Origin of the sequence: Paenibacillus sp. MB22_1, assembly GCF_047200555.1 — a bacterium.
GTDB classification, from domain to species: domain Bacteria; phylum Bacillota; class Bacilli; order Paenibacillales; family Paenibacillaceae; genus Fontibacillus; species Fontibacillus phoenicis.
This window is the reverse complement of the sequence record NZ_JBLADV010000002.1, coordinates 445,172-502,842: the sequence shown is the minus strand read 5'-3', so window position 1 is coordinate 502,842 and position 57,671 is coordinate 445,172. Positions and strand designations below refer to the sequence as shown.

Genomic DNA, 57,671 nt, shown 5'->3' with positions numbered 1-57,671 from the left:
ATACGTATTTCACTTTATTTCCGGCAAGCGAAAGAGGTGGGGCAGCGATGGGGATTTGGATCGTATTAGCCATCGGATGGATTGCGGGATGGATCCTGTTTCGGGCAGTTGTTGTTCCTGAACGGGAAGGATCTTATCGCGGGGGAGAGAAGGTGTCGGTCATCATTCCGGCGCGGAACGAAGCCGGGAATTTGCCGCATCTGCTGGGTTCGCTTAAGAAGCAAACCTATGCTCCCGATGAGATTATCGTAGTGGATGATTTTTCGGAGGATGGCACCTATGAGGTTGCCGCTAAATATGGAGTGAACGTGATTCGGAACGACGCATTGCCTCCCGGATGGACGGGGAAAACCTGGGCGGTCTGGAACGGCTACCGGCAATCCACCGGCGACGTGATTGTCTTTCTGGATGCGGACATTCGCTTGGCCCCCCGGGCGCTGGAGTCGCTGTTGCAGGCGCGGGCCGAAGCGGGCGGCGTGATTTCCGTGGTTCCATTTCATGTCACGGAGAAGTTTTATGAACGCCTGGCGCTCATTACGAACGTCTTGGGCGTATTTGCATTCACCTCGCCGTTTGAAATGCGCAGCCGGCACAAGGGGCTGTACGGCTCCTGCATCGTGACAACGCGCCGGGATTATGAGGCGATTCAAGGTCATGACAGCATCCGTTCGGAGCTGCTCGACGATTTGAACCTTGGCGCCAAGTTCCGTGAGGCAGGTATTCGCGTGACCAATTTTCTCGGCGGCGGCCTCGTCTCCTTCCGGATGTACCCGAACGGGATTCGCAGCGAGCTGGAGGGGTTCGGTAAAGGTGCGGTGCTGAGCACTGCCAAGCTACGGCCGGCCACGACGCTGCTGGTTGCGGTGTGGCTCCTGGGGCTTATCGCTTCCGAAGGCGCATTGTTCCTTTGGAACACGGCCTGGGCTTACCCGCTGCTGATCGGGTATGTACTGTATGCGGTGCAGCTCTATTTGTTGGTACGTTATGTTGGGAAGTTTGGCATATGGATGCCTCTGCTTCACGTGTTGTCTACCCTCTTTTTTCTCGTGATCCTGATCTATTCGGCCTATCAAGTGGTGTTTCGCGGATCGGTCACCTGGAAAGGTCGGGACGTGCAGGTAGGAAGCAGGGGAGACCGATGATTCTCTTACTGGCTGTGGCTGAGTTCCTGTGCGGGGCCTTGATGTTTTCCTATTGGCTGGGCAAGGCGGCCCGGAAAGATTTACGACAGGTCGGGGACGGCAATCCCGGAGCGTTTAACCTGTGGCAGTCTGCCGGTTACCGTTGGGGGTTGGCGGGCATTCTGCTCGATTTTTTGAAGGGATATATGCCGCTGGTCTTTCTGGTCGAATCGGGAATGTTGGGACGCGATTTCGGGATGACGCTGGTCGCGATCGCCCCGATCCTTGGGCATGCCTTTTCGCCATTCCTTAAATTTAAGGGAGGCAAGGCGATTGCCGTAACCTTCGGCGTGTGGAGCGCCTTAACCCGATTTGAGGCGGCTTTGGCCTATGCGGTGATTCTCGCCGTGCTGCTTGCGGTATTTTCCTTCTATAAGAAGGGAAAATATGCGTCTAGGGAAGCCGACGGCTTCCAAGTTGTCGTTGGCATGGCGATGCTGTCCATTTTTCTGCTGGTTTCCGGCTATTCACTGCCTTTCTGGGGCGTCTGGCTGGTGAATCTGATCGTGCTGACGTATGCCAATCGACAGGCGATTCGGAGCTTTCTGACCGGAAAGGGCGGCAAGCTGCCTCGTTCCGGGGATGGTGTCACACTGTAGCTGCATCGGGCCAGCGTGTTGCTTAAATCTAGCAGCCAAGGTATATTTTGCATGTGAAATAGAAATGCTATAAGCAACCTGAGATGGAAGGAGCAAAGCTGTATGGATGCCACTCTTGAAGCGGATGAAGTTGTCCGCCGAATCAAACGATTGCAGAGTGAAGGCGTTTCGCTGAGCAAGAAGCAAGTGAAGCAGAACGATCCAGAGTTGATGCGCAACGCTTTGTTTTATTTTCCTAGCTGGGAGCATGCGGTAAAGAACGCAGAAAACTTATAATAAACACCCTATCAAACCGATTCGGGTTGGCGAAGTGAAGCCATCGACCCGGGTCGTTTTTTTTGTTATTTATTTTCTGGACAAGGGCCGATATGATGAATATGAGGCTGAATGTAAGCGATTAAATCGATGAGAAAGCTTGGCGATCCCATGAAAAAATATATTCCCTTCACCTACAAAATGCTGATTCCCTACCTGCTGCTCGTGCTGTTAACGGACGTGATCATCGGCTACGTGTCGTACGCGATGCTGACCGAATCCCGGACGGAGATGGCCGAGACGAACATCCGCACCGGAATGGAGCAGGCCCGGAACAACATTCGCTATCAGATGGACGAGATCCAGCGGATGTCGGATACCTTGTTTGGCAATCTCGCCTTTCAACGGGCGCTGCAGACCAAAGGGGAGCCGTACGACATTTATCTGGTCATGCTGGATGAGATCGTTCCGCAAATTACGGCGCCGCTCAAGCTGTTTGGCAACCATATTCGGCTGATGCTGTATACGCTGAACAGCGATCTGTATATCGTCTCGGGCGATAACTTGGAGGAGCCGATTCACCGCAGTGACTATTACATCCTGCCGTTTGAGGACATTCAGGACAGTGCCTGGTATCAAGAGTTTAAAGATTCCGAACGGGACAATATCTGGCTGCAGATTGACACCGATCAGCGGCTGGGGAACATCTCCCATATCCGCCGCCTGGTGTCCTATAGCGGGAACATGACCGTGATCGGATACGTCCGCATCACCGCTTCCTTAGACGATTTGTTTGGCGATTTCTCCACATTCCCTGTCGAGCAGGGGATTACGGTACGCCTGATTGACGCAGCGTCGGATGGTGCCTTGCTCTACCAGCGGGGCAACGCGGAAATGGGGGCTCAGCCGAGTAAATATCTGAGCCTGCATGAATCGATCCCGGGCTCCGATTTTGTAATTGAGGCGCTGGTTCCGAAAGATTACTTAACCAAGGATGCGGGCAGGCTGCAGCGCGTGATTTTTACGGTGTGCGGCATCAGCTTTATCGGTATGGCCTTCATTGGGTATATCGTGGCCCGGCTGTCCGGACGGAAAATGAAACGAATCGTGTGGCTCGTCCGTTCCTTTCAGGAAGGGAACTTTCAGAAGCGGATTCGCTTCTCGGGCAACGATGAGTTTGTACATATCGCCGATGCGTTTAACGTTATGGCTGCCAATATTCAGGGGCTGATCAACAGCGTGTATGTGCAAGGTATCCAGAAGAAGCAAGCGGAGCTGGAGGCGCTGCAGGCGCAGATTAACCCGCATTTTCTGTACAATACCCTGTCGACGATCAGCAGTTTAGCCAATCTCGGCGAGACAGCCAAGGTCACCGAAATGGTTCAGGGCTTGTCGCGGTTTTACCGGTTGACGCTGAATCAAGGGAACGTATTTACGCCGCTGGAAAATGAATTGATGCAGGTGGAGACGTATCTGGATATTCAACGGGTTAAATACGCCGGGGCTTTCTCTGTCCACTTCGACGTGGATCCCGAACTGCTGCAGGTACAGGTGATGAAGCTGATCCTGCAGCCGTTTGTGGAGAATACGTTTAAGCATGCCTGGTTTGGCGAATCGATTGCGATCGTCATTAAAGGGAAGCGGCAGGGCGATAACTTGGAGCTGAAAGTGATCGATAACGGCATTGGGATGAGGCCGGAGACGGTGCAGCGCTTGCTGATCGGTCCAAGCCAATCCGGCGGTTACGGGGTGAAGAACGTCGACGAGCGGATCAAGCTCCGCTACGGAGACAAATACGGTATTCGTATCGCCAGCATCTACGGCGGCGGAACGACGGTTCAAATCGTGCTTCCGGTGAGCCCTGGGGAGCTTCCGGCTATGGAATAATTTTTGATGATTTATCAGAGGAAAGTCTGCAAAATCGGTGAATTTGTATAGGTTTTCATTGTAAACCGATATGTTCAGTGGAACGAGCGGTAAGTATGCTCGAAATAAGAAGCAAAACTACGAGAAGGAATGACGGCCATGGAGATTAACGTATTACTTGTCGACGACGAGGCGGTAGACCTCGAGTGGCTGCGCCGCAGAGTGCAGGGCAGCGGACTGAACCTGCAGGTGGCGGCAACAGCCAATAACGGCTTTAATGCGCTTAAGGCGATGGAGCAGGTGCGAATCGATCTGATTCTGTCCGATATCCGCATGCCCATCATGTCGGGCATTGAATTCGCCCGTAAGGCCAAGGCGATCCAGCCAAGTGTCAAAATCGTATTTATCAGCGGGCACGAGGACTTTGAGTACGCCAAGGAAGCGATCAAGATCAGCGCGTCGGCTTATTTGCTGAAGCCCGTAGAAGATCAGGAGCTTTATAAAATGCTGGGTGAGCTGTGCGCGGCGATCGAGCGAGAACGGGATCAGGACCGCACGTTTACGGAGGCGCTGACGCTTGTCAACGAGGAGTTGCTGCTGCGTTGGCTGAACGAGATCTCCCCGGAGCAGGTGGAGGGGCATATTCGCGGATATTTGCACACCCTGTTTAAAACGGGAACGGCGGCAGCCCTCGTCGAAATCGACGACCTGGAATGGAAGACCGGCGATATGCCGGAGGAGGAGCGACGCAAGCAAATTCAGAAGGTGATGGCGTTTATCCGGCATTTTACCACGGAGATGAAGCTGGGAACGTTTATCGTCAGCCAACCGACACGGTTTCTATTGCTGGCGTCCGTACCTGAAACGACGTTCCTCGAGCTGCTGGAGGAGCTGATCCGGGCGGTCCGGGGGATTTCCCCGTTCTCCGTGACGGTTGGGGTTGGCAGCTTCGCGCGGGATGAAGAGGCGCTGCGGTCGTCCTATCGCCAAGCTCAGGCGGCGCTTAGCGCCAAGTGGCTGGTCGGCAAGGACCGGCTGATCCATGAAAGCCGGGTGTATCCAGGTGAAAGCCGGTTTGCCGGCGCTCGGACGGACGAGATCCTCCAGCGGATGTTGAAGGCTATTCTCAACTATGATCTCGTAACGATTGACGACTGCTTGCTGGAGCTGTTTTATCAAGGTTCCCCGCTGGCTCAGAAAAACGATGTGTACGATCTCATCATCCGCATCACCACCCAGCTGCATGCCGATCTGCGCGAAATTAACGAAAATCTGTATGAGCTGTTGAAGTGGGATACGCACCAGCCGGTGCTGCTGTTCCAGTTCGAAACGATCCACGATATCACGTCTTGGCTGCGAAAACGGTTCTTTGAGTTGTCCGAGCTGTTGTACGTCAAGAAGCAGAAGCAGAAACGCAAGCTGATTCAAGATATTATGGCATATGTCGAGAGCAATCTTGAGCAAAAAATGACGCTGAAAGACGTCGCCGCCCGCTTCGATTTTACGCCAAACTACCTCGGCTTTTTGTTTAAGGAAGAAACGGGCCGGCATTTCAGCGACTACCTGAACGAGCTTAAGACGAAGCGTATCTGCGAGCTGCTGACCGATCCCACATTGAAGATTTATGAAATCGCCGAGCGGATGGGCTATAAAAATATCATTTATTTCAACCGGCAATTCAAACAGGCTACCGGGATGACGCCCGGGGAATATCGCAAAACTCATAAGATCTGAGCGTTGATGCTATTACATTCTCGGCGGCTAACGGACAGGAGGGGCGTTATGGACCTGAGTTTGGTCGTACTTCCTTTTTAACGGACAGAGGAGACCTTATTTCGGACTTTTTTGATTAAATTGATGCCTTAGAGGCCGCATAGAGGCGCTGGGGTCCGTTAGAATGGGAAATCGACGGGAAATGAGCAAATAAGGTCATTACGGTCCGTTACAGTTTGGGTAATACCGGTGAGCCTTCTCCCTTGTGCTCGACCTCGTCACTCCGTATTTACGGAAGGCGGGGTTCTTTTTTTCTGAATTTTTGGGTCATCGTGGAATTTGTATTAGTTTTTGTTGTTTCACTGAATCCCGCAAGCAGGCGCTCATCCCTATACTGAGAGATATAGAGACAACCAAGAGGGGAGTTCGAGACATGAAGCGAAGCGGATTCTGGAACGACGTGAAGAAGTATAAGGTTCTGCTGCTCATGCTGACGCCGGCCGTCCTGTTCTTCCTGCTGTTCGCCTACGTGCCGATGGCGGGGATCGTCCTGGCTTTCAAACAATACAACTACACAGGCGGGGTGTTCGGAAGCCCCTGGAACGGGCTGGACAACTTCCGGTTTTTCTTCGACTCCGGGGACGCTTGGCGGGTTACCCGCAATACGGCTTTGTATAACATCGCATTTATTGTGGTGAACAACGCGATCCAAATTTTTGCCGCGATCCTGCTGTTCGAGGTGGCCGGGAAATGGTTCCGCAAAATCACGCAAACGGTGATGTTCCTGCCGTATTTTATCTCCTGGGTCGTCGTTGGTGCAATTGCATATAACCTGTTCAACTACGATTATGGTACGATCAACGTGCTTCTGAATGCGATCGGGCTCGAACCGATTGATATTTACAACACGTCCGCCTATTGGCCGGTGATTCTCGTCGTCGTATCGGCGTGGAAGACGCTTGGTTACGGAACGATCATGTACCTGGCTGCGATCACGAGCATTGATACGGAGATGTATGAAGCCGCCGAGATCGATGGGGCGAACGTCTTTCAACGGATACGCAAAATCACGATTCCAAACCTCTATCCGACGCTCATCATTTTGGTGCTGCTGGCGATCGGGAATATTTTCCGCGGGGACTTCGGCATGTTCTATAACATGGTTGGCAACAACGGCTTACTGTTCTCTTCAACGGATGTCATCGACACCTTCGTGTTCCGGATGCTCACGACCTCGAACGAGATTGGGATGTCCGCCGCGGCGGGATTCTATCAATCGATTTTGGGCTTCGCGACGATTATGCTGGCGAACTATGCCGTGCGGAAATACGATAAGGACCGTGCTTTGTTCTAAACGGTGCGTAAAAAACAACCGCGATGGGGCAACACGAATGAAACGAGTGGAGGTTAACGCTGATGAGTACGATGGCACCCAATCTGCAGCCGGCCATGAAGCCGGCAGCTCCCAAACGCAAACCGATCGACCGTCTGCTGCTGCAGATGATCGGATATGTTGCTTTGACTTTGCTGGCGGTGTTTTGTCTTTTTCCTTTCATTTTGGTTCTATCTTCTTCGCTGACGGACGAGAGTAAGATCATCGAGGACGGGTTCCAGCTGATCCCGGCGTCCTTTTCGCTGGAAGCCTACGGTATTCTGTTCAAGTATCCGCAGGAAATGCTGAAGGCGTACGGCGTGACGATTTCCGTCACTTTGCTGGGCACACTGTTTGGATTGTTTTTGACCTCGATGACGGCCTATGTGTTGGCACGCAAAGATTTTAAATGGCGCAGCCACTTCTCTTTCTTCTTCTTCTTTACGACGCTGTTCAGCGGCGGGCTTGTCCCGTGGTACTTGCTGATCGTGAACTACCTGGATCTGAAGGATACGCTGCTTGTGCTGATTCTGCCGATGCTGATGAACGTCTTCTACATCATCGTGATGAAATCGTTTATGAGCAGCATCCCGGAGGCGATTATCGAATCGGCAAAAATCGACGGGGCGGGCGATTTCCAAATTTATTTGCAATTTGTGATCCCGCTGTCGAAGCCGGCGCTGGCCACCATCGGGCTGTTTATCGCCTTGGGTTACTGGAATGACTGGTATAACGCGCTCTTGTTTATCTCCAATTCCGACCTGATGCCGCTGCAGTATTACTTGTACCGCTTGCTCGGCAACATGGACGGCATGCGCAAGGCGATGATGGCGGCAGGAGCCGTCGTCTCCTCGGACATCCCGACGGAGAGCTTAAAGATGGCGATGACCATCGTAGCCACCGGACCGATTATGATCGCCTATCCGTTCATCCAACGTTACTTCGTGCAAGGCTTAACGATTGGCGCTGTCAAAGGGTGACCTCGGGGCAACCCGGTTATCACATATAGGAGGCACAAAAGTATCATCTTTTTATCACGAAGTAGGTCGTGAAGAGGAATCGGCATCGAATCTTGAATTCAGCCGGGCCTAAGCAGATGCTTCCGAAGCATGTTTCCTGCGGAAAGATTTTAGCTGCTCACGTAGCCTCCAGCTACGCTGCGCTGCTCAGTCCCTAGCTTCATCCAACCTTCTCGGTGCTAAAAACCTGATCCTTTTGACCTTTCATTTCACTATTTCTATCAAAATTGTAGGGGGAATAATCGTCATGAAACTGAAGAAGAAAACAACGTTTCTTGTGGCTATGGTGCTGGCGTTAATGACTTTGCTATCCGCTTGCGGCGGCGGGAACAATAACGCAGGCAGCGCCAACACCCCGGACGACGCAGCTTCAAATAACGCAGCAGCTTCGAACAATGCGTCGGCCAATACGGCAACCCCTGGGGCAGTGGATACGTCTCAAGAAGTTACGCTGAAGCTGTTGATGATCGGCAGCAAACCGGCGGATTATGACGAGGTATACGGCGAGCTGAACAAGCTGCTGAAAGAGAAAATTAACGCAACCGTTGAGACCGAATTTTTGGATTGGGCCGACTGGACCCAGAAATACCCATTGAAATTTGCAGCTAACGAGGATTTTGACATCGCTTACACCGCGAACTGGGCTTTCTACAATGACCAGGTGTTAAAGGGTGGATTCCTTGAGCTGACCGAGGAAATGCTCCGGACTTACGCACCGAAGACCTGGGAAGCGATGCCGCAAGCCTCCTGGGATCAAGCAAAAGTGAACGGCAAGCTGTACATGGTGCCAAACAACAACCAGGAAGTGACCGACAAGGTTGTCCTGATTCGCGAAGACCTGCGCAAGAAGTACAATCTCGAACCGGTGAACAGCCCGGAAACCTATGCCGCTTATTTGAAAACGATTGGGGCGGGCGAGAAAGGCATCAGCCCGTTTGGTGCGAAACCGGCAGACGGCTGGAAATGGCATGAGCTGGATCAAATTTTGCTGGAGCAACAAAATGAATGGAACCTGGTGGATTACAACTTCCCGCTGGCTTACAAATTGGACGATGCGACGGGGAAAGTGTTCAACGTGTACGATACGCCGGAGTTTACCGAACTGATCAAATATTATAAGGACTTGGCTGATAACAACGGCTGGTCGAAGAACATCGTGAGCAACAAAAACGACGTGTTCCAGGACATCAAAGCGGGCAAAACGTCCTCGTATGCACAAAACCTGGGGACGATCTCCAGCAACGTTGGCGAAATCCGCCGCGACAAGCCGGAGATGGAAGTCACCGTTGCCGATTTGACGCCGGATAAGAAAAAAATCGGCGCGATTTCCACGCAAAACGGATTGGCGATTCATGCCACGTCTAAAAACGTCGAACGTTCGCTGATGCTGATTGACCTGCTGCAGAACGATAAGGAAATCCATGATCTGACGATGTACGGCATCGCCGGCAAGCACTACGAGCCGGTTGGCGATGACAAATACAATCCGGGACCAAGCTTCAACAACTATAACCTGTCGGGCTACTCCGTATGGGGCTGGAACTCACTGCTGAACCGCACCGACGCTTCCTATCCGGAAGAAGGCAATCAAATGTTGGCGGATTGGCAGTCTAAAGTTTATCACTTCCCGCTGGAAACCTTCGTCTTTGACGACACCAAGGTGAAGAACGAAGTAGCGAACGTAGGTAACGTCATGCTGCGTTATGCAATCCCGCTGGAATACGGCCTGATCAAGGACTTGGAGAAAGGCCAAGCCGACCTGAACAAACAGTTGAAGGCGGCCGGTCTGGATAAGATTCAACAAGAGCTGCAGAGCCAAATCGACGCATTCCTTGCCGCCCAAGGCCAATAAGCAGGCGGGGGTGAAAGGAGGGGACGCCCGTCCCCTCTTTTTCATTCATCGTGACGTTTGAAGGGGCAGGAGAGCGTTTGAGAGTGTGTCGAACTGTAAAAGTACATTTGATTTTGCGAAAAACCCTCTTCATTCGGCGTGTGAAATGCAAAAGTACATTTGATTGGAGACGATGGAGGCTAAAATGGGCGGTTTGCCCTGAAATCAACTGCACTTTTGCAGTTGAAAGGCTTCGAAAAGGGCGATTTGGCGAAAATGGACTGCACTTTTACATTTCGTAGCACGTGAGAAACCAATCTACTTCATTACAGATCAGAAACGGAGAGGAGTTATTCCTATGAGTAGAAGCTCAAAACCGATGAAGTTTCCGCCAATCAGCGACAAACTGCCGGTCTTTATGCACGGTGCCGACTATAACCCTGACCAATGGCTCCATGATCCGCAGGTGCTGGCGGAGGATATCCGGCTGATGAAGCTGGCCCATTGCAATGTGATGTCGGTGGGGATCTTTTCCTGGGCTTCGCTAGAGCCGGAGGAAGGCGTCTACCGGTTTGAATGGCTGGACCGCGTGCTGGACACGTTTGCTGAGAACGGTATCTACGCCTGGTTGGCGACGCCAAGCGGCGCTCGGCCGGCCTGGATGTCAGAGAAGTACCCGGAAGTGCTGCGCGTTGAGAAGAACCGGGTGCGCAACCTCCACGGCATGCGTCATAACCACTGTTTTACGTCCCCAGTCTATCGGGAAAAAGTGACGCAGATGAACACCCGGCTGGCGGAGCGCTATTCCAGTCATCCGGCCGTGGTGGGGTGGCACGTATCCAACGAATACGGCGGGGAATGCCACTGCGACTACTGCCAAGACGCTTTCCGCGACTGGTTGAAACGGAAGTATGGCACGCTCGAAGCGCTCAACCACGCTTGGTGGACGAACTTTTGGAGCCATACGTACACCTCCTGGTCGCAGGTGGAATCCCCGGCACCTCACGGCGAAATGATGGTGCATGGACAGAACCTTGACTGGCGCCGGTTCGTATCCGACCAGACGATCGACTTCTACAAGCATGAGATCAAGCCGCTCAAACAAATCAATCCGGATTTGCCCTGCACAGTAAATATGATGGACCTGTTCTACGGGTTGGATTATCGCGAGTTTGCCAAAGCTGTGGACGTCATTTCCTGGGACGCTTATCCGATGTGGCATGAGGCCGAATCCGATGCGGGGGTTGCTTCCTGGTTTGCATTTAACCACGACTTGTTCCGCTCCTTGAAGCAGAAGCCGTTTATGCTGATGGAGAGCACGCCGTCACTGACGAACTGGCAGCCGGTCAGCAAGCTGAAGCGGCCGGGTATGCACAAGCTGTCCTCGCTGCAAGCAGTGGCCCACGGGTCCGACACAGTCCAATATTTCCAGTGGCGAAAAAGCCGCGGCTCCAGCGAGAAATTCCACGGCGCGGTCATCGACCACGTCGGCCATGAGCACACGCGCGTGTTCGCCGATGTTGCTGCGCTTGGTAAAACACTGTCCGAGTTAACGGAGATCCTCGGTACCACCGTTCCAGCGGAAGCAGCCATCCTGTTTGATTGGGATAACCGCTGGGCGATCAACGACGCCCAAGGGCCACGCAATAAAGGCATCCATTATGAAGAGACCGTCATGCAGCAGTATCGCGCCTTGTGGGAGCTGGGCGTGCCAACGGACATCATCGGCTCGTTTGACGACTTCAGCGGTTACAAACTGCTGGTCGTACCGATGGCATACTTAATCCGGGAAGAAACCGGAGCCAAGCTGGAGCAGTTCGTCAAGGACGGCGGTACCTTGTTCGTCACATATTGGTCAGGCATCGTCGACGAGAACGACCTGTGCCATCTGACCGGCTTCCCGGGACCGCTGCGCAAGGCGGTTGGAGTATGGGCAGAGGAAATCGACGGCCTGCATGACCATGACCGTAACGCGTTGATTCTGGAAGACGGGAATCCGCTAGGCTTCAGCGGGACCTATGAGATTCATGAGCTGTGCGAGCATATCCATGCGGAAGGCTCCAAGGTCCTTGGCGTCTACCGCGACGATTTTTACGCAGGGAAGCCGGCCTTAACGCTAAACGAGCTGGGCCAAGGCAAAGCTTACTATTTGGCCGCCCGCGTCAGCGATCCCGCCTTCTACGAGGCGTTTTACGGCAAGCTCGTTCAAGATGCCGGCGTGCGCCGGGCGCTGGATACCGACCTGCCGGCGGGAGTGACTGCCCAACTGCGCACGGACGGTCAGCACGATTACGTCTTCGTGCAAAATTTCTCCGGCCGCGCCGTTCGCGTCGAGCTCGACCGCAGGAGCTATACAGACGCCGAAACCGGCTTGACCGTAAGCGGCACAATCGAGCTGCCGGTCAACGGAATCGCGATATTGAAGCGGGAGGCCGCTCTCAGCGCAGGTTTCTAATATAACGGTCGCTGGCCAGGCTGCACGCTCAATCAACGGTACAAAAAATAAACCCTATTTTCCGTATACGCGGAAAGTAGGGTTTTAATTATGGCTCATGCACAAGGGCGGCCGGCGATGACCCGCTCTGCCTGATCTTGCTGAAGGACATGCAAATCCAGCATGCACCATAACGTTTGTCGATCGGAAAGCCTATTTTTCGGAAATCAATTTCATGAAGGCTTGGATATCAAAGTTGTCGTATTGCACCAGCCATCGTTCGTTAACGGAAGTCATCATCAACTCGCCTTCTAACGGAACACGGGTGCTTTCGCGACCTTCCGAGTTTGTCAGTAGAAGATTTACAGTGTATTCGATGGTGACATTGTTCTCGTCTTGCACTTTAAGACGGGTATGCAAATTATCAGGTTTGATGGAAAGCTGCGTGTCAGCAGCAACTCTTAAAGGTAAAATGGTGATTCGATTGTTAACCTGTTTTTCGTAAAACGATTCCGTTAGAAAAGGTTTGATCGCTTCGTTTCGCTTTTGAATGGATTCGGCAGACAACAGATCCTCAGTAAAGTCAACTTTGTATTCGGCCATGATATAGGCCTCGGCTGTTTTCATCGCATCATCGGTTTTGGGCTGGGCTCCATTACAACCAGTGATGAGCAATAGGAAGCATGCCAGTATACTTAATAACCACGGGAGTTTTTGCATCGAATCCTCCCCCCTTTTTTTGCTTTTATTAAATAAAATTTCCATATTTTATAATAAACATTGTGCTCGGTGTTGTTAAATTAGGTTCGAAAATATTAATTTCATAATCATTCGCTATTATTCTATTTAATCTCTGTTGAATAATATTTAAGTAGAAAAACGTTTAATCCGGATTAGCGTTTTTTAACTTAACTGGTTTAGGAGTGATTTCGTATGGCTGAGAATCCATGGTTTTTATGTCACCCAAGGATGCGCGGACATAAGCTTTTTTTGTGCTGCTCCCCAAAATGTAAACGTTGACATTCGCCGAATAACCGATTATTGTGATGAAAACGAAGTAAAATGTTTGTAATAAAACAATACTTTACTATCACTTTAGGACGATATCTCGTACTTAGGAGGGAGAACGATGGAGAATCAAACGTTTGTTAATCCGATCCTGTCAAATGGTGCGGATCCTTGGGTCATTCGGCATCCCGATGGAAGCTATTACATGATGGTGACCTTGGGCGACCGCATCGCTCTTTGGCACAGTCCAACCTTGAGCGGACTTGGGAATGTTCAACCGAAGACCGTGTGGACGCCTGAGCCAATCGGCCCCTATTCCTTCAATCTGTGGGCGCCGGAACTGCATCTCATCGATGGACGCTGGTATATCTACTATACAGCTAATGACGGCGGCGGGGACGCAACGCGACGCATCTGCGTGCTTGAACTTGCGGGCGATGATCCGATGAACGATGAGTGGCAGTTTAAAAGCGTGGTGAACACGGAGTTCCCAGGGTTAGACGGAACTGTCATCCAACATCAAGGGGAGTTGTATTTCTTTTATTCCGGTTATGGCCATTTTCCGGATTACGGCTCAGCGGTTTACGCTGCTCGAATGACCAATCCTTGGACGTTAACCGGTCCAAACGTGCTGATTACAGCCCCAACGGAGCCGTGGGAGAAGCAAGGCGGGATGGCGATTAACGAAGGCCCTGTCTTGTTGCGGCGCAACGGTTGGATCTTCCTTGTCTTCTCGGCGAGCGCAACGTGGTCGGATGATTACTGTTTAGGCATAACGCGAATCCCGGAGACCGCAGATCTGCTTGATGCGAACTCCTGGATCAAGGAAGACGGCCCGGTTTTTGCAAAAAATCCTTCCGCCGGGGTCTATGCCCCGGGGCATAACAGCTTTACCGTATCTCCCGACGGCTCCGAGGATTGGATCGTTTACCATGCGTACGATTACTCGGAAGCCGAGCAACCCCGCTCCGCTGGTTCTCCCCGCAGCACAAGACTCCAAAAATTTGGTTGGAAAGCAAACGGAATGCCGGATTTCGGGGTTCCTGTCGGCACGGGGGTGCCGATCCCGCGGCCTGCCGGAGAATAAAGGGTGCGAAATTAATTACAGTTTTTTTGAAACTAATAGTTTGATTTGAAACAACAAGTTATTTTATTAAAAAAATCGTTATCTTCGTAAATGAAAGCGTTGACATCACGTCGAACGGGGATTATAATCAACGAAAAGATACAAAATTATTGTAATAAAACAATAATATAATTTCGCGGTGAGTCATTTGATGACAGAGGGGGTTGAACCGATCCGAAAAGGGCGATGAGTGCAAGCGGAAATATCGGGGGTTGTTGCGTTTGAAATCAATAATCGGGAGGTTCATATGAATAACAAGTCAAAACGTATCTTAAGTTTTCTGTTTGTTTTTATTCTTGCGGTCTCCATGATTACGGCTTGCAGCGGGGGCGGTTCGAAGAAGGCTGACGTAGGCAATAACACCAGCGAGAATGCTACCGAGGAGCCACAGAAGAAGGAAACCACGTTTGCCGACATCAGTCAGGATATTCGCGGGAATACATCTCCGACTCCAGAGCAAATCAACGAAGTGAATACGACGCTCAACGATACGTATCTGGGTGATATTTTTGATGAGAAAATTCCAAACGACTACTCTGCTTACCCTTTCAAAGAAGAAGTGACGCTGGATGTCTGGATGCCTGCGAATCGCAACATCCCGGATATGAACAACCACGCGATCCAGAAGCAAGTGGAGAAGCTGACGGGGATTAAAGTCAACTTCATCACTCCGCCGGTAGGGCAGGAAGCGGATGCCTTTACCTTGATGATGTCCTCCGGAGATTTGCCGGATATCATCATTGAGCCTGGCCGGTACCCTGGAGGCTTTGAGGCGGGCGTTAACGATGGAGCGTATTTGGATCTGACCGATTTGATGGAGAAGTATGCTCCGAACTATACGGCTTGGCGCAATTCTGACGAGACGAGAAGAAAAACGACGGTCACCGACAGCGGCAAACTGCTTGGTTTCTACGGCATTGCTCCTTATTCGGAATGGATGTGGTTCGGGATGCTGATCAAGCAGGAAGCGCTGGATAAGACAGGGCTTCCGGTGCCTGAAACGATTGATGAATGGCACACCTTCCTGACCAAAGCGAAGGAAGTGGGGTACAGCGAGCCGCTGAACTACGGATCAAACTATGGTCAGATCTTTACCGGGATTTTAAACGGCGCTTATGGCGTGTGGGATTGGACCTTCGTGGACAGCAACGGCAAAGTAGCCTGGGGTCCAGCACAACCGAAGGCCAAGGAATACCTGGCCATGATGCAGCAATGGAACAAAGAAGGGCTGCTCAACAAAGACTGGGCAACGGCTGACTTCAACCAAAGAATGGCCAGCGCCATTTCCGACAAGACCGCGGTTATGATGGATTCGCCGGACACGATGTGGAGCTATTGGAAGGAACAAAATGATATCGATTTTGTTGGCGCGCTGAACCCTGTGCTGAACAAGGGGGATCAATCCGCAACAACGTACAAGAACTTTAAGCGAACAGGTACAGAGGCTGCCATCACCACCCAATGTGATAACGTCGAAGCGGCCATGGCCTGGTTGGATTTCGCCTACACCAAGAAGGGCTGGGAAATCTATAACTACGGAGAATACGGTACGGTTCACCTCATTGATGAGAACGGCAAGCCTTATTATCCAGAGAACAGCTACATGTACAATGATCCGGATGGCCAGCCGGTAGCAGTGGCACTCGATAAATATCGCAGACATATTTGGCCGGACATTCGCGACGAGCATAACTCCAACCCGCTGATCGTAGCGAAAGGCAGCTACTCCGGCGAAATTCGGAAATATTGGACCGAGAACATGGATACGAGCGCGGCTATGCCTCCGATTTCGTTTACGAAAGAGGAAGCTTCACGGGAGGCGGAACTGGGGAACCAGTTGTCTACGCTCCGGGGTGAATATTTTGCCAAGATCATCAAAGGCGAGTTGCCGGTGGACGCGTACGACAAGTTCTTAGAAGAAGCTAAGAAGATGGGGTTGGACGAATTCCTGAGCATTCATCAGGCAGCATTGGATCGTTACAACAGCAGATAATCGCCGTTTGGCCTAAAGATCGAGCAAGAAATATAACGAGGGTGACCGGGGCTGGTTAAGCTTGGGCCCCTCGTTATTGTTTCAGAGAATTCGGAATAAGAAGAGTAGGTGATACGTTCATGGAGATCGTCCGTAAATCAAGAAAAATCGCTCCTTCCTCAGAGGCTCCGAAGCCAAACAGCACGCGAACCAGGATCAAAAAAGATCTGAGAAAAAACTGGTTTGTTTATTTGCTGGCCCTTCCGGTTGTCGCTTGGTTCCTGGTTTTTTGTTACGGTCCGATGTGGGGAGTGCTTATCGCGTTTAAGGATTATAAGCCGTTGCTTGGGTTTGCTCAAAGCGAATGGGTTGGTTTGAAGCATTTCATAGAGTTCTTTCAGGGGCCGTACTTCTGGAGGGTGACCAAGAATACGCTTCTCCTTAATGTGTGGGGGATCGTGTTTGGATTTACGGCACCGATCATTTTGGCGTTGCTGCTGAATGAAATTCGCGACGGGAAGTTCAAAAAAACCGTACAAACGATCACCTATATGCCCCATTTTATCTCTTTGGTGGTCGTGTGCGGGATCATTCATATCTTCACGGCGGATGAAGGCATTGTTACGCAAGTGTTGCAATGGATCACGGGCAAGGACTACACCTCGCTGCTCGGATACTCCGGCTTTTTTAGGCCGATCTATACGTTTTCCGGGATTTGGCAGAACATCGGCTGGGACAGCATCATTTATCTGGCCGCGATGAGTTCGATCGATCCTGCTTTGTATGAGGCAGCCGAGATTGACGGAATCGGTCGAGTCAAAAAGATGTGGTACATTACGCTGCCGCAAATTACGCCGATTATCGTGATTCTGTTTATTTTTGCGATTGGCGGATTGATGGCGTCCGGATACGAGAAGATTATTTTGCTTTACAACCCTCTCATTTACGATACGGCAGACGTCATCGCTTCTTATGTCTATCGAAGGGGCTTACGGGAAGCCAGCCTCAGCTTCTCCACCGCGGTTGGCTTGTTTAGCGCCGTGATCAACTTTGCGCTGCTGTGGGCGATGAACCGAATCGCCCGGCGTACTTCGGAAGTGAGCTTATGGTAGAAAGGGGGATGACCATGTCCAGTCGCAAAAAGCTGAAACGACGACACTGGAAGCCTATGACGACCGGGGATCGCGTGTTTGACGTCATGAACTACATGATGCTCACCGCGATTACGCTAATTTGCTTCTATCCCTTGCTGCATATTTTGCTGGCCTCGGTCAGCAACCCGACGGCGCTGATGGCACACAGCGGACTTTTGTTGAAGCCGCTTGGATTTACGCTGGATGGATATAAGCTGGTCTTTAAGGACAACAGCCTGCTGGTTGGTTATAAAAATACGATCATCTACGTAGGGTTAGGCACGTTGGTGAATATGGTCATGACGATCATGGGCGCTTTTGTCCTGTCGAGAAAAGATCTCTATTTCAAAAATTTCATCATGATTCTGATTACGATCACGATGTTCTTTGGCGGCGGGTTGATTCCCTGGTTTCTATTAATGAAAGATATCCATTTATATAACAACCTGTGGGCGATGATCTTGCCGACCGCGCTGAACACGTGGAATATCATTATCTTAAGAACCAGCTTCCAGTCGCTGCCGGCAGAGCTGGAAGAGGCGGCAACGATCGATGGGGCAAGCCAGGCTGCCATCTTGATCCGGGTGATTCTGCCGCTGTCCAAGGCGACGTTGGCCGTTATTTTTCTGTACTATCTGGTGGGGAACTGGAACTCCTGGTTTAACGCGATGGTCTTGCTGAAGGATCGGGAGCTGTTCCCGCTGCAGCTATTAATGAAGGAAATTTTGGTCGCCAACGATTCCACGGCAACCACGATCGGCAGTGCAGGAGGCGTCGTCATCGACAGTGCTCAGAGCTCGACCGCATTCCGGGAACTGGTGAAATATTGCGCGATCGTTGTATCCACGGTTCCGATTTTGTGCGTGTATCCGTTCTTGCAGAAGTATTTTGTTAAAGGTGTCTACGTCGGGTCAATTAAAGGGTGAAAATGAAGATGGAAACGGGAAAATTCGGGAAAGCGCTGTTGCCTGCCATTTGTCTGTTTCTATTGGCGCAGGTAGGTTGTTCTGGCTCCGGTAGGGCGGGTGAAGAACGGGATGATTTCTATAATGTGCTGATGCAGGACGGGGCAGATCCATGGATGTATAAACATACCGACGGGTATTATTACTTCACGAAAACCACCGGCGGTGACGTGACGGTTTGGAAATCCGCCAGTATGACGGGGGTGGATGCCGCTCCCCGGAGGGTGATTCCGACAGGCGGCCACGGCATTTGGGCTCCCGAGCTTCATTATATTCATGGAGCCTGGTATATTTATTACGCCATGGATGACGGGGACAACGTGAACCATCGCATGTACGTGATGGAGAATACCTCGACCGATCCATTACAAGGTGTATGGAAGCAAAAAGGGCAAATCACCGACGCCGCCAATCGTTGGGCCATTGATGGGACCGTTCTGCAGGTGAACGGCGAATTGTATTTTATTTGGTCCGGTTGGGAAGGGGACGAGAATGTTCGTCAAAATCTATACATCGCCCATATGAGTAACCCCTGGACGATTGATTCGGAGCGTGTGGAGATCGCCCGGCCGACCTATGCCTGGGAAACGAACCATTCGCCGCATGTCAATGAAGGTCCGCAGGTGGCGGTTCGAAACGGAACCATTAATCTGGTCTACTCGGCGAGCGGAAGCTGGACGAACGATTATTGTCTGGGCTTGATCACGGCAGATGTGACCAGCGATTTGCTCGATCCGGCTTCATGGCATAAGAGGGAGGAACCAATTTTTGTGTCCGGCAACGGGCTGTACGGCCCGGGACACCATTCCTTCACCACGTCACCTGACGGTACAGAGGATTGGATTGTATATCACGTGGCGAAATACAAGGATGCCGGCTGGAACCGGGAAGTGCGGATGCAGCCCTTTACCTGGAATGCGGATAACACCCCGAATCTAGGGGTTCCAGTAGACCCGAACCTCCCGCTATCCTTGCCGTCCGGAGAGGCGAGCCGCATCCGCTATGAAGCGGAGAAGGGGCAGCTTGGAGACGGTGTGACTGTGCTGGAGAATCCTGCGGGTTCCGGTGGAAAGAGCGTAGGACGGTTTGAGCAGGAAGACAGCTACGCGGAGTATTCCGTCCAAGCTGCGGCGGGAGAGTATCTCTTGCTGGCGAGAACCGCAAACGGGAGCGCTGCCGGAGAAATGGCCTATTTTGATTTAAGCGTTGATATGGGATCTTCCGTTACCGTGGCGGTTCACCCGAAGGGATGGAACAACTGGGGATTGTCCACTGCCAAAATTCAGCTGAAGGATGGGACAAACAAGCTGCGATTCACCAAGAATCGCGGGGAGTTTGAACTGGACTGCTTTGATCTGATGCCGTTGAAGATCCCGGAATCGTGATAACCTTTATGAATCTTGATTTATTACAGCTTATTGTAGTAAAGTCAAGAAAGTAAGATCATTTTTTGGGAATACGGATACGGAGGTTCCTATGCTGGAAGTCGGGATACACGAACCGGATAAGCTGGTTCAAGTGGCGCACGCGCTCTCTACACGGTCTCGCGTAGACATTCTTCGCCTGCTCAACACGCGGAGCATGAATATCATTGAGCTTGCCGAGACGCTGGAGCTGCCAGTGTCTACGGTGGCGAACAACGTCAAGATATTGGAAGCAGCCAAGCTGATTAATACGGAATTGCTTCCGGCCGTCCGCGGTGCGATGAAGGTGTGCAGCCGCAATTACGACGATATTCTCATTTCGTTGAACTCGAGCATCCGGACGTCCAAGGACGGGATGAAGTTTTACGAGGTTGAAATGCCGATCGGGCATTACAGCGATTGTGAGGTTCATCCGACGTGCGGCATGGCATCCAGCGAAGGGATGCTGGTTCGGGAGGATGAGCCGGCCAGCTTCTACCACCCTAAGCATGTGGGGGCGCAGATTCTGTGGTTTCGTAAAGGGTATGTGGAGTACCAGTTCCCGCTGGAAGTTCCGCAGAATGCGCGCATTCAATCGCTGGAGTTGTCAATGGAAATGTGCTCGGAAGCACCAAACTATGACAATGACTGGCCTTCAGATATTTCCGTATGGATTAATGGCGTTGAGATCGGCATGTGGACGAGTCCCGGGGATTTTGGGGATCGGCGCGGCGCATTAAATCCGTCCTGGTGGGAAGATTGGATGACGCAATACGGCTTGTTGAAAACATGGCGAGTTGACCGCGAACGCACGACGCTCGATATGCAGAAAGTCTCCGACGTCACGATCAACGATCTGAACCTCGATCAACGGCCGAGTCTGCGTGTGCGGATCGGCGTCAAGCCGGATGCGATCCATAAGGGCGGCGTTAATCTATTCGGCAAGCAGTTTGGCGATTACGACCAGGACCTGGTTCTGCAGGTCGCCTACACTTTGGATGAAGACGCTTGATTATATTCAATGAAGCTTTAATCTAACCATCGGCTCCTTGGGGAGTCGGTGGTTTTTTTGTATTGCAGATACTTAATTCCAGGTAGCGTCCCGTCAAGTGGTGTAAAATTGATTTCTACTCTGTGACCCATATTTATTTCTGCAAGAGCATAGCAGATGTTAAGAGATTTTGCTCCCCCTGAACCACTTTGGCCATGGACTCTTTACTAAAATAACGGCGCGATACTGTCCATTCATCCTGCTGTTCCATCAGGATGGCACCAATAAGACGAATGGCAGACTCTCGATTCGGAAAGATCCCAACAACATCGGAACGCCGGCGGATTTCTCGGTTCAAGCGCTCCAATGGATTCGTGGAATGGATTTGCCGCCAATGTTCCTTGGGGAAAGCCATGTAAGCCAGGACATCACTTTCAGCCTGCTCAAGGATCTCCATAGCCTTCGGGAACTTCCCGTGAAGCTGGTTCACGACTTGCCGTAATTGCAGGATTGCATCTTCTTGGGTCGGCTGTGCAAAAATGGTCCGAATAATCGAAGAAACCATCGATTGTGAAGACTTCGGCACCTGGCTCAACACATTGCGCATAAAGTGAACACGGCAACGCTGCCAAACCGCGCCTGTCAGAACTTGCTCGATTGCGCCGCGTAATCCTTCATGTGCATCACTAATCACCAGTTGAACGCCATGCAGCCCTCTTGAAACCAATTTGCGAAGAAATTCAACCCAGAACGGGCCGTCTTCGCTCATCCCAAGGTCAAAACCAAGGATCTCTCGTTCTCCGGTTTCCCGAACCCCAATGGCTACAACCAGTGCCATACTTCGTACACGGCCGCCTTCACGCACCTTCGGGAATGTCGCGTCCAACCAAACATAAGGGAACTGCCCTTCGAGCGGACGCTCCTTGAAGGCCAGTACGACTTCATCCAGCTCTTTGCAGATCCGGGAGACTTCACTTTTGCTAATGCCCTTCATGCCGAGCGATTCTACGAGTTCGTCTACTTTCCGTGTGCTGACGCCATGAACGTATGCCTCCTGAACCACGGAAAGCAGCGCTTTCTCTGCACGCTTTCGAGGCTCAAGCAGCGAAGGAAAATAAGTGCCTTTGCGTAGTTTTGGGATTCTTAGATCGAGTGTTCCTACGCGTGTATCCCATTCACGGTGTCGATAGCCATTTCGATGGTTGGTTCTGTCTGTGTTGCGTTCATAACGCTCTGCACCGATTTGTGCCGCTACCTCCACCTCCATCAGTGCATGAACCAGAACGTTCAAAGCCTCTTTAAGAAAATCTACATCACCATCAATTCCGGACTTGCGCAACAGCTCTAAAAGTGACATTCTATCTATAGAAGTCACGGTGTGATCCTCCTTCTAAAGGTGATTGGCTTCACTTTAGTAGAAATCATACCGTGGCTTCCTTTGTCAAGAAGCCCGGGCTAATTTTACACCACTACTTGAGACTATAACTAATTCCAAAAAGTTCGTAAAATAAAAATGCCTAATATAATTAGAAAAATCAGCTGAAAGCGTTGACAAAATATGAGTTCGGGGATATATTTAGCTTAAAAGATACAAAAATCATGTATTAAAACAAAAACAATAAATTGAGACCCGAAGGAGCGGAAAAATGACAAGTCAACCTTTACGTAACGAGTACCCTCGTCCCCAATTTGTCCGCGACGCTTGGATGAGTTTAAACGGAGAATGGGAGTTTGAATTTGACGACCAAGGGATTGGTGAAAGGGAAAGATGGTACGAGAAACATGATTTTGGCCGGAAAATCAACGTGCCGTTCTGCTACCAGAGCAAGCTGAGCGGCATCGGCGATCCAACCGTACACGATCAGGTCTGGTACCGGAGAACCTTTACCGTATCGGAAGACTATAAGGCTGGCCGGCTGCTGCTGCATTTTGGCGCCGTGGATTACGAGGCCAAAGTATGGGTGAACGGGCATCTGGTGGCGATGCATGAAGGCGGACATACGCCGTTTAAGGCGGATATTACGGATGTGTTTGATGAAGGCGAGAATATCGTTGTCGTGAAGGCGACGGACTACAGCCGCGACGTCTCCCTGCCGCGGGGCAAGCAGTATTGGAAGGATCAGTCGGAGAGCATCTTTTACACCCGCACGACCGGGATTTGGCAGAGCGTCTGGCTTGAGCCGGTACCAACGACACGAATTGATCGCATTCGGTTGATCCCGGACATCGACAAGAATGATATTGGTCTTGAGGTGTTTTTGGCAGGGCACAGCGCCTCCGTTAAAGCCAGCATGAAAGCCGTCATCACGTTTAACGGCGAATTTGTCGCCGAGGATTGCTTCTCCTTAAGTCATGAGTCGGGTCGCCGGGTGATTCACCTGGATGACTTTAACGATCATGGTCTGGGACGCTGGTGGACACCGGAGCGCCCCAATTTGTACGATCTGGAACTAACGCTGCTGATCGATGGTATGCCCGTGGACACGGTCTATAGCTATTTCGGGATGCGCAAAATTTCAGTGGAGTCCGGCAAACTGCACTTAAATAATCGTTCCTATTATATGAAGCTGGTGCTGGATCAAGGTTACTTCCCGGATGGCTTGCTGACCGCGCCAAGCGACGAGGACTTGCGCCGGGACGTGGAGCTGGTGAAGGCCATGGGGCTGAACGGGGTGCGGAAGCATCAGAAAATCGAAGATCCCCGCTACTTGTATTGGGCCGACAAGCTGGGTCTGCTGGTGTGGGGGGAGATGGCGAACGCCTACCAGTTCACTGAGCAGTATGTCAGCCGGATGACCCGGGAATGGATGCAGGCGGTGGAGCGGGATTTTAACCATCCTTGCATCGTGGCATGGGTTCCGCTGAACGAAAGTTGGGGCGTGACCAACATTATGATTGACAAGCAGCAGCAGCACCACGCGGTATCGCTGTACCACCTGACCAAATCGCTGGACCCCACGCGCCCGGTCATTTCCAATGACGGATGGGAACTGGTTACCACCGACCTTGTGACGATTCACGACTACGAGTGGCGTAGGGAAAAGCTGGAGGAACGGTATGCAACGGTCGAATCGGCTTTGACTGCTGCTCCCGGTAATCGGGTGATTCTGGTGCCCGGATTCCCTTACGAGGGGCAGCCGATTCTGGTCACAGAGTTTGGCGGGATATCCTTTAAGGTGAACGAATGGGAAGGCTGGGGGTACTCGGGTGCGGAGAATGAGGAGGATTTTGCGTTGCGGCTAAAGAATGTTATCGTACCGATGCTGCAATCTCCGGTGGTTCAAGGCTTCTGCTATACCCAGTTTACGGACGTAGAGCAGGAAATTAATGGCCTGTTGACCTATGATCGTAAGCCGAAGCTGCCTCTGGAAACCATTCGTTCGATTGTAGCGGGAACCTAAAAAATCGAGGAGTGCCCCTATCTAATGACTCAAAATCAGCGAACAGGCGCCGCATTGATCCGCGAGATCGCCCGGACGAAAGCCCCCTACGGAACCTTGGCGATTTGGTATCTTGGCCAGGAAAGCGTCATCGTTAAAGGGGATGGGATCACGATTTACGTAGATCCCTATCTCTCGGGCGATCTGGACGACGGCGATTGGCGGCGCACATTTCCTGCGCCCATTGCACCGGAAGAGATTGAAGGCGTTCAGCTATGCCTGATTACGCATGAACACGATGACCATATGGATGCGCGGACGCTGCCGTGGCTGCATCGCAGCAGTCCGGAGGCGCCGATCCTCGCACCGGCGTGCTGCAAGCCGGCATTGCAGGAGATGGGCCTACCGGACTCCCTGCTCATCACCGCAGACGACCGTAAGCCGCTGGAGTTCTTCTCCAAGCTGCGAGTAACGCCAATTGCGGCGGCCCATGAGCAGTTGGAACGGGATGCGGACGGCTGCCCCCGGTACGTCGGGTACGTTTTGGAGCTTAACGGCGTGACGCTTTATCATGCCGGGGATACGTTGGTTTTTCCGGAATTGATCAAGCGAGTTGGTGAGCTGAAACCGGACATCGCCCTGCTGCCGATCAACGGGCGGGATTACTTCCGCCAGCGGCGCGGAATCGTTGGGAACATGGATTACCGGGAAGCGGCACACTTCGCCCAGGAAATCGGCGTGGATACAGTGATCCCGCTGCATTATGACCTGTTCGCGGTAAATGCAGAGAAGCCGGGGCACTTCGTGGGGGATAATCCTGCAAAAGCGTCCGGACAAAGAGGGGGTCACCTAGCCTAGTGTTCATACAACGTGAGTATCGCCTGAGCTTCGGATTTCACTCGTTCTCGCAGCTCTTGCGGCTCCAGCACTTCTACATCCCGGCCGTTCCTTAGGATCACGCCGCATGCCCAGTCCAGTGTCTGGAGGTCGATCTCCGCCAGAATCTGGCCCTGGTTGTCCGGTCCTTCCGTATGAAGCACTTTGATGAATCGCTCCCTGCGGAGTTGGCTCAGCCCGGTTTCGTTCGTCCGTATCCGCGCGAGATAGCGGGGCAGCTCCGATTTGAAGCGAGCGGTCGATTGCTCCCAATACGCCGCCAGGTCAAACCCATCTGGCCGTACGAATGTCTCCTCTAACAGGGAGGCTTCCTCCAGCCGGGAAATGCGGAACGTGCGAAGCTCCCTGTCCGGCTCCTGCTCGGCCGCTACGTACCATACGTTGCGTTTGGCGATGAGCCCCAGGGGATGGATGATCCGCTCGGTGACATCGTCTTCCTTGCGGTAGCGGATGCGCTGCTTCCGCTGGGTCCATACCGCCTCCTGCACGGCGGACAGCCAAGGGAAAGCCTCCTCCGAGGCGTGCCAGCCGGCCCCGTCGATATGGAGGCGCTCGCGGATCATCTCGGCGTCCTGCCGAATTGGGGCGGGGGCAGCAGCTAATAGCTTCTGATAAGCAGCCTGAAAATCCCCCTGTATCCCCAGATCCTTCAAAAGCTCGTTATGGTTCGTCAGCAGCAGCGAGACGATTTCCTCCGGCCGCATGCCGGTCAGGTTCGTCCGATAGCTGTCCGCCAGCACCCAACCGCCGCGGGAGCCGCGCTCCGCGTACACGGGGATGCCCGCCGCGCTCAACGCCTCGATGTCCCGGACGATCGTCCGCTCCGACACCTCCAGCAGCTCTGCCAGCTGGCGCGAGCTCATTTTTCCCCGGTTCTGCAGCAAGAGCAGCAGATTTAGCAAACGATCCGCACGCACAATAACTCCCCCTCCCGCCTCTTTAGATTCGTGGAATGATTATACCATGGATATAAGACAATAGATGTCATATATACTTTGATATTCTACAAAGGTACGTGCGAAATTCAATCTGGAAAGGAAGCGAACGAAACCATGGACAAGAAACCTTTAGCGGGAAAAGTGGCCGTCGTTGCCGGAGCAACACGTGGAGCAGGCCGGGGAATCGCTGTTATGTTGGGGGCTGCTGGGGCGACGGTGTATTGCACCGGACGGAGCGTCCGGGGAGAAGCATCGGACATCGGCCGAACGGAGACGATTGACGAGACGGCCGAAATGGTAACCGCTCGCGGCGGAATCGGGATCGCCGTCCGCACGGATCATACGGTGCCGGAGCAGGTCAGGGCTTTGTTTGAACGTGTGGACAAGGAACAGAACGGACGCCTGGACATTTTGGTGAATGACATTTGGGGCGGCGAGAACCTCACCCATTGGAACACTCCGTTCTGGGAGCAGCCGTTGGCCGATGGGTTACTGATGCAGGAGCGGGCCGTTCGTGCCCATCTCATTACGAGCTATTACGGGGTACCGATGATGATCAAACGGAAGGAAGGCCTGGTCATCGAAATTACCGACGGATCGACCTATAACTATCGAGGGAACCTGTACTACAGTTTGGCCAAAATCTCACCGATCCACCTAGCCGCAGCCATGGCCGAGGAACTGAAGCCGCACAATGTGACGGCATTGGCGGTGACTCCTGGATTTTTGCGTTCCGAGCAGATGCTGGACTATTTTGGCGTTCAGGAAGCGAATTGGCGAGATGCCATCAAGAAGGAACCGTTATACGCGGAATCCGAAACGCCGTATTTTGTGGGGCAAGCAGTGGCGGCTCTGGCCGCAGACTCGAACGTCCACGCCAAAACCGGCCGAGCACTGACCAGCTGGGACCTGTCCGACGAATACGGGTTCATCGACATCGACGGACGTAAGCCGCATTGGGGCAATTTTGCACGCGAGCGGGGATTACCGGTGAACTGATCATAGGAACGACGTGTCCGGATTCCCTATCGCCTATCTAAAAAAGCGCGAGGGCATGAGAAACTCCTCCTGCACCCGCGCTTTTTGACTTTTACTTGCCTTGCGGCCATAAACGTGCGGAATAATGGGGGATGACCTGAATGTCGTGGATTTTGGCGATCTCCACCCCTTCAAATCGCTCCACGTAGGCCTGGTTCACGAAGCTATGCACCGTGCCTCGGCGAAGCGGTGTAATCGAGAGGTGCAGCGGATGGTTCTCCAGCTCGTGCCGCACTTGTTTTAACCCGATTTCCCAATGCTGTCCGTAATGGATATGATCCGTCAACATCCGGTCACCGAGGTAAGCGGCGGCCACATCGCCGTCGTACTCGATACGCAGCCAGACGTCCGACACGGATTCCGGCCAGTCAGCAGGGACATCCACCAGTACAGAGCGATCCGATGGAGAGTTGAGAGTCAGCTCGGGCGAATAAGCGGCAAAATCAAGGGTATACGTTTGGAACACACTTCCGTCAGGTTCTGCCGCAGTTTGCAGCACCCCCGCACTGCTCCGCAATTCAGCCGATGGGACAGGTGCTGGATAGAGGGATAAGGTCACTTGGTTTTGTCCCGGCGAAGTGCAGATAAGCTGCCCGTCCTTTATCGCCAAATGGCTCGTGCTGATGACCAGCCTATCGTGGCCCCACAGCCCGTCGAAACGATAAGTTAGTAACGCCTCATCTCGGGTTAAGGTGACGAGACGAACGACCCTGCCTTCGGCTGTCTTCACTCGGATCTGATGTTGGCGGCCGGTCGCTGGGCGAACGATCCAGTTCGCCTCGTCTTCTTTAACGGCACCATGGCTCCCATCCCCTCCTACTTCAGATACCGAGGATTTGCGGATCACGATCTCGGGTTCCATTCCGTCATGGGCAAAAAACACCAGCAACGTTTCGTCCTCTGCTTCCAGCCGGGTTAATAGCTGCACGGTGGCGCTCACAATAAACAATCCGTCCAGCTCTAAGTTGAACGGCAGGATCGCGGCAAGCCTGCTCCGAAGCGTGAACTCGCCAGTTTGAGGGAAGAACGCCTTCCCCTGTGGCGTATCCAGCTCGATTCGTAGCCGGCGATCCGGCAGGTCGACATGATCCTGGAAATTGTTCAGGAACACAAATCCGGAGCCGTCTTTTTGCCGGACGCACCAACGTACGCTGTGGGTATCTTCAGGTGCGATATGCTCCTGACCTGCGGGCAGCACGGTCCCCATCGGAGCCAGAAGGTGACCAAAAGCTTGCAGAAACAACGAGATCGTACGGATGCGGTCATACGAATCACCAACCCGTCCAAACTCGCCTAGGGGCGATTGGTAATCGTAAGTGATCTTCGGCAAACCGGATTCGTTTAAGAACGTCTTGCGGCCGACGGGATTGGAACCGCCGTGGTACATGTAATAACCCAGGAGATTGCTGCCGCTGCCCATCTTCACTAACGTCATCGCTTCGATGCTCTCCGCCGGCACGTAAGGCCGGGCCTTGTAGCTGACCTGCATGCCGCCGGCCATTTCGCAATAAGCTACCGGATACTCCAGGCTGTCGTAATTCACCGGCTCGGCGGGCGTAACGTGCAGATCCTGGAACAGGAACTCGCGGCTTGGCGGTTGGTTTGGGATCCACGGCGTATAAGCGTATCCAGCCAGCATGGGTAACGTGCCCTCCTCAGGTACTGCGGCTCCACCCCAAGCAGTAGCGGTAAAAAACAGCGGACGAATGCCAACCTCCTCGGCAATCCGGCGCAATTCGTCCAAATGCGCGGAGCCGTCAGTACCGGCGGTTACGTATTGACCGGAGCTATATCCCCAGGCGTCCAGCGGTGCGCCAGCGTGCATATACTCGTTCTCCAGTTGCACGGCGATCACCGGGCCGCCTTCCTGATAATAGGTACCTTGAATTTGCCGGGCGATCTCCCGGTACAAACGTCGGGCCAGCGACAAATAACGCTCATCATTGGAGCGCACCTCCAGCGGATAACGGAACACCCAATCGGGGATGCCGCCGTTGCGGACCTCACCGTGGCAAAACGGGCCGATCCGTAAAATCAGCGGCAGCTCATGCTTGGCGCAGAGATCAATGAAATGCCGCAGATTGCGGTTGCCGCTCCAATCGAAGACGCCCTCCTCCTCTTCGTGGCAATTCCAAAACACGTAGGTCGCAACAAGATGAACGCCGCCGGCTTTCATTTTCAGCAGCTCTTCCTCCCAATGCAAATAAGAGAAGCGGGAAAAATGAAACTCGCCAACGACCCGGAATCACAGGTTCGCCGTTGCGGGTCATATAGAAGTTGGTAAATCCAAACGATTCTCCTTTCGGATTGCTTCCTGCGTGCAGGGCTAGTTTGCCGGGACGGATCGTTTTGTTGGCTTGGCCGATTTCAAGTCTTAGGACTGCAGCTGTGTTATTGTTCATAGAGAGAACCGCCTCCTGAAGGATTAAGATCCGATGGATCGTGTTGAAGCTGGATGTTGACATGCACATCGGTTATATTCATTTTAGATGTTTATTGCTGGTTGAAGGAAGAGAGGATATGGCTAAAAAACCGACGGAATATGCTATCAACGAGGAGCGTCCCTACGGCATTCTAATTGCGGGGCATTATACGGAAACCGCGGGGTATTCCATTCACCGGCCGTACTGGATCCAAGAATCGACGATGTCGTCGGGTATTTGCGGGAGTCGTACCGCGAGCGGGCCTTTAAACCGAAAAAAGTGTCCAGCAATCAAAGAAGGTGTCCCAAGATCATCCTTGGAACACCTTGTTTTTTTGGCCTGGAGGCCATTAATATGTACCACCGTTTGGACGCTGCGACACATCGCGCTCAAACGCCACAATCCAATCACCCTGGACAGCGGCATATCCGACATCGCCCTCGGCGACAAGGCCGTACAGATTTTTGACATCCAAATATTCCTGACGGCTGCCGTTATCAAACTCCAACGTAATGTAATAGTACGTCCGAGAAGACGAGCTGTGCATCGTGTTATTTTCGCCTATGTGACTGGAGCTGTGCTGCACGTCCATCCGTTTCGAGATGATTCGCGCATATCTCGTTTCCCGCGGGGAGCGGGCGTTCTTGGCGTAACGGACCCCACTGGATATCATCAACACGATGAAAATAACAAAAAAGATGACCATAAATACGGGGATGATGGTAAACATGATATCGCCGCCTCCCCCAAAGCCGCCTCCGCCAAACGGAGAGGGATCGAATCCTCCCATGGGTTCCGCCTCCTTTGTTCTGACTTACAACGCAAGTTTGACTGGTTGCTGTCTATGTTCTTCCTTTATATACGTGAAAATGCAAATATTGTTTCGTCCTCCTAAAAAATCTGGCTGCTCGATAACGCGTGGATTGTGAACGCATACGAATTGTGATAAACTGGAATCACTATAAAAAGAACGGAGGGTTCCCCGTGTTGTACATTAAATTCCGTTTCACCACTTTGTGCGTATAATTGAATACTGCCAAAGGCTCTGCACCTGTGCAGAGCGAACGGGATAGGTGTACTATGATAAAGGGGACCAATTGGAACTTTAGAATAGAATATGCCTGATTTGGCCGGGAACGCGAACGGGGACGGTGATCTTCTGTTCGTGGATTTCGGGCTGTTTGAGGGACCGTTTGCGTAAACACAGGTGTAGTGCCTGTGTTTATTTTTTTCCTAATAAAGGAGGAACTCGGTTATGACCATGACGGAACAACAACAGTTAGAGCAAAAAGCCATCTTGGTTGGCGTGAATTTAAATCATCAGTCGGATTTCGACTATTCGATGGAAGAACTAGCGAATTTGGCGGAGGCCTGCGACATTGAAGTCGTGGGCGTGCTTACGCAAAACCTGCCTAAGGTCACTCCGTCGCATTATATCGGTACAGGCAAAATTGCCGAGGTGCGGGCGCTCTTGGAGGCGCACGACGGCAATCTCGTGATTTTTAATGATGAGTTATCCCCGTCGCAGCTGCGAAATCTGGAGTCCGATCTGGAGTGTAAAGTGATTGACCGGACGCTGCTGATTCTGGATATTTTTGCGGAACGGGCGAAAACCCGCGAGGCCCAGCTCCAAGTTGAGGTGGCCCGGCTGAAGTATATGCTGCCGCGGCTCATCGGGCTGCGGGAATCGCTGGGGCGCCAAAGCGGCGGGGTCGGCACGAAGAACCGCGGTGCGGGGGAGACGAGACTGGAGCTTGATCGCCGGCGGATTGAGGAGAAGATCACCGCGCTCAGCCGTGAGCTGGAGACGCTGGTGGCCCATCGCCAAACCCAACGCAAACAGCGCAAGAAGAACGATGTGCCTGTCGTATCGCTCGTTGGCTATACCAATGCCGGGAAGTCGACGATCATGAACGCGCTGCTCGAAACATATACCCCCGGAATGGAGAAGCAGGTGCTGGAGAAGGATATGCTGTTCGCCACGCTGGAGACGTCCGTCCGCAATATCCCGCTGGAGGATAACAAGTCGTTTTTGCTGACGGATACGGTGGGCTTCGTGAGCCGGCTGCCGCATCACCTGGTCAAGGCGTTTCGATCCACATTGGAGGAGGTTGCTGAGGCGGATCTTTTGATCCATGTCGTTGATTATTCCAACCCGGAATTCGCGCGGATGATCGAGATCACGCACCAAACGTTGAAGGAAATTGGCATCACCGACATCCCGATGATCTATGCCTACAACAAGTCCGATCGGACGGATCAAGCATTCCCAAGTGTGCAGGGAGATATCATTTACCTGGCCGCTAAGCCGCGCATCGGTATTGCCGAGCTGGTGAATGAAATCCGCCGGCGGATTTTCAAGGACTACGTGAAGTGCACGATGTTGATTCCGTACGATAAAGGGTCCCTCGTTTCTTACTTGAATGAGCAGGCCAACGTGCTCGAGACGAGTTATGAGGAAGAGGGAACAAAGCTCGTTCTGGAGTGTAAGCAAAGCGATTACGAAAGATATAAGGAGTATGTGCTCGAAGGTGCGGAGTGACAGGAAAATATTTTCGCGTATCGGTTGTCGGATGGGAAGGGAAGACGTATAATAGCCCTCAAAACACGTCTTTCTAACAAAGGAGAGCGATAAGCATGTCCGATATGTTAGTAAAATTATACGATCTTCCCCCCTTCGAATCGGCCCAGCAGTACGAAGCCCGGACCGGGATCACCATTCGCCGTGCCATCGGCCCGGAGAAGCATGTTGTCGCGAAATGGGTAGGCGAGCATTTCAATGAGCACTGGGTAAGCGAATGTGAAGTAGCTCTTGCCCGTTCGCCGGTTTCCTGTATTATCGCCATTGAAAACGGAAAGCTGCTAGGATTCGCCTGCTATGATGCCACGATGAAAGGGTTCTTCGGACCCACCGGCGTTGATGAGAAGGAGCGGGGCCGGGGGATCGGCAAACAGCTGCTGCTGCATACGCTCGACCTGATGCGGATGGACGGTTACGGATATGCGGTAATCGGCGGCGCGGGCCCGAAAGATTTTTACGCCAAGGCGACCGGCGCGATCGTGATTGAGGGCTCGGAGCCCGGAATATACAAAGGGATGCTGCGATAGGGCAGCATCCCTTTTTGAACATTATAGAATTTATAAAATTTTGGGGTGGGAGCAGGTCTTCCGCCTGATTTCTGTTTTTGGTAAGGTTAGGATATGGAGACGAACATCTTGAAACGAATCTTCTTTGATGAGCGAGGGCACTGGGATCGGTTTGTGGCAAAACATGGTGGCAAGCTGCGTGCCAATGTGCGGAAAGAAGTAGAGAAGTTCCGTCGATGCGGGGATCCCAGAAACGGTTTTAAGCTGATGGTATGTGAAGGATGTCATGACCTACGGCTCGTTCCGTATCGTTGTAAAGGAAGATTCTGTACGACCTGTTCATGCGGAGAAACAAAGGAATGGGCACGTCTCCTGGAACAAGATGTATTCCAAGTCAACCACCGCCATGTCGTCTTCACGATCGACGAAGGATTACGGGAAATCTTTCTGCTCCATCGGGCAAAATTACTCAAAGAATTTATGGATGAAGCGGTACGCTTAGTCAAAGAACATTTTGAGAAGAAACATAAGGTAACTCCCGGAATCGTAGCCGGGTTGCATACGTTTGGGGCACGGCTTAACTTCAATCCTCATGTACATATGCTTGTAACGATGGGAGGAATGAAGAAGACCGGCGAGTGGAAAACATACGATTTTATTCCGTTCGAGATGCTGCGTAAGCAATGGCAGACGGTTGTTTTGAAGCTGATTCGACGAAAGTTAAGTGAACAAGAGAAAAAGCAAGTGCAGTCCCGTTTGCAAAAAGCTTACTGCGAGAACGGAGAAGGCTTTTATGTGCATGCTCCGAAACAGAAAGGGAACGTCAAGCAGCAACTCGGGTATATCGGGCGATACATAAGAAGACCAGCGATAGCGGTTAGCCGGATCGAAGCGTATGACGGAGAAAAGGTGACATTTCGTTACCGGGATAAGAATGACGGGGAAGAGAAGACCGAGACGATTTCGGTAGAAGAATTTATGGGTAGACTTGTGCGGCATATTCCGGATGAAAACTTCAAAACGATCCGTTACTACGGGGTTTATTCGCGGCGGATCAAGAGCCTGTGCAAGAAGTTAGTCAGTGAGTGGCAAAAAGCCGCGAGAAGATGGATTGTCAAGGCAAAGCGGATATTAAAACGCAGAACGTGGAGTGAACGGATCAAGGAGCAGACGGGGAAGCCGCCATGTTGCCCAAAATGCGAAAGTTATTACGAATACAAGGGAGAAGCCTGCCTTGAGGATGGGAAGTTGAAGGTGAAGTACGCGGTGTGCTCCACCTCAAAGGCATGTCTGGAGAGGATGATTCGGGATGTCGCCGGTGTCAAAGAAACGAAAGGTAGCGAAGAAAAAGAAAAAGCCGCAAAGCGTGCTGCATAGCAAAGCGAAAGTAACCTACATTTGTCTTCAATGTCATACAACAGAAGAGATTCCGCTGAATGTCGTTCGGAATTTCGATGCGATGGATGATGGAGATCCAACCGTACCTCCGCAATTCAGCTGCGAAGAATGTGGAGGAGGCATGTACCCGGAATATTACGAGGGAATTCATGGTTACGAGTACAGGATTAGCGATGTAAGAAAATAGCCGGGTATAAGTTTTTCTCCCACACCCGGCCATTTTACACGTATGAACTCAGTTGAACGAACTTAAAAGGACGCCGCCAGGCGTTTTTCTTATTCAGTGATCCTAATGGATTGCAAAATCGATAAAAATGACGCCAGCCGTTTCTGTGATTCGGGCTTATTGAACAATTAGGCCGATGAATAATGCAATTGTTTTTCGTCTAAAGAAATGAGAATCCCAAAAACAATCTTTGAAGTGTTTGAAATGTCATTAACCTCCACACAAGCAAAAGCACATGCTAGAAAGGGACAAGTCGATTCCGTTAGTGAGCCGAGCGTTATGTCCTTCACTAGTGTAAGTTCACCATTCCCAATACCCGTTTCAACCAGCTGAGGCACCCAATCGGGTGCCTTCGATTTCGCTCTATAGTTGATACGGAGAACCTTACCCCAATTATCGGCAAGTTTTTCTGTCGAAGTGAGCAAGAGACTGAAAATACACGTGCTATTGCAACTTCTTAGAGTCTTATAAGTTATTAACTCAACTTTCGCAGCTTAATTTTCCGAACAAAGCCTTGATATAATTGGGCAAACTCGCAATCCATTGCTGGAGTTGACATACAACGGCAGACTGATCCCGTTTGGATTTTGCTTCCGTGAACGCCATGAAAAATGCGATCAGATGCTGCAAAGCCGTTTTGAGATCCAGGTCTCGAACTTCGTCGGAAAACAGGAAAAACAGACCGCCCAACGACCGCGCGTCGTTGTTGTGACGGCGTTCCCATTCCATTACGAGATAACGGGTAAACACGATCGTGGTGTGGCTGATGAGCATATCAAACGAACGACCTTGAAACTCCGTTCCCAGCTTCAGGTACGATTTGGCAAATTTGAAGAACGTCTCAATGCTCCAACGCATGCCGTAGATGCGAACGATCTCAGCCTCTTCCAACGTCAAATCGGTGCTAAGCAGAACCAGCCAATCCCGCCGCCGATGGCGGTTTTGTACAAAGACCAATTTGATCGGCAAACCGCAGGCGGTTTGAACGATGACCGAGCCAAGGATTTCTTTGTTTTTCTGCTTTGGCAAAAGGGCATACAGTTCATGGAGCGTCAGGCTTTTTCCGTCGAACCGGTATCGTTGTTTCATCGCCTTGACCATCCCAATGACATGCAGACCTTTCGCCATCAGTTCACGCAACAGAGGCGCTTGGGTAAACCAACTGTCCATCAGGACAAAGTCAGCGCTAAATCCAGCCTGAATCGCTCGATCAAGCAGAGCCGCCACGGCATCCGGTTTGCGTGAAAGCGCCTCGATGCGGCGTTTGTAGCCTTGGGTACGCTTGGACAGACGTTCCTTCATCTCGCAAAAGCGATTCGTCAGCTTGGCCGAGCTGAGCATGACAAAATCGATGGGCGCAAAGCTGAAGCCATCCGACCATCCGAGCGTGAGCATGTTGTAGCCGCGAGCATATCTCCCCGTCGTATGATCGAAGATGCGGGCAAGCAACTCGGCTTTCTTGCTGCGATCCCTGCGAAGAACCGAATCATCAATGATGAACGTCCGAACGCGGGACGAAGAGGTTAAGGAATCAAAATGCTGAACGACCTTCAGACTCAAGGCATGCAAAAATCGTCGCCAGGCAAAGCGTGGATGGTTTAAGAATCGATAGACTACATCTTTGCCAGGCAACGACTGGCGGCGGTCGCTATGCAGAAGACGAAACCAATTGCGCCCTTCAAACACGAGCGTAAAGATCAGCTGAAAGATGGCAAGACTGGACAATCCGAACGACTTGGAAATGCCGGCTTTGCGCAACAGTTGTCCGATTTGCAAAGCGGAAAATAAAGTCGAGATTCGTTCTTGGCCCTTTTCAGACAGGAAGTTGTGTTGTACCATAGAGTTACGCACCTTTCTGTTTGGGATGGGAAGACTATCCACTTCCATTTTACCAAACGGAAAGGTGTTTTTCTGTCAAGAACGAGATTTTTCAATAAGAAATCCTAGTCATATCAAGGCTTAACACTAATTTTCAAGGTGCGAAAGTTGAGTTATTAAATAGCTCGATTTTATAATCGAGTTTCTCCAACATCTTATCAGGCTCCTTAGCAACTTGTTTTCTCGAAAATTTTTAAGGTGTGAGAACAATCTTCTCTTCAAACTTCTTATTCCATTTAATTGTAATGATGATATCCTCCCCTTTCCTTGGCAAGAAGTTGGTGTCTATTGAAGGAGAAATGACCTTATCACTGAGGTAACTATCAGTCTCAGAAGTTATAGTTCCACTTAGTTGAGAAACGTTACTGGGACTAGCTATATTATAAGCGACATCAAAAATCAATTCTTTAGAGTTGCGTGGTTCAATAGTACATTGGAGCAAATATTTCGATGCTTCGGAACTTTTTTCAGTCTCTCTTATAGTATAATTAGCCGTCCAATGGTCACTTTGTCCTTGTAAAGAAATGATCTCCTTGCTTATTTTATTGTCAGTTTCCTGCTTAGGATTACTATTACACCCAACGAATACAAAAATAAAAATTAATAAAACAAGACCAAATTTGATTTTCATAGTTACCTCCCAAATTTTGTAATTTAACACTACCAATATTTTCAATATTGGTATATAATAAAATTGTAATTATAACCTAAAGTTTACATGTTTTTGAGAAAAAAAATGATTCTTTTTCTTAGTTCCGTCTTATTAGTTACTTCTTATGGTTCGATTGCAAATGCTGAACAAATTGGTAATAATGAAAATTATCAATTTGTTCAGTCCCATCATGATAATGAGGAATTTATGGTAAAGAATATCCTTGATGCAAATGGACAACTAGAGAACTTGGAAACAGGAGAAGTTTACGAACTTGAAGTAGGAGAGATTAAAGTACAAAAGCTAGATGACTTTATGCGAATCCAAACCAACGAAACTGCCACACAATATAAAGCTGAAGCTGTAATAAGTGCAACAACCCACACGCAATCTGGTAATAAGACTGACGACATTATATCACTTAAGGTCTATGCAACTATTTATTATACTTCTTATTCGAAAGATGGCTTTACTTATGTTGGAATGGATAAAATTGATTATAGATTTGATCTACTCGACGTTATAGTCTCAAGTAGTGGTGTAAAATTAGCCCGGGCTTCTTGACAAAGGAAGCCACGGTATGATTTCTACTAAAGTGAAGCCAATCACCTTTAGAAGGAGGATCACACCGTGACTTCTATAGATAGAATGTCACTTTTAGAGCTGTTGCGCAAGTCCGGAATTGATGGTGATGTAGATTTTCTTAAAGAGGCTTTGAACGTTCTGGTTCATGCACTGATGGAGGTGGAGGTAGCGGCACAAATCGGTGCAGAGCGTTATGAACGCAACACAGACAGAACCAACCATCGAAATGGCTATCGACACCGTGAATGGGATACACGCGTAGGAACACTCGATCTAAGAATCCCAAAACTACGCAAAGGCACTTATTTTCCTTCGCTGCTTGAGCCTCGAAAGCGTGCAGAGAAAGCGCTGCTTTCCGTGGTTCAGGAGGCATACGTTCATGGCGTCAGCACACGGAAAGTAGACGAACTCGTAGAATCGCTCGGCATGAAGGGCATTAGCAAAAGTGAAGTCTCCCGGATCTGCAAAGAGCTGGATGAAGTCGTACTGGCCTTCAAGGAGCGTCCGCTCGAAGGGCAGTTCCCTTATGTTTGGTTGGACGCGACATTCCCGAAGGTGCGTGAAGGCGGCCGTGTACGAAGTATGGCACTGGTTGTAGCCATTGGGGTTCGGGAAACCGGAGAACGAGAGATCCTTGGTTTTGACCTTGGGATGAGCGAAGACGGCCCGTTCTGGGTTGAATTTCTTCGCAAATTGGTTTCAAGAGGGCTGCATGGCGTTCAACTGGTGATTAGTGATGCACATGAAGGATTACGCGGCGCAATCGAGCAAGTTCTGACAGGCGCGGTTTGGCAGCGTTGCCGTGTTCACTTTATGCGCAATGTGTTGAGCCAGGTGCCGAAGTCTTCACAATCGATGGTTTCTTCGATTATTCGGACCATTTTTGCACAGCCGACCCAAGAAGATGCAATCCTGCAATTACGGCAAGTCGTGAACCAGCTTCACGGGAAGTTCCCGAAGGCTATGGAGATCCTTGAGCAGGCTGAAAGTGATGTCCTGGCTTACATGGCTTTCCCCAAGGAACATTGGCGGCAAATCCATTCCACGAATCCATTGGAGCGCTTGAACCGAGAAATCCGCCGGCGTTCCGATGTTGTTGGGATCTTTCCGAATCGAGAGTCTGCCATTCGTCTTATTGGTGCCATCCTGATGGAACAGCAGGATGAATGGACAGTATCGCGCCGTTATTTTAGTAAAGAGTCCATGGCCAAAGTGGTTCAGGGGGAGCAAAATCTCTTAACATCTGCTATGCTCTTGCAGAAATAAATATGGGTCACAGAGTAGAAATCAATTTTACACCACTTGACGGGACGCTACCTACTCGACAGCTCTGTAACAGTGTCTAATAAACGAATTTTAGTTTCACAAAATGGTGGTGCTGGTTATACAAATGGAGGCAAGGCTGTAACTAATCAACAAGACACCTTAAATGCATTTGATTCTGATACGATACTTGTAAGAAATTGGGGTTGGGATGCAGTTCTGAAATATGGTCTCGCTTATACTTGTGGTATCAATATTACGGCAACATTACAACGCGGTACACATTCGAGTTGGAATTTCGTATTCAATTTTCCGGTAACCTAATAGTTGGATTTTTATCTTATTGAGGAATCATACTTGTTTTTTTGGGGGAAGGCTTTAGGTAGTAGGTTAGTTAGCTAATAGATTTATAATACTTAACGACGTTGACGCCCATCGATATGTGATGGGCGTTTTTTCTTATCAAAGTCGAGGATCAACGCTGGACTTTATTCAGTTTTAAACTTAGGAGCGACTTCTGATGCAAGCTTATTTTTGACATTACACTCAAATTCTAAGTCCCTAGACCAACCCATGCATAAGGGAGCTTTAGTCTACATTGAAGGGTCATCACTATACAAATGTAATTCGCTCGATTATAAATTAATAAATAGATCTGATCAATTCTCAGGACTAATTCGTCAGTGTCAAGCTAGCGTGGGCAGTCATTTAAGATGCCTGGAACGCGAACCCCGAAGGAACCTCTTCCTTGTAAGCGCTTTGCTTCGTTCTTTCATCAAACACAAGTGATTTGTCAGAATTTTTTGCCGTTATCCGCGAAGTGCTTTGAGTGCCATACCCGTTGTGCTGCTTTGCTTCGGTCCTTGCAGCATGCGAATCATTCCAGCGATACAACCCTTGACCGGTTGCGTCACGTTCTTGAGCAATTGCCGCATGTTTATCGACTGCTGCGGCGTTGCCTGCTTACTCGCTTGTCCTTCAACCGTTCTTACCACCGTGCCCGCTTCTTGAATCCTCATCATCGTCCTCAGCATCGCCCTGACGCCTCGCTCACTCCAACTGTACCCGCCACGCTTCGTCCGCTTGGCGAATATACGCATCTGCGATTCCGCGCTTCCCATCGGGCGCATGCCGCTTGTGTCGATCCCCTTCGCCTGGAGTGTTTTTCGGTAGTCGTCCAAATGCTTCTCATGCCGCTTTAGAAATCTTTTATACGGCTTCCAATCCTTCCGGTTCTCTTCCGCTATCTCTTGCTCCGACACGCCTTCCAGGACCGCCATAAGCGCGGCTGCATCCTGTTTGGCCAAAGACCTCTCACGGTCTCCCACACCTGCGGCAAATGACCGACAAAGCGTTTCAAATCACGCGCCACATGAAAGCGGTCCAGCATGTACAGACATTGGTGAAAGTAGGATGTACATTCCCCGATCCACGCCGCGCCGTCTCCGTTCACCACAAGCCACGTGTTCTCGTCGATTTCGTAACGCTCCACCAGAAAGTCCCCGAACCCTTCCCAGAAGTCGCCGCCGCTCGTATGCAGGTAATGCTGTTTGTTCTTCAGCTGTACCCGCTTGCCGTTCTTCTCCCAGCCTTCGTGTACGACTGCAATTGCGTTCTCCATCCCGCGCTTTTTGCTCCGCTGCAGCTTCGTGTATAGCCCATCCACTTCCACGAACAGCACACGGGCAGCGCGCCGTTTCACCGCTGGCATCGGCTGTTGCGCACGCTCCATCAGTTTTTCCCTGATCGCTTGGTGGCTCAGCACATTGTAGCCCAAAAGCTGCTCCAGCCGCTTTGCGCTGTCCCGGTACGACGGTCCTTGGCTTGCGAATGCGATTGCTGTCTCTTCCAAATGCGGACTGACTTTCCCGCGCCCTTCGAATTGCAACAGCTGATCCAGCAGATACACGTGTTTGCCGCTTCTACGGTCACAGTACAATCTCCGCTTAAAGCGCACATTCCCGAACACTGTGTTGACGCTTGTTTCACGCTCTCCTTTACTCGATAACGCTCTCGGTCCCGTTGCTCCAGGATCTGCTGATCCAGCGCCTCCAGCACCTGCTTCATCGCACGAGCGAATTCCTCCTGCATTTTCCGGAAAATCCATTGCTCAATCTCTTTCATCGTCGGCATTGTTGTGGTAAAGTGGCTCACAGGAGCTTCCTCCTTCTTGGTGTGTTGTGCGCAAACATCACTTTACCAAGGGAGAAGCTCTTTTTCTATATCCGCTTTTTCCAATTCCTACACCCACAGAGATTTTACACTATCGACTAATTCCCCCGATCTATTTTGCTTTCTAAAGCAGACTTCGTTCGTAATCCCTTAGTCGATCGCCAACAAAAGGTAAGGGCGTCAGCTGCCGCTTAACGTTTGCCGGTTACTGCCCGGGGATGCTGGAACTGTTGGCGCGCGAGCTCAACCTCTGCCCTAATGACGCAGTCTTCAACATGATCGTTGAACAACCCCATCGCTTGCATGAAAGCGTACATCGTCGTCGGGCCGACGAATTTCCAGCCTTGCTTTTTGTCCTCTTTCGACAGCGCGATCGATAGCGTCGAAGTGGATGCTGTCTGCGGCTCCGCAAGTTGACTCCGGTCTGACTCCGGTCGGGCTCGTATTTCCAGAAGAAGGCGGCCGATTTGGCAAAGTGCTGGTGCATCTGGAGCATGAGCAAATGTACAGTAAGGAAGATTCGGAAAATGGAGTCGTCCCGCTAAGGGAGATCCCTGCAAAACACCCTCATTTTTGGTTGAGGGCATAAGACGCTGTGGCAACCGACTAAAATGTGGCATAAAACAAATAAATGCAGTCCGTTCTCCCTTAAGAGGCGGGCTGCATTTGTTCTTTCAGCTTCACCATTCGCTTCACGTTTACCACAAAAGCGGTAAGTATGGCTTGTATTCGCATGCGAAATAGACCACGGTATTTGGCCTTGGTCATCCCATGAAATCTTTTCAGTTCGGCATTCTTATGTTCAATGATCGGTCGGCGGCGAATGCGTTCTTTAAACGTATTACTGTTCTCAAATTCGATTTGTTCCTTGAAGTGCTCTGCCACGATCCGAATGGAGTAGGTTTTGCTTTTCGCTCCCGGTTTCAAGCAACCTTCTCTAAGCGGGCAAGTCTTGCACTTCTCCGTATCGAAGTAAAAGACAAGTGAACGGCTTTCGCCACTTTTCTTGCTTCCTTGTACAGCTTTACGAGTACTGTGCTCACCTGCCGGGCAAATCACGAAATCCGCATCCTTATTGTATTCAAAGCCCTCTTGCCTCAGGCCCCCGTTATGTACAACTGGATTTAGTGGGACAACAGGCCGGATCCCTTTGGATTTCATCTCGGCTAAGTTATCTTTACCTGAATACGCGGTATCGGCAATGATTTCATCGACTTCAATTCCTGTTGCCAGGGATTGGTTCAAGAGTTCTTTGAATTGCTTTCCGTCATCCGAGCTTCCTCCGGTAACGATTACGGCAGTGATCATCTCCTCTTCGGTCATGGCAATGTGTTCTTTATAGCCAAAAAAGGACTTCGTACTGCTCTTCCAACCGAAACGCGCGTCGGGGTCAATCGCCGACAAAATGCCTTTTTGGGCAAGCAACCGCTCATCTTCCACGATCGCTTTGGCGATCCGGATCTTCTCCGAGATGGAACCCTCGTGATCGGGTAACAGGGTCTCGACAGTCTGTCCAAGTTCCGCCAAGTAGTGCAGCATGACCTTCTCCGCATCCTCCTGATCTTTCTTCAGCTCCGGTAGCCGTGGGAGTTTCTTTTCGAGCTTCGGATGCTTTTTGACTACGACACGGAATAGGCGCTTTGCCGCATCTCGTAGCACCTCAAGAGGCTTTTGTTTTTGTGAAGCTGCCAGCGTATGGGTGGAGTCCATGATGATTGTCTTTGATTTCACTAATCCCTTCTCGATGCACTGACGAACAACGGCTTTGAGTACCTCATCTACGGCTCCAGCGCCTAAACGATGATTACGAAAGCGAGATAGTTGAGAGGGATCCGGAAGTGGATCTTCCGGGTTAAGCCCCAGAAACCACTTGTAAGCAAGGTTGACCTGTGCTTCTTGGATCATCCGTTCGTCGGACGGATTGTAGAGAATCTGCAAAAACAGCAAACGAAACAGGAGCTCAGGCTCATTAGCCGGTCTCCGATAATATTCACAGTAAGATGAACAAACGAGTTCATGAATGAAAGAGAAGTCGATGACTTCATGAATTTTACGCAGCTGATGGTCTTCCGGAATGAGTTTGTATAGTTCGGTATGGAAAGATACCGTCATTTGTTTGGCAGACTGTAGCAAGGGTCTCATCTCTCTCATTTTCTTTTATATATAACAAACCCAGTACCTATGTGGAACTGGGCTTGTTTTTTACAGATTTTAGGTTGACTTTTGCAGGGATCTCCTAAGGGACGGCTTTTTTTAGTGTGCCACGCATGGCGATTAACTAGGTGGTGAAAGTCCACTGTGGGGGTTTGTAGTTACCAACCACTAGCCAAGAGCAAGGGTGTCCACCGCGAGGTGGAATCCAAAGGAAGCTGGAGGCAAACTTCCGGCCCAAGGAACACGAACATCATCAGGCATAGGATACGGGATGAGTCTGCTAAACAAGACGAAGTCCAATTAACTACACGGACGTACCAATGTAAATGATGTGGGTATATGGAAGGAAAGTGAATCGTCTTACCGTGGGAGGTCTCATGGACGTGAGGAGATGCACTTCGAATCACGGTTGAAACAAGATTTATCATGAGAAGTCAGCAGACGCCATAGTACCCGCGAACAGTCGACGGTTCGAGGGAAGGGCTGAACCTTAGGAGGTGAAGTCAATGAAAGTTACCGAAACAGGAGCCAAGGGCAGCCAACTTCCAACGGAAGACTCTCTGCAAAAGAATAGTGCGGAACACGAAGGATATGCGGGAGTGCACAGTCCTGCGAGGATAACCGAAACCGACGACACCAACGCAACCGAGTCGAAGGACCGGTTGCTTGAGAAAATCGTTAGCAGGGACAACTTGAACGAAGCATTCAAGAGAGTCAAAGCGAACAAGGGATCGCACGGAATCGACGGGATGGGAGTAGAAGAACTTCTACAATATCTCAGAGACAACGGCGAGACCATCAAGCAACTGATCTTGGGCGGCAAGTACCGCCCGAATCCCGTTCGAAGGGTAGAGATTCCCAAAGAGAACGGAAAGAAGAGAAACCTTGGCATTCCAACAGTGGTTGACCGAGTCATCCAGCAGGCAATCACCCAAGTGCTTACGCCAATTTATGAGAGGCAGTTTTCAGACAACAGCTACGGATTCCGACCCAAACGGAGCGCACACCACGCGATGAAACGAAGCCAACAATACGTGCAAGAGGGATATCGTTACGTGGTGGATATGGACTTGGAGAAATACTTTGACACCGTCAACCAAAGCAAGCTCATCGAAGTGCTTTCAAGAACGATCAAAGACGGACGAGTGATCTCGCTCATCCATAAGTATCTCCGGGCGGGAGTCGTCGTGAAGCATAAGTTTGAGGACACGGAAATCGGCGTACCGCAGGGAGGGAACCTAAGTCCGATTCTCAGCAACATCATGCTGAATGAATTGGACAAGGAACTGGAAGCAAGAGGACATCGATTCGTGCGATACGCAGACGATATGCTCATATTCTGCCGGAGCAGGAGGAGTGCGGAGCGTACCCTGACGAAAATTCTCCCTTACATCGAGAAGAAGTTGTTTCTCAAGGTAAACCGGGAGAAAACGATTGTGGACGATGCGACAAAAGTTAAATTTCTTGGCTTCTCATTCTACCAGAGCAAAGGGGAAACGCGGGTCAGAATCCATCCCAAATCCGTATCCAAGATGAAAGCTAAAGTGAAAGAGCTAACGTCGAGAAGCAACGGAATGGGCAACACCGACCGGGCGCTGAAGCTTAGGCGTTACATCATGGGATGGGTAAATTATTTCAAGCTTGCTGACATGAAACAACTACTCCAAACCACTGATAAATGGATGAGAAGGCGTATCCGAATGGTCTTCTGGAAGCAATGGAAACGAGTGAGGACGAAACTCGAAAGGCTTATATCGCTCGGAATTCATGAACAGAAGGCGTGGGAATACGCAAACACAAGAAAGGGCTATTGGAGAATCTCCAATAGCCCAATCCTCTCGAAGTCCCTCGGTAACAATAGGCTGAAGAACCTCGGATTCCTTTTCTTTTCTGATTATTATCGACAAGTTACTGCGCATTCCTAATGGAACCGCCGTATACCGAACGGTACGTACGGTGGTGTGGGAGGTCGGCTGCCCAATTAATGGGTAGCCTCCTACCCGATTAATGTAGCTAAGATGAACGTAAAACAAAGACAGCCCTCCAAATTGCTACATCTCGTAGGTTAAAATGGATAGTGATTAACCCAAACCATTTCAGAGCTACATAGCAAAGGAGAGCTGATACTATGCAGTCTACCACAAAATTCGTCGGTTTAGATGTATCCAAAGAAAAAATTTCGGTTGCAATTGCAGATGTGAGCGGGGAAGCTCCACGCTATTACGGAACCATTCCCCACACACCGGCAGCGTTACGCAAGCTTATCAAAGAGCTGGGAGCGGCCGAAACGCTATCGTTTTGCTACGAGGCAGGACCCACAGGTTACGAAACCTATCGCTGGATCACCTCCATGGGGGCCCACTGTGTCGTCATTGCTCCATCGCTCATTCCCAAACGCCCCGGCGACCAAGTGAAAACAGATCGACGGGATGCCGAGCAACTCGCGCGTTTGTATCGTGCAGGAGAGCTCACTCCCGTTTACGTCCCCGAACGGGAAGATGAGGCTCTACGGGAATTGGTTCGCGCCCGTGAAGCTGCCAAGGAAGATGCCCACCGGGCTCGTCAGCGGATCTTGAAATTCCTGCTTCGTCACCAGATTGAACCACCCGCCACCATAAAGCGTCGCTGGACCAAGAAGTATCGCGTCTGGTTAGGGCAGCTTACGTTCCCGTATGAGTCCATGCACGTGGCATTCAGCGAAATGCTTCATGCTTTGGATGAGATCGAGCAACGCATGGGGCGCCTAGAAAAAGCACTGGTCCAGCAAGCTGCGACCGGTTCTAAGGCTTCTCTGATCCAAGCTCTTCAGTCCCTACGGGGGATTGGATTGCTTACAGCCATTACCCTTGCGGCTGAAATCGGAACCTTTGCGCGTTTTCGCTCCCCTGCGCAACTGATGGCGTACTTGGGACTGGTCCCTCGTGAGTATTCCACGGGCCTAAGTACTCGACGCGGCAGCATGACCAAAGCCGGAAATGGCCGCTTACGACGGACTTTGGTGGAGTCCGCTTGGAGTTACCGTCACCGTCCTGCCGTAAAAGGGGATCTCGCCAAGCGATTAGATGGTATGCCCGCCGACGTACAGCTGTTGTCCTGGAAGGCGCAAGAAAGATTGCATTACAAATACCGTCATCTTGTGTTTGGAAAGAACAAGCACAAGAATGTGGCCGTCGGTGCGGTGGCCCGGGAATTGATTGGGTTCATATGGGCGGTTGCTCGAACCGTGGAGCAGCCAGCAGCCTCCTAACGCCTTTGGACGATGAAGGACGCAGGGGACGTTGCCCCCTGCACCCCCACACTCGCCGTGTGGCGTTCCTCATCTTCGATGAGGATTTGGAAAAGTGTTGAATTGTACCCCACCGCTTGTCAAGGAAGACGCTTGACAAGCTCACGCCGGAGCACGAGGCCCGGGAGCAAACGAAGGTTCAGGAGAGAATTTGCGTAGTCCGTTTGCACTAGGTTTTGAAAGAAACTGAACGTGCGTTTCTAGCTTGCAAGGGCTCTCCCTGACGAAGGCATAACATGTGGTAACCAACCCACGGATAGCAGCGTGCCGACCGTCGCTCGCATTTTTGCTCTCGCGCCACGTGCTCAGGCAGATTTAAAACCGAGGGCTTGACAAAAACGTTCATAGCAACGGACTCCAATGACGTTATTGGTGTCAACAACACGTTTACTCTAGGCTAACGGACACAGATGACGTTATTTTGCTCTTTTTCGCTGTCATTCCCATATTGGGAGCTTAATAACGGCTATTGAGTCCGTTACAAAGGGAAATATCCGGGAAATAAGCAAATAACGTCATTACGGTCCGTTAGCCGCAGGCTGGCGGGCGAATGTGTGGCCGACTGATGTATGGCTAGCGGGCGAATGCTTGGCCGACCGTTGGGTGGCCGGTTAGCGAATGTGCGGCCGGTATATAAGTGCCATCGTATGCTTAGCCGGGCATATGCTTCGTCGGTGCATGCTTAGCGTGCGTTGCCCGGTTGCTCTCTATGCCTGGCTGGCGCACGCCTTGGCCGGTCTATACTTGGCTCAGCGTATGCTCAGCCGACGTATGCTCAGCCGACGTATGCTCAGCCGACGTATGCTCAGCCGACGTATGCTCAGCCAGCGTATGCTCAGCCAGCATATGCACCGCTGGCCCTTTATATCGCCGGCAGCGTCACCCTGAAGGTTGCGCCTTGGCCTGGCTCACTGTGAACCTCGATCGTGCCGCCATGCGCTTCAACGATCGCTTGCGAGATGGACAGGCCCAGCCCGGCTCCGCCTTGTTTGCGCGTGCGGGAGGCGTCGATGCGGTAAAACCGCTCGAACACATGCGGCAAATGCTCGGGGGCAATGCCGGGCCCGTTATCCCGCACATCCAGTTCAGCCTGACGGGGGTGAGCCGACAAGCGCACCGCGATGGTCCCTTGCTGCGGGTCGGTATGCTGAACGGCGTTGTGGAACAGGTTCAACACCACTTGCTTGATTTTGTCCCGGTCGCACATCGCGGTCAGCCCTGGCTGCAGGTCGAACAGGACCTCGCGCTCCCCGGCCAGCATCCGCAGATGCGGCTCCATCTCCGCGATCACTTTATCCAAGCGTACCTGGGTGCGCTGGACGACTGGCGTGCGGTCGAGCTTGGCGAGCGTCAGCAAATCCTCGACCAGCTTCTTCATCCGCTGCGCTTCGCCCAGCATGCTGTTCAGCGCGGTATGCAGCTGCTCCGGCCGGTTGGCGGCTCCCCGCAGCAGCACCTCCAGGAAGCCGTGGATCGAGGTCAGCGGTGTCCGCAGCTCGTGGGAAGCGTCCGCGACGAACCGGCGCATCTGCTCCTTCGCTTCACGCTCGGCCTCAAACGATTCCTCGAGCCGCTCCAGCATTCCATTAAAGGAAGCGCCCAGCCGATCAATTTCCGATTGTCCGGATGCCACCGTGAACCGGTTGCTGAGATTCCCGGCATTGGTATCCTCTACGATGCGCACCATTTGATTAAGCGGCGTTAACGCCTGGCGCAAAATCGGCAGATACAGCGCCAGTCCGCCGGCCAATGCCAGAAGTGAGAGGCCGACAAACGTCAGCAGCTGACGCATCACGACTTCGCGTAACGGTGCGGTATAAGTGCCCATTTGGACGAGCCAGGCACGTTCGCCTTGTTCTCCGGGCAACCCAACCAAACGAAAGACCACCAGCTGTTCCTTCCCGTCCTGATCCTCGATGACGCGGTAGCCTTCCGATCCCGGCTGACTCTCTTCGAACAATGCGGCGTATTCCGCATCGGACAGCTGAGGGGCAGGGGCGCCGGATTCAGCGTTCAGATCGATAAAATCATGATCGCTGTTGATGATGGCGAGCGAGGCGCCGGGGATAAACAACTGCGGAGGACGACCATCAGTTCCTTCTCCGCCGATGCCCCCGCCGCCAGACGCGCTCCCGTTCATCCCGGCCTCAGCCCCGACTCCAGCGCCATCCCCCCCCGGCTTCGGGGGTCCCCAGTGTTCGATCGGCTGGCCTGCCTTCATAAAGACATCCCGAAGCGGGCCGCGCATTTGGGATACCATGGTTTCGGCTTGGTTTTTGTATAGGAAGTCTTTCATGATGACGTACTGAAATACGCCAATCAGAATTAATAGAGCGGCTAACAGAAAAAGGGATCTAGAGAGCAGCTGAAAGCGCAGTGAGCTTGGGGAGATCAGGCTGCGAAGTCCGCGGATCCATCGCTTCCCGGCGGCGGTAATCCCGCCAGTCCGTGCCCGGCTTCTGCCGGCAAGGCGCTTCATGGCAGATCTACGCGGTAGCCCGCACCGCGCAGCGTTCGGATTAACCGGTGCTCCCGGTCATTTAATTTTTCGCGCAGGGACCGGATATAGACCTCCACGATATTTTCCTCGCCCCCAAAGTCATAACCCCACACTTTATCCAAAATCGTCGTTTTGCTTAAGACGATGCCATGGTTCAGGATCAAATATTTCAGCAGCTCATATTCGGTGGGGGATAATTCCAACACCTGATCCAAATAGGCAATTTCCTTGCGGCGATCGTCCAGTCGGAAGGGGCCAATCACCACTTCACCAAACAGGGCCGGAAACTGATTGCGCAGGCGCGCACCGATCCGAGCGAGCAACTCCTCGAAGCTGAACGGCTTCACGACGTAATCGTCGGCGCCAATCGTCAGCCCCTTCACTCGATCTTCGACTTCGTCCTTGGCCGTCAGCATGATGATGGCTACGTTCTCGCCGTTCTTTCGCAGCAACCGGCACACTTCAAAGCCGTCCGTTCCCGGCATCATCACATCCAGCACGATCACATGCGGCTGAAATTCGGCGGCGATGGCGACAGCGGTCATACCGTCTCCGGCGGTGCGCACCTCAAATCCTTCATTTTGCAGACCCAGCTCAAGAAACTGCACGATATGCGGTTCATCATCCACCAGCAAGATTTTTGCCCCTTTAACTTGTTTCATTGAAAAATATCCCCCTTGCACCTATCCATGCGTGTCCATTCTGATGATTCTATTATGCGCGATGATGCTGAACATTTGCTGAATGCCGACTGAAGGCGGACTGAAGGCCCAACTGAGCGCCATTCCAAGCAAGAATAAGCTGAAGCATTAAACTTGATCGTACCCGGTTTGTCAGGAGAAGTAAACTCACTGGATCACGTCCGGATAACGGACCAGGCTTGGACGAGAGTCTTGCTTGCCGCTCCGCTAATAAGCTATACTTTTGACATGAAGTCATGCTAAAGGGGAGTAATGAGATGGAAAAAGTATTGATTTTCGGTCATAAAAATCCCGACACGGACACGATTTGTTCGGCAATCGCTTACGCCGACCTGAAGTCCAAGCTGGGCTGGAACGTTGAGCCTGTACGCCTGGGCGATGTCAACGGGGAGACGGCGTTCGCATTGGAACGCTTTGGCTTCGAAGCGCCGCGTTTGGTTGAGACCGTGGCGAACGAAGCGAAAGAAGTCATTCTGGTCGACCATAACGAACGTCAACAAAGCGCTTCCGATATTGAGCAAGTGCGTGTTGTGGAAGTGATCGACCATCACCGGATCGCCAACTTCGAGACAAGCGGACCGCTGTACTACCGGGCTGAACCGGTTGGCTGCACCGCAACGATCCTGAATAAAATGTATAAAGAAAACGGCATCGCCGTCCCAGCCAACATCGCCGGCTTGATGCTGTCCGCAATCATTTCCGACTCGCTGCTCTTCAAATCGCCAACCTGCACTGAGCAAGACGTAGCTGCGGCACGGGAGCTGGCTGAAATCGCCGGCGTCAACGCGGAAGAGTACGGATTGGACATGCTGAAAGCAGGGGCCGACCTCAGCGATAAGACGATTGAGCAGTTGATTTCCCTGGACGCCAAAGAATTCGACATGGGCGGAGCTAAAGTTGAAATCGCCCAAGTGAACGCGGTGGACGTCAACGACGTCTTGTCCCGTCAAAGTGAAATTGAGGCAGCCCTGAACGGGATCATCGCCAACAAAGGACTGGACCTGTTCCTGTTTGTCGTGACCGACATCCTGAACAACGACTCCGTGGGCTTGGCGCTGGGTAAAGCAGCCGATGCCGTCGAGCAAGCCTACAACGTGAAGCTCGTTGACAACAAAGCCGTACTGAAAGGCGTTGTATCCCGCAAATCGCAAATCGTGCCGGTATTGACGGAAATCTTCAATAAACGTTAATTCTCCGGCATTTCGAGAGCCTTGTCTGTCCTGATATCTTAAAAAAGGCTGCTTGCCGGGGTGCAGTTCAAAATCCTGGCTAGCAGCCTTGATATCGTTTATAGGAGGTGAAACCGCTCCAATTGATCCCAGAGCCCTTCTTCCTGCAACACTTCCCGCTGCTTCGGCCCGATTAGGTCGAAATGAGGGAACGGAGAGCGTTGATGAATGTAACGGGCGGGAAGGCCATGGGCCTCGCACCAAGCTCGGAGCCGCTCCAAGTTGGAGCAACCCACTTTGGTGACGGTCTTGGCATCCGGAAACCGCGGGTCCAGCCAATAGTGGGTCAGAAAACCAATTTCTCCGCTAGCCACCTTTCGCTTCCATGCCTCCAATTCCTCTCGCGACACGCCAAAAGCCACAGCTTCCCACCTCCTTCAAATTTAGTTATGAATCCCTCTCCACAAAAAGCTAACGATCGCTTCGGCCGCCTGCTCCGCTGACGGAAGCAGCTTATTTTTGTCGGCGTATTGACGTTCTCCCACCCGCAGCATCGAAACGTACAGATGGGCGGCCAGGTTTGGGTCGCTGCAGACGATCTCTCCTTGCTTGGCAGCTTGGGCGAACCCTTCGCGAAGCGTTTCGTACAGATCGTTTTCGTGGCGGATCAAAGTTTCCTGCTGCTCACCGGACAAATGATGCTGGATGCTGCGGAACATCTCGTCCATGTGAACCTGGGGAATCCTTAAATAGTTAATGGTAATTTTCAGCAATCTTTCCCGAAATGTCCCGGGCTCCTCCAATAGCTGCCGGATGCGTCCATTCACCCGGGCGAGCGTCGTCGCGACAGAGGCCACGAACAAATCCTGTTTGGTTGGATAATAGTAATCCTGAATTTCGAAAGTATCGCTTCTTGAAAATATGAAAAGGGCTCCGAATCTTTGGTAGAATGGTGTTTACTTGGAACACTACACCCAAAGAGAGGAGCACCTTATAGGTGAAGTCTACCACAACGATCAGCAAAATTAAAACAGAATTTTCACTACAAAACGCAACGAGCTGCGGCGGCATCAAAATCTTCCTGGCCTTTCTCGAAAAAATCAAACTGCCGGAGGCGATGTGCAGCCTCTCCGGCGGCAAAGCGCGCAACTCCCTCTTCCCCGTTTACCGTATTCTGCTCTATCTCATCGTTGGCTGGATGCTTGGCTGCGAACGGATTTTTCATTTCCGTCGTTTGCAAAGCGACGTGCTGCTGAGGCGCTTTCTCGGCGGCCGCTGCCCGCATCACAGTCTGTTGTACAAGGAATTGATCCGGCTTGGTCGTTTCTGTCCCTCTCTGGTTAACGAACTGCGGAGGCTGAATCAAGAGATCATTCGACCCTGCTTGCCACCTGAGCTGATTCTCGATCTGGATTCCACGGTAGAGACCGTGTATGGCGATCAGTCCGGCGCGGCCAAAGGCACAAATCCACACAAGCCCGGGCGTAAGAGCTATCATCCCCTGCTTGCCTTTGAAGGCCAGAGCCGACTAAACTTGAACGCCGTGCTTCGACCGGGCAATACGCACTCTTCCACCGATGCGGCCGACTTCCTGCGGCAAACCTTTAGACTGCTCGACGAACACAAAGTGAAGTACGCAAGGTTCGACAAAGGCTTTGGCGGTGAAGATTTTTACAGCTTGTGGGAGCAGCACCACATCGGCTATGTCGGCAAGCTGAAATGGACCCAGCGGCTGGCCAAGGAAGTTGGGGCTTGTCGTTACTGGACGCGATATGTCGACGAAGAGTGGATCATCGAAGGTATTTGCTTGATCTACCAAGCGACCTCCTGGAACAAGGCGCGTCGTGTAGCGATCATCCGTAAGGCGCAAGTGTTCGAGGAGGGCCAAGGCCGCATTGTATTCGATTCGGACTGGCAGTACGAAGCCATGGTGACTAATCTGGAATGGGAACCGATCGATTTGTGGCGATTCTACAATCAGCGCTGCTGCATGGAAAATTACATTAAGGAAGCCAAGAACGGGTTTTCCATCGATCGCATTGCGACAGGCGATTTTAAAGCCAACGAACTGGATCTGTTGATCAAGCTGCTCGCCTACAATTTGTTCGAGCGCTTCAAACGCGACTGCTGTGAGCCAGTGCATCAAGGTTATACGATTGCCCGGTTCCGCTTGGAATTCTTTCATTGCGCCGCGACGCTCATTCGGCATGGCCGCTCTATCCTACTCAAGCTTGCGAGGGACTTTCCCAGCCGTTATGTCTGGAAACGAATCGAGGTTCGAGTGGCGCAGTTAGAATAATGATAAGCAAAATTTTACATGGAAATCAGGACTGCCTCTTCATTGGGGAGGGGGAAAGACCATCCGCTACAAGCTCCCGTCTCCATTGGGCATGGAAAATTCCTGCATTTTTACATCACAAGTCGTCATTGCTTCAGCATCTTGCATTGATCTTATGCGCTTTCGAAATTCAGGGTAATAAACGGTAGCTTTGGTGATCCCGCAATGCTCGGCAACCTGATTCATGGATACGGACTTATAGCCCTTTTCCATAAATAGAAGCGACGCAGAACGCAGGATCTGCTCGGACGTCGCCAGGGCGTCGGGCTGCTGGACGGGTCGTCCCAAGGCTTTTTTATGTGGCAGGGTCAACCGTGATCACCTCGAGCAACTTGTACTGAGCCCATATTATATCATATTTTCCGTTTGATAATTAACCTTCCGGTATATATAATTAATGATCAGAGTGATGTTTATCACCTCATGTTAGCAAACAAGAAAAGGGAGATGGAGACTTCAATGGACATGCTGCTTGGCAAAGCGGCCTTCTGGCCGTCCAAGAAGGGGCAGCTTGAACCAGAGCCGGTGAAAGGCGCAGGCCAATAATCGAAATATCTCTAATTAAAGCACTTGGAGTTCCGCCGGGGCAAGCGGGGCTTCGGGTGCTATTTTTTTGCAAGAAACAGATTACATATTTCCCGCTTGCCGGCCGCAGAATACGTGGATGCAGAACTGTTGAAATAAAACGAGGGAGACAAGAACATGGCCAAGGCGCAAAACGGAGAGGGGAAAAAAGGCGATCTACGCTGGTGGCAGCTCTCCTTGCTGGGGGTGGCATCAACCATCGGCACCGGGTATTTCCTTGGATCGGGGATCGGGATCCGCATGGCGGGGCCATCCATTCTGATCGCGTTCCTGCTGGCTGCGGCCGGGACTTATACGGTATTTGAGGTCTTAGCCCGCATGACCGCGGACCAGCCGGAGCAGGGCTCCTTCCGTTCCTATGCGAAGCGGGCCTTTGGGCGCTGGGCGGGCTTCGGCAGCGGCTGGGTGTATTGGAGCTCGGAGCTGCTGATCATGGGCAGCCAACTGACGGCATTATCGCTATTCTCGCGTTTTTGGTTCCCCGGCGTGCCGATGTGGATGTTTGCGATTGGATATGCCGTATTAGGGCTGGGCGTGATTTTGCTTGGCAATAAGGTGTTTGATTCGATGGAAAATGTGCTGTCGGTGATCAAAATCGCTGTCATCCTTATGTTCCTGGGGGTGGCCGCTGCCGCGCTGATGGGCTGGATTCAGGGAGGCGGCGGGAGAGCGCCGGAATTTCCGCAAACGGTCAAGTCCTTCTTTCCAACGGGAGGGATGGGCTTGTGGTCGGGATTTATTTTTGCGTTTTACGCCTTTGGCGGGATCGAGGTAATGGGCATAATGGCGATTCGGCTGCGTGATCCGAAGGAAGCTCCGAAATCCGGTACGATCATGCTGCTGTTGCTCTCGGTGGTGTACTTGCTGTCGATTGGGCTTGCCGTCACTTTGGTGGCCTGGAACACCTTCGACCCGAAACGCAGTCCATTCGTAACGGCCCTCGCCCAATATCCGCTGCCGTTTATCTCCCATGTGTTTAACGGCGTGCTGATCGTAGCCGGCTTCTCTACGATGGTCGCTTCCTTGTATGCGGTGACGACGATGCTGGTTACGCTCGCGAAGGACAAGGATGCGCCGCCGTTATTCGCACGGAAAGGCTGGCGGGAGCGGCCGTTGTTTGCCATTGGCCTCACTACCGCCGGACTTGCAGCTTCCGTGGTGATGTCCTTTGTCATGCCGGGGCGCATATACGAGTACATTACGACATCGGCCGGATTGCTGCTGCTTTATAACTGGTTTTTTATTCTGGTGACATCGGGTAAGCTGCTCAAGCTTAGCGGGTTTGGGCAAGTCAAACGGTGGGGCGGCATGGTGCTAATCGCGATCGCGGTGTCGGGGACTTTGTTCCATGACACGAGCCGGCCGGGATTCTGGGGAAGCCTGGCGTTTGTTGGCGTCATCGGGATCGTGACCTTCATTATGCAGCTGGTCGTCTGGAAGCCGAAGAAACAGGCCAAGCGGCGGGGCCGCCCAGCCAAATCGATGGTACTGCGTCCAAAACGGACGACGTGATCGAAGGGAGCTTGACTTACCATCGTTGCGCGAGCAGTAAAAAGGCTTGATATCCAAAATAAAGCCCAAACCCAATGAGGGACAGGCCGGACAATATCGATATCAGCATCAGGACCCGGTTCGTTAGCAGCTTGCGGAACACGCTGGCAAATCCGGCCATCGTGAAATCCCATACCAACAGTCCGACAATAATAGCGCTGCTGTTGATGATCAAGTCATGAGTCCGCATATGAGCTGCGGCTTGAGCTAATACCGAACCGTATATCCCCAGCCAGAATAAGATGGACAGCGGGTTGCTGACGGACATGAGAAATCCGGACAGGAGCGACTTCCGAAGCGGCTCGCTGCCTCTCATCCCCCCGTCGGGGATTTTGCCGGCTTGCTTCAGACTGTCGATGCCGATATAGGTGAGTACGAAGAACCCAAATAACCAGAGGAAGCTTTTCATAAACGGAGTGTTCAAGAAGTGCACCACCCCAAAATAAACGAGCAGCATGTACAGCAGGTCGGCGGATAGGGCGCCAAGGCCAACAAACCAGGCGTGCAGGAAGCCGCCGCGGATGCCTTTATCCAATTGGGCGGCGTTCACCGGGCCGATGGGGGCGGATAAAGATAAGCCAAGTAGCACATAGCTAAAAAAGCTGTTCATTGCTTAAACCTCCAAAAGTCAGAAATGATAACTTTGCTTGTACAGCATATTCAGGGAGGCACGCTTGTACGACTTCAAAAAATAGGAAGAAACCTCTTGCAAAACTAAAGGGTTTAGCTTAAATTAAAACTAAAGGTTTTAGTTTTTTGGGAGAGAGAGGCGATTTAGCGATGAGAATTACGGAATACGGGAAGTTAATCCAACTGTCTTTTTTACCCCGGTTTTTTCCGGTCAATTGTTATCTGGTCGAGGAAGAGGATGGCGTCACATTAATCGATGCAGCTTTGCCGTATAGCGCCAAAGGAATCTTGAAAGCTGTGGAAGAGATCGGTAAGCCGCTGACGCGGATCGTGCTGACTCATGTCCATGACGACCACGTTGGCGCGCTGGATGCCTTAAAAGCGCAGCTTCCTGAAGTTCCGGTCTACGTATCCGCCCGCGATGCGCGCTTGATGGAGGGCGACGTGTCGCTTGACCCGGGGGAGCCGACTTCGCCCATCCGCGGCGGGGTGCCGAAGAAGCTGGTGACCCGCGCCGACGTTACGTTTACCGATGGGGAGCGCATCGGTTCGCTGCTGGCCGTGGCGGCGCCGGGCCATACGCCGGGTTCCTTTGCGCTGCTTGATACGCGCAGCGGCGCACTGATCGCCGGCGATGCCTTCCAAACCCGTGCAGGCATTGCCGTGAGCGGCACCGTGCGCCCGCTGTTTCCGTTCCCGGCCCTTGCCACCTGGCATAAGGAAACCGCGCTCGCCAGCGCACGCAAGCTGGCCGGCCTGAACCCTTCGCTGCTGGCGGTAGGGCACGGGCCGGTGCTGAAGCAGCCGGCGGCAGCCATCGCCAAAGCGATTGCGGCGGCCGAGCGGGCATTAGGCAAGGCACCGGCTGCAAACGCGGCGGCCGTGACTCACCGGAAGGAGGATTCCCATGTCGCCGAGAATGGGAATTGACAGCACAGCGGTGCTGATGGCCGCTGTGGACGTTGCTAATGCGGAGGGGCTGGAGGCGGTGACGATTACTTCCATTGCCAAGAAGCTGGGCATCCGGCCGCCTTCCCTCTATAACCATGTCAGCGGTCTGGAGCAAATTCGGGTGGAATTGGCCAAATACGCGCTGGACCAGTTATATGAGCATATTTCCGCCGCTGTCGGTGATCGGGCAGGAGAGGCTGCGATCCGCGAGTTCGCTAACGCTTATCTCGAATTTGCTCATGCCTATCCCGGATTGTACGATGCGGCGCAAGCGGCGCCGGGGCCTGAACATCCTGCGCTGCAGGAAGCCGGCGGGCGCTTGGTGGATTTGATCCTGCGATACCTCGGCAGTTACCCGCTCACGGAGGAGCAAGCTTTGCATGCGGTTCGCGGGTTGCGGAGTTTGATTCACGGCTTTGCCTCGCTGGAATTGCGTGGAGCATTTGGTCTTCCGCTGGAGCTAAAGGACAGCCTGGCGTTTAATCTCGGCTTGTTCCTTCGCGGATTGGAGCAGGTTACGTAGTCACCTGGCGGTGAGATGGTTCTTCTGCCCAGCGTAAGAGGCGCTGTGAAGCGGGGCCGGCGATTCCGATTGACAATGATTTTTCGACTATGATACTTTAGGCTTGAACGAAGAGGAACGCAGGAAACCGAGGTGAAGCATCCGTGGGGAAGAAGAAAGGACGTTCCGTACCAAGCGCGCCAGCTAATGCGGCGGCAGACAAACCGGCCACGCTGAAGGATCTTCTTGGCCAGGATACGCTGGCGAAGCTGAAGGCGCAAGCTGAAGAACTGAAGAAGGAAGAGGAACGCCGCCAGGAGGAGGCCCGCATCCGCAAGGAGGAAGCGCGCCGGGCGGAGCAGAAACGGCTCGACAACGATTTCGAGCATCTGCTGAATACAAGTAATCTGGATTGGCACAAGTTTAAATAAAGCGTCACGGATGAAGTGGCGATGGATAGACGATAATGAACGGCCAGATGACAGCCATATGCCAGCAA

Annotated in this window: 46 protein-coding genes and 1 pseudogene; 31 read left to right on the top strand and 16 right to left on the bottom strand. The window is 51.8% G+C overall.

Annotated elements, in window-relative coordinates; all coding sequences use genetic code 11:
- Positions 1–47 precede the first annotated feature (47 nt).
- From ACL02P_RS14040 to ACL02P_RS14000, 9 genes are all read left to right on the top strand, one after another.
- Positions 48–1,142, top strand: a complete 1,095-nt coding sequence (locus ACL02P_RS14040) for a glycosyltransferase (RefSeq protein WP_009226519.1) — start codon at positions 48–50, stop codon at positions 1,140–1,142.
- The gene (locus ACL02P_RS14035) at positions 1,139–1,780 is read left to right on the top strand and encodes a glycerol-3-phosphate acyltransferase (RefSeq protein ID WP_412837514.1); all 642 of its coding nucleotides are present in this window, start codon (positions 1,139–1,141) and stop codon (positions 1,778–1,780) included. Before ACL02P_RS14040 ends, ACL02P_RS14035 begins: the two co-directional genes overlap by 4 nt.
- 102 nt (positions 1,781–1,882) lie before the next feature.
- Entirely contained in the window at positions 1,883–2,056 is a 174-nt protein-coding gene (locus tag ACL02P_RS14030; protein WP_009226517.1) for a hypothetical protein, read from the top strand.
- 150 nt (positions 2,057–2,206) lie between these two features.
- On the top strand, positions 2,207–3,922 hold the full coding sequence (locus ACL02P_RS14025) for a sensor histidine kinase (protein WP_260071115.1): 1,716 nt from the start codon (positions 2,207–2,209) through the stop codon (positions 3,920–3,922).
- A gap of 138 nt (positions 3,923–4,060) precedes the next feature.
- Complete coding sequence (locus tag ACL02P_RS14020; RefSeq protein ID WP_412837513.1) at positions 4,061–5,635, top strand: response regulator; 1,575 nt, start codon at positions 4,061–4,063, stop codon at positions 5,633–5,635.
- A 412-nt stretch (positions 5,636–6,047) separates the two neighbouring features.
- Entirely contained in the window at positions 6,048–6,968 is a 921-nt protein-coding gene (locus ACL02P_RS14015; RefSeq protein ID WP_412837512.1) for an ABC transporter permease, read from the top strand.
- A 95-nt stretch (positions 6,969–7,063) separates the two neighbouring features.
- Positions 7,064–7,966 carry a carbohydrate ABC transporter permease gene (locus ACL02P_RS14010; RefSeq protein WP_036624457.1) on the top strand — a complete coding sequence of 301 codons (903 nt, stop codon included), beginning with the start codon at positions 7,064–7,066 and terminating at the stop codon, positions 7,964–7,966.
- 286 nt (positions 7,967–8,252) lie between these two features.
- On the top strand, positions 8,253–9,857 hold the full coding sequence (locus ACL02P_RS14005) for an ABC transporter substrate-binding protein (RefSeq protein WP_009226512.1): 1,605 nt from the start codon (positions 8,253–8,255) through the stop codon (positions 9,855–9,857).
- A 337-nt stretch (positions 9,858–10,194) separates the two neighbouring features.
- On the top strand, positions 10,195–12,291 hold the full coding sequence (locus ACL02P_RS14000) for a beta-galactosidase (protein WP_412837511.1): 2,097 nt from the start codon (positions 10,195–10,197) through the stop codon (positions 12,289–12,291).
- 192 nt (positions 12,292–12,483) lie between these two features.
- Here ACL02P_RS14000 and ACL02P_RS13995 read toward each other — a convergent pair whose 3' ends face one another.
- Positions 12,484–12,990: a hypothetical protein gene (locus ACL02P_RS13995; protein ID WP_412837510.1), complete on the bottom strand. Its 507-nt coding sequence runs from the start codon at positions 12,988–12,990 to the stop codon at positions 12,484–12,486.
- Positions 12,991–13,399: 409 nt separating this feature from the next.
- On the opposite strand from ACL02P_RS13995, the gene ACL02P_RS13990 reads away from it, so the two are divergent.
- The 6 genes from ACL02P_RS13990 to ACL02P_RS13965 all read left to right on the top strand — a co-directional run bounded on the left by ACL02P_RS13990 (position 13,400) and on the right by ACL02P_RS13965 (position 20,889).
- Positions 13,400–14,365 (top strand): family 43 glycosylhydrolase, encoded by a 966-nt coding sequence (locus ACL02P_RS13990; protein WP_412837509.1) that lies wholly within the window; start codon positions 13,400–13,402, stop codon positions 14,363–14,365.
- Positions 14,366–14,651: 286 nt separating this feature from the next.
- On the top strand, positions 14,652–16,397 hold the full coding sequence (locus tag ACL02P_RS13985; RefSeq protein WP_323077784.1) for an extracellular solute-binding protein: 1,746 nt from the start codon (positions 14,652–14,654) through the stop codon (positions 16,395–16,397).
- 119 nt (positions 16,398–16,516) lie between these two features.
- Positions 16,517–17,488, top strand: coding sequence for an ABC transporter permease (locus ACL02P_RS13980; RefSeq protein ID WP_412837508.1), 972 nt, complete (start codon positions 16,517–16,519; stop codon positions 17,486–17,488).
- A 14-nt stretch (positions 17,489–17,502) separates the two neighbouring features.
- A complete protein-coding gene (locus tag ACL02P_RS13975; protein WP_036646321.1) occupies positions 17,503–18,435 on the top strand; it encodes a carbohydrate ABC transporter permease in 933 nt (310 codons plus the stop codon).
- A 2-nt stretch (positions 18,436–18,437) separates the two neighbouring features.
- Positions 18,438–19,859 carry a family 43 glycosylhydrolase gene (locus ACL02P_RS13970; RefSeq protein ID WP_260071618.1) on the top strand — a complete coding sequence of 474 codons (1,422 nt, stop codon included), beginning with the start codon at positions 18,438–18,440 and terminating at the stop codon, positions 19,857–19,859.
- Positions 19,860–19,950: 91 nt separating this feature from the next.
- Positions 19,951–20,889, top strand: a complete 939-nt coding sequence (locus tag ACL02P_RS13965; protein WP_009226504.1) for an ArsR/SmtB family transcription factor — start codon at positions 19,951–19,953, stop codon at positions 20,887–20,889.
- Between the two features lie 133 nt (positions 20,890–21,022).
- On the opposite strand, the gene ACL02P_RS13960 is transcribed toward ACL02P_RS13965, so the two are convergent.
- Entirely contained in the window at positions 21,023–22,225 is a 1,203-nt protein-coding gene (locus ACL02P_RS13960; protein ID WP_412837292.1) for an IS256 family transposase, read from the bottom strand.
- A gap of 289 nt (positions 22,226–22,514) precedes the next feature.
- On the opposite strand from ACL02P_RS13960, the gene ACL02P_RS13955 reads away from it, so the two are divergent.
- On the top strand, positions 22,515–24,269 hold the full coding sequence (locus ACL02P_RS13955; protein ID WP_412837507.1) for a glycoside hydrolase family 2 protein: 1,755 nt from the start codon (positions 22,515–22,517) through the stop codon (positions 24,267–24,269).
- Between the two features lie 24 nt (positions 24,270–24,293).
- Positions 24,294–25,106: an MBL fold metallo-hydrolase gene (locus ACL02P_RS13950; RefSeq protein ID WP_412837506.1), complete on the top strand. Its 813-nt coding sequence runs from the start codon at positions 24,294–24,296 to the stop codon at positions 25,104–25,106.
- On the opposite strand, the gene ACL02P_RS13945 is transcribed toward ACL02P_RS13950, so the two are convergent.
- Positions 25,103–26,062: a helix-turn-helix transcriptional regulator gene (locus tag ACL02P_RS13945; RefSeq protein ID WP_009226501.1), complete on the bottom strand. Its 960-nt coding sequence runs from the start codon at positions 26,060–26,062 to the stop codon at positions 25,103–25,105. The two genes, ACL02P_RS13950 and ACL02P_RS13945, sit on opposite strands and share 4 nt — an antisense overlap.
- A 135-nt stretch (positions 26,063–26,197) precedes the next feature.
- On the opposite strand from ACL02P_RS13945, the gene ACL02P_RS13940 reads away from it, so the two are divergent.
- Positions 26,198–27,082: an SDR family oxidoreductase gene (locus ACL02P_RS13940; protein WP_412837505.1), complete on the top strand. Its 885-nt coding sequence runs from the start codon at positions 26,198–26,200 to the stop codon at positions 27,080–27,082.
- A gap of 91 nt (positions 27,083–27,173) precedes the next feature.
- Here ACL02P_RS13940 and ACL02P_RS13935 read toward each other — a convergent pair whose 3' ends face one another.
- Together ACL02P_RS13935 and ACL02P_RS13930 are read right to left on the bottom strand one after the other, a co-directional pair.
- A complete protein-coding gene (locus tag ACL02P_RS13935) occupies positions 27,174–29,297 on the bottom strand; it encodes a beta-galactosidase (RefSeq protein ID WP_412837504.1) in 2,124 nt (707 codons plus the stop codon).
- A gap of 596 nt (positions 29,298–29,893) precedes the next feature.
- Positions 29,894–30,334, bottom strand: a complete 441-nt coding sequence (locus ACL02P_RS13930; protein ID WP_036646319.1) for a DUF2500 domain-containing protein — start codon at positions 30,332–30,334, stop codon at positions 29,894–29,896.
- A 471-nt stretch (positions 30,335–30,805) separates the two neighbouring features.
- On the opposite strand from ACL02P_RS13930, the gene hflX reads away from it, so the two are divergent.
- From hflX to ACL02P_RS13915, 3 genes are all read left to right on the top strand, one after another.
- Positions 30,806–32,086: a GTPase HflX gene (hflX, locus tag ACL02P_RS13925; RefSeq protein ID WP_412838249.1), complete on the top strand. Its 1,281-nt coding sequence runs from the start codon at positions 30,806–30,808 to the stop codon at positions 32,084–32,086.
- A gap of 95 nt (positions 32,087–32,181) precedes the next feature.
- Positions 32,182–32,652 carry a GNAT family N-acetyltransferase gene (locus ACL02P_RS13920; RefSeq protein ID WP_009226496.1) on the top strand — a complete coding sequence of 157 codons (471 nt, stop codon included), beginning with the start codon at positions 32,182–32,184 and terminating at the stop codon, positions 32,650–32,652.
- Between the two features lie 108 nt (positions 32,653–32,760).
- Complete coding sequence (locus ACL02P_RS13915; RefSeq protein WP_412837503.1) at positions 32,761–34,008, top strand: transposase; 1,248 nt, start codon at positions 32,761–32,763, stop codon at positions 34,006–34,008.
- Between the two features lie 727 nt (positions 34,009–34,735).
- Here ACL02P_RS13915 and ACL02P_RS13910 read toward each other — a convergent pair.
- Both ACL02P_RS13910 and ACL02P_RS13905 read right to left on the bottom strand, forming a co-directional pair.
- Entirely contained in the window at positions 34,736–36,094 is a 1,359-nt protein-coding gene (locus ACL02P_RS13910; RefSeq protein WP_103110947.1) for a transposase, read from the bottom strand.
- Between the two features lie 232 nt (positions 36,095–36,326).
- A complete protein-coding gene (locus ACL02P_RS13905) occupies positions 36,327–36,764 on the bottom strand; it encodes a hypothetical protein (RefSeq protein WP_036646317.1) in 438 nt (145 codons plus the stop codon).
- Between the two features lie 93 nt (positions 36,765–36,857).
- Here ACL02P_RS13905 and ACL02P_RS13900 point away from each other — a divergent pair, with 93 nt between their 5' ends.
- Both ACL02P_RS13900 and ACL02P_RS13895 read left to right on the top strand, forming a co-directional pair.
- Positions 36,858–37,349, top strand: a complete 492-nt coding sequence (locus tag ACL02P_RS13900; RefSeq protein WP_412837502.1) for a hypothetical protein — start codon at positions 36,858–36,860, stop codon at positions 37,347–37,349.
- Positions 37,350–37,433: 84 nt separating this feature from the next.
- Positions 37,434–38,636 (top strand): IS256 family transposase, encoded by a 1,203-nt coding sequence (locus ACL02P_RS13895; RefSeq protein WP_412837292.1) that lies wholly within the window; start codon positions 37,434–37,436, stop codon positions 38,634–38,636.
- A gap of 806 nt (positions 38,637–39,442) precedes the next feature.
- Here ACL02P_RS13895 and ACL02P_RS13890 read toward each other — a convergent pair.
- The 3 genes and pseudogenes from ACL02P_RS13890 to ACL02P_RS13880 all read right to left on the bottom strand — a co-directional run bounded on the left by ACL02P_RS13890 (position 39,443) and on the right by ACL02P_RS13880 (position 42,917).
- A pseudogene (locus ACL02P_RS13890) lies at positions 39,443–40,787 on the bottom strand (ISLre2-like element ISTco1 family transposase).
- Positions 40,788–40,996: 209 nt separating this feature from the next.
- Positions 40,997–41,365, bottom strand: coding sequence for a DNA-3-methyladenine glycosylase I (locus ACL02P_RS13885; RefSeq protein ID WP_412837501.1), 369 nt, complete (start codon positions 41,363–41,365; stop codon positions 40,997–40,999).
- Between the two features lie 88 nt (positions 41,366–41,453).
- The gene (locus ACL02P_RS13880) at positions 41,454–42,917 is read right to left on the bottom strand and encodes an IS1182 family transposase (protein WP_412837334.1); all 1,464 of its coding nucleotides are present in this window, start codon (positions 42,915–42,917) and stop codon (positions 41,454–41,456) included.
- A gap of 548 nt (positions 42,918–43,465) precedes the next feature.
- On the opposite strand from ACL02P_RS13880, the gene ltrA reads away from it, so the two are divergent.
- Both ltrA and ACL02P_RS13870 read left to right on the top strand, forming a co-directional pair.
- Positions 43,466–44,884, top strand: a complete 1,419-nt coding sequence (gene ltrA, locus ACL02P_RS13875) for a group II intron reverse transcriptase/maturase (protein ID WP_085170208.1) — start codon at positions 43,466–43,468, stop codon at positions 44,882–44,884.
- Positions 44,885–45,087: 203 nt separating this feature from the next.
- The gene (locus ACL02P_RS13870) at positions 45,088–46,206 is read left to right on the top strand and encodes an IS110 family transposase (RefSeq protein ID WP_412837500.1); all 1,119 of its coding nucleotides are present in this window, start codon (positions 45,088–45,090) and stop codon (positions 46,204–46,206) included.
- A gap of 901 nt (positions 46,207–47,107) precedes the next feature.
- Here ACL02P_RS13870 and ACL02P_RS13865 read toward each other — a convergent pair.
- Positions 47,108–48,724: a sensor histidine kinase gene (locus tag ACL02P_RS13865; protein WP_412837499.1), complete on the bottom strand. Its 1,617-nt coding sequence runs from the start codon at positions 48,722–48,724 to the stop codon at positions 47,108–47,110.
- Positions 48,721–49,407 carry a response regulator transcription factor gene (locus tag ACL02P_RS13860; RefSeq protein ID WP_260071930.1) on the bottom strand — a complete coding sequence of 229 codons (687 nt, stop codon included), beginning with the start codon at positions 49,405–49,407 and terminating at the stop codon, positions 48,721–48,723. Before ACL02P_RS13860 ends, ACL02P_RS13865 begins: the two co-directional genes overlap by 4 nt.
- 296 nt (positions 49,408–49,703) lie before the next feature.
- Between ACL02P_RS13860 and ACL02P_RS13855 the strand changes: the two genes are divergently transcribed.
- On the top strand, positions 49,704–50,636 hold the full coding sequence (locus ACL02P_RS13855) for a manganese-dependent inorganic pyrophosphatase (protein WP_260071929.1): 933 nt from the start codon (positions 49,704–49,706) through the stop codon (positions 50,634–50,636).
- Between the two features lie 98 nt (positions 50,637–50,734).
- Here ACL02P_RS13855 and ACL02P_RS13850 read toward each other — a convergent pair whose 3' ends face one another.
- Positions 50,735–51,037: a hypothetical protein gene (locus ACL02P_RS13850; RefSeq protein ID WP_009226880.1), complete on the bottom strand. Its 303-nt coding sequence runs from the start codon at positions 51,035–51,037 to the stop codon at positions 50,735–50,737.
- Between the two features lie 21 nt (positions 51,038–51,058).
- The gene (locus tag ACL02P_RS13845) at positions 51,059–51,472 is read right to left on the bottom strand and encodes a hypothetical protein (RefSeq protein WP_412837498.1); all 414 of its coding nucleotides are present in this window, start codon (positions 51,470–51,472) and stop codon (positions 51,059–51,061) included.
- A gap of 140 nt (positions 51,473–51,612) precedes the next feature.
- On the opposite strand from ACL02P_RS13845, the gene ACL02P_RS13840 reads away from it, so the two are divergent.
- Positions 51,613–52,914: an IS1380 family transposase gene (locus ACL02P_RS13840; RefSeq protein ID WP_089550006.1), complete on the top strand. Its 1,302-nt coding sequence runs from the start codon at positions 51,613–51,615 to the stop codon at positions 52,912–52,914.
- A gap of 66 nt (positions 52,915–52,980) precedes the next feature.
- Here the strand turns inward: ACL02P_RS13840 and ACL02P_RS13835 are convergent, their stop codons facing one another.
- A complete protein-coding gene (locus tag ACL02P_RS13835) occupies positions 52,981–53,265 on the bottom strand; it encodes a TetR/AcrR family transcriptional regulator (protein WP_412837497.1) in 285 nt (94 codons plus the stop codon).
- Positions 53,266–53,655: 390 nt separating this feature from the next.
- On the opposite strand from ACL02P_RS13835, the gene ACL02P_RS13830 reads away from it, so the two are divergent.
- The gene (locus tag ACL02P_RS13830; RefSeq protein ID WP_412837496.1) at positions 53,656–55,050 is read left to right on the top strand and encodes an amino acid permease; all 1,395 of its coding nucleotides are present in this window, start codon (positions 53,656–53,658) and stop codon (positions 55,048–55,050) included.
- 16 nt (positions 55,051–55,066) lie between these two features.
- Here ACL02P_RS13830 and ACL02P_RS13825 read toward each other — a convergent pair whose 3' ends face one another.
- The gene (locus ACL02P_RS13825) at positions 55,067–55,699 is read right to left on the bottom strand and encodes a LysE family transporter (RefSeq protein ID WP_009226877.1); all 633 of its coding nucleotides are present in this window, start codon (positions 55,697–55,699) and stop codon (positions 55,067–55,069) included.
- 170 nt (positions 55,700–55,869) lie between these two features.
- On the opposite strand from ACL02P_RS13825, the gene ACL02P_RS13820 reads away from it, so the two are divergent.
- From ACL02P_RS13820 to ACL02P_RS13810, 3 genes are all read left to right on the top strand, one after another.
- Positions 55,870–56,649, top strand: a complete 780-nt coding sequence (locus ACL02P_RS13820) for an MBL fold metallo-hydrolase (protein WP_009226876.1) — start codon at positions 55,870–55,872, stop codon at positions 56,647–56,649.
- Positions 56,627–57,193: a TetR/AcrR family transcriptional regulator gene (locus ACL02P_RS13815; protein WP_009226875.1), complete on the top strand. Its 567-nt coding sequence runs from the start codon at positions 56,627–56,629 to the stop codon at positions 57,191–57,193. The genes ACL02P_RS13820 and ACL02P_RS13815 overlap by 23 nt, the downstream gene beginning before the upstream one ends.
- A gap of 143 nt (positions 57,194–57,336) precedes the next feature.
- Positions 57,337–57,603 (top strand): YqkE family protein, encoded by a 267-nt coding sequence (locus tag ACL02P_RS13810; RefSeq protein ID WP_009226874.1) that lies wholly within the window; start codon positions 57,337–57,339, stop codon positions 57,601–57,603.
- The last annotated feature ends 68 nt before the right edge of the window (positions 57,604–57,671 follow it).

Excerpts from the sequence above, each read along its gene's own strand:
- ACL02P_RS14040 (WP_009226519.1), top strand. The coding sequence starts at position 48 with ATGGGGATTTGGATCGTATTAGCCATCGGATGGATTGCGGGATGGATC.
- ACL02P_RS14035 (WP_412837514.1), top strand. The coding sequence starts at position 1,139 with ATGATTCTCTTACTGGCTGTGGCTGAGTTCCTGTGCGGGGCCTTGATG.
- ACL02P_RS14030 (WP_009226517.1), top strand. The coding sequence starts at position 1,883 with ATGGATGCCACTCTTGAAGCGGATGAAGTTGTCCGCCGAATCAAACGA.
- ACL02P_RS14025 (WP_260071115.1), top strand. The coding sequence starts at position 2,207 with ATGAAAAAATATATTCCCTTCACCTACAAAATGCTGATTCCCTACCTG.
- ACL02P_RS14020 (WP_412837513.1), top strand. The coding sequence starts at position 4,061 with ATGGAGATTAACGTATTACTTGTCGACGACGAGGCGGTAGACCTCGAG.
- ACL02P_RS14015 (WP_412837512.1), top strand. The coding sequence starts at position 6,048 with ATGAAGCGAAGCGGATTCTGGAACGACGTGAAGAAGTATAAGGTTCTG.
- ACL02P_RS14010 (WP_036624457.1), top strand. The coding sequence starts at position 7,064 with ATGAAGCCGGCAGCTCCCAAACGCAAACCGATCGACCGTCTGCTGCTG.
- ACL02P_RS14005 (WP_009226512.1), top strand. The coding sequence starts at position 8,253 with ATGAAACTGAAGAAGAAAACAACGTTTCTTGTGGCTATGGTGCTGGCG.
- ACL02P_RS14000 (WP_412837511.1), top strand. The coding sequence starts at position 10,195 with ATGAGTAGAAGCTCAAAACCGATGAAGTTTCCGCCAATCAGCGACAAA.
- ACL02P_RS13995 (WP_412837510.1), bottom strand. The coding sequence starts at position 12,990 with ATGCAAAAACTCCCGTGGTTATTAAGTATACTGGCATGCTTCCTATTG.
- ACL02P_RS13990 (WP_412837509.1), top strand. The coding sequence starts at position 13,400 with ATGGAGAATCAAACGTTTGTTAATCCGATCCTGTCAAATGGTGCGGAT.
- ACL02P_RS13985 (WP_323077784.1), top strand. The coding sequence starts at position 14,652 with ATGAATAACAAGTCAAAACGTATCTTAAGTTTTCTGTTTGTTTTTATT.
- ACL02P_RS13980 (WP_412837508.1), top strand. The coding sequence starts at position 16,517 with ATGGAGATCGTCCGTAAATCAAGAAAAATCGCTCCTTCCTCAGAGGCT.
- ACL02P_RS13975 (WP_036646321.1), top strand. The coding sequence starts at position 17,503 with ATGTCCAGTCGCAAAAAGCTGAAACGACGACACTGGAAGCCTATGACG.
- ACL02P_RS13970 (WP_260071618.1), top strand. The coding sequence starts at position 18,438 with ATGAAGATGGAAACGGGAAAATTCGGGAAAGCGCTGTTGCCTGCCATT.
- ACL02P_RS13965 (WP_009226504.1), top strand. The coding sequence starts at position 19,951 with ATGCTGGAAGTCGGGATACACGAACCGGATAAGCTGGTTCAAGTGGCG.
- ACL02P_RS13960 (WP_412837292.1), bottom strand. The coding sequence starts at position 22,225 with ATGTCACTTTTAGAGCTGTTGCGCAAGTCCGGAATTGATGGTGATGTA.
- ACL02P_RS13955 (WP_412837507.1), top strand. The coding sequence starts at position 22,515 with ATGACAAGTCAACCTTTACGTAACGAGTACCCTCGTCCCCAATTTGTC.
- ACL02P_RS13950 (WP_412837506.1), top strand. The coding sequence starts at position 24,294 with ATGACTCAAAATCAGCGAACAGGCGCCGCATTGATCCGCGAGATCGCC.
- ACL02P_RS13940 (WP_412837505.1), top strand. The coding sequence starts at position 26,198 with ATGGACAAGAAACCTTTAGCGGGAAAAGTGGCCGTCGTTGCCGGAGCA.
- ACL02P_RS13935 (WP_412837504.1), bottom strand. The coding sequence starts at position 29,297 with ATGAAAGCCGGCGGCGTTCATCTTGTTGCGACCTACGTGTTTTGGAAT.
- ACL02P_RS13930 (WP_036646319.1), bottom strand. The coding sequence starts at position 30,334 with ATGGGAGGATTCGATCCCTCTCCGTTTGGCGGAGGCGGCTTTGGGGGA.
- hflX (WP_412838249.1), top strand. The coding sequence starts at position 30,806 with ATGACGGAACAACAACAGTTAGAGCAAAAAGCCATCTTGGTTGGCGTG.
- ACL02P_RS13920 (WP_009226496.1), top strand. The coding sequence starts at position 32,182 with ATGTCCGATATGTTAGTAAAATTATACGATCTTCCCCCCTTCGAATCG.
- ACL02P_RS13910 (WP_103110947.1), bottom strand. The coding sequence starts at position 36,094 with ATGGTACAACACAACTTCCTGTCTGAAAAGGGCCAAGAACGAATCTCG.
- ACL02P_RS13905 (WP_036646317.1), bottom strand. The coding sequence starts at position 36,764 with ATGAAAATCAAATTTGGTCTTGTTTTATTAATTTTTATTTTTGTATTC.
- ACL02P_RS13895 (WP_412837292.1), top strand. The coding sequence starts at position 37,434 with ATGTCACTTTTAGAGCTGTTGCGCAAGTCCGGAATTGATGGTGATGTA.
- ACL02P_RS13880 (WP_412837334.1), bottom strand. The coding sequence starts at position 42,917 with ATGACGGTATCTTTCCATACCGAACTATACAAACTCATTCCGGAAGAC.
- ltrA (WP_085170208.1), top strand. The coding sequence starts at position 43,466 with ATGAAAGTTACCGAAACAGGAGCCAAGGGCAGCCAACTTCCAACGGAA.
- ACL02P_RS13870 (WP_412837500.1), top strand. The coding sequence starts at position 45,088 with ATGCAGTCTACCACAAAATTCGTCGGTTTAGATGTATCCAAAGAAAAA.
- ACL02P_RS13865 (WP_412837499.1), bottom strand. The coding sequence starts at position 48,724 with ATGAAGCGCCTTGCCGGCAGAAGCCGGGCACGGACTGGCGGGATTACC.
- ACL02P_RS13860 (WP_260071930.1), bottom strand. The coding sequence starts at position 49,407 with ATGAAACAAGTTAAAGGGGCAAAAATCTTGCTGGTGGATGATGAACCG.
- ACL02P_RS13855 (WP_260071929.1), top strand. The coding sequence starts at position 49,704 with ATGGAAAAAGTATTGATTTTCGGTCATAAAAATCCCGACACGGACACG.
- ACL02P_RS13830 (WP_412837496.1), top strand. The coding sequence starts at position 53,656 with ATGGCCAAGGCGCAAAACGGAGAGGGGAAAAAAGGCGATCTACGCTGG.
- ACL02P_RS13825 (WP_009226877.1), bottom strand. The coding sequence starts at position 55,699 with ATGAACAGCTTTTTTAGCTATGTGCTACTTGGCTTATCTTTATCCGCC.
- ACL02P_RS13820 (WP_009226876.1), top strand. The coding sequence starts at position 55,870 with ATGAGAATTACGGAATACGGGAAGTTAATCCAACTGTCTTTTTTACCC.
- ACL02P_RS13815 (WP_009226875.1), top strand. The coding sequence starts at position 56,627 with ATGTCGCCGAGAATGGGAATTGACAGCACAGCGGTGCTGATGGCCGCT.